Source organism: Pseudomonas sp. A125 (assembly GCF_055409485.1).
Map to the genome: position 1 here is coordinate 57,672 of NZ_JBUZVP010000024.1, position 54,693 is coordinate 112,364.

Annotated in this window: 59 protein-coding genes and 2 pseudogenes (2 of these 61 running past the window's edge); 13 read left to right on the plus strand and 48 right to left on the minus strand. The window is 61.4% G+C overall.

Going from position 1 to position 54,693, the window contains the following annotated elements:
* The 4 genes from pyk to ACZRN6_RS26685 form a co-directional block, all read left to right on the plus strand.
* Positions 1–681, plus strand: the 3' end of a protein-coding gene (gene pyk / locus ACZRN6_RS26670) for a pyruvate kinase (RefSeq protein WP_464009232.1). Its footprint begins 735 nt before the window's first position; 681 of the gene's 1,416 nt are visible here — the last part of the coding sequence; the start codon falls outside the window, past its left edge; its stop codon occupies positions 679–681.
* Between the two features lie 122 nt (positions 682–803).
* Positions 804–1,679 carry an urea transporter gene (locus ACZRN6_RS26675; protein ID WP_464009233.1) on the plus strand — a complete coding sequence of 292 codons (876 nt, stop codon included), beginning with the start codon at positions 804–806 and terminating at the stop codon, positions 1,677–1,679.
* A 31-nt stretch (positions 1,680–1,710) separates the two neighbouring features.
* Positions 1,711–2,535, plus strand: coding sequence for an ion transporter (locus ACZRN6_RS26680; RefSeq protein ID WP_322146548.1), 825 nt, complete (start codon positions 1,711–1,713; stop codon positions 2,533–2,535).
* Positions 2,536–2,640: 105 nt separating this feature from the next.
* Positions 2,641–3,645, plus strand: coding sequence for a sulfate ABC transporter substrate-binding protein (locus ACZRN6_RS26685; RefSeq protein ID WP_322146550.1), 1,005 nt, complete (start codon positions 2,641–2,643; stop codon positions 3,643–3,645).
* A 113-nt stretch (positions 3,646–3,758) separates the two neighbouring features.
* Here ACZRN6_RS26685 and ACZRN6_RS26690 read toward each other — a convergent pair whose 3' ends face one another.
* On the minus strand, positions 3,759–4,373 hold the full coding sequence (locus ACZRN6_RS26690; RefSeq protein WP_464009234.1) for a DUF5666 domain-containing protein: 615 nt from the start codon (positions 4,371–4,373) through the stop codon (positions 3,759–3,761).
* 176 nt (positions 4,374–4,549) lie between these two features.
* Between ACZRN6_RS26690 and ACZRN6_RS26695 the strand changes: the two genes are divergently transcribed.
* A complete protein-coding gene (locus ACZRN6_RS26695) occupies positions 4,550–5,746 on the plus strand; it encodes an MFS transporter (RefSeq protein WP_322146554.1) in 1,197 nt (398 codons plus the stop codon).
* Between the two features lie 6 nt (positions 5,747–5,752).
* Here ACZRN6_RS26695 and ACZRN6_RS26700 read toward each other — a convergent pair.
* Together ACZRN6_RS26700 and ACZRN6_RS26705 are read right to left on the minus strand one after the other, a co-directional pair.
* Positions 5,753–6,037, minus strand: a pseudogene (locus tag ACZRN6_RS26700) (type II toxin-antitoxin system HicB family antitoxin); the annotation flags it as partial.
* 91 nt (positions 6,038–6,128) lie between these two features.
* Positions 6,129–7,232: a cytochrome P450 gene (locus tag ACZRN6_RS26705; RefSeq protein WP_464009235.1), complete on the minus strand. Its 1,104-nt coding sequence runs from the start codon at positions 7,230–7,232 to the stop codon at positions 6,129–6,131.
* A gap of 73 nt (positions 7,233–7,305) precedes the next feature.
* Between ACZRN6_RS26705 and ACZRN6_RS26710 the strand changes: the two genes are divergently transcribed.
* Positions 7,306–7,998: an ArsR/SmtB family transcription factor gene (locus ACZRN6_RS26710; protein ID WP_464009236.1), complete on the plus strand. Its 693-nt coding sequence runs from the start codon at positions 7,306–7,308 to the stop codon at positions 7,996–7,998.
* A gap of 28 nt (positions 7,999–8,026) precedes the next feature.
* On the opposite strand, the gene ACZRN6_RS26715 is transcribed toward ACZRN6_RS26710, so the two are convergent.
* The 14 genes from ACZRN6_RS26715 to phnC form a co-directional block, all read right to left on the minus strand.
* Complete coding sequence (locus ACZRN6_RS26715) at positions 8,027–10,006, minus strand: M10 family metallopeptidase C-terminal domain-containing protein (RefSeq protein ID WP_464009237.1); 1,980 nt, start codon at positions 10,004–10,006, stop codon at positions 8,027–8,029.
* Positions 10,007–10,217: 211 nt separating this feature from the next.
* On the minus strand, positions 10,218–10,967 hold the full coding sequence (phnP, locus tag ACZRN6_RS26720) for a phosphonate metabolism protein PhnP (protein WP_322146562.1): 750 nt from the start codon (positions 10,965–10,967) through the stop codon (positions 10,218–10,220).
* Positions 10,958–11,521 carry a phosphonate metabolism protein/1,5-bisphosphokinase (PRPP-forming) PhnN gene (gene phnN, locus ACZRN6_RS26725; RefSeq protein ID WP_464009238.1) on the minus strand — a complete coding sequence of 188 codons (564 nt, stop codon included), beginning with the start codon at positions 11,519–11,521 and terminating at the stop codon, positions 10,958–10,960. The genes phnP and phnN overlap by 10 nt, the downstream gene beginning before the upstream one ends.
* Complete coding sequence (locus ACZRN6_RS26730) at positions 11,521–12,666, minus strand: alpha-D-ribose 1-methylphosphonate 5-triphosphate diphosphatase (RefSeq protein ID WP_464009239.1); 1,146 nt, start codon at positions 12,664–12,666, stop codon at positions 11,521–11,523. The genes phnN and ACZRN6_RS26730 overlap by 1 nt, the downstream gene beginning before the upstream one ends.
* Positions 12,656–13,375 carry a phosphonate C-P lyase system protein PhnL gene (gene phnL / locus ACZRN6_RS26735; protein WP_464009256.1) on the minus strand — a complete coding sequence of 240 codons (720 nt, stop codon included), beginning with the start codon at positions 13,373–13,375 and terminating at the stop codon, positions 12,656–12,658. The genes ACZRN6_RS26730 and phnL overlap by 11 nt, the downstream gene beginning before the upstream one ends.
* Positions 13,375–14,184, minus strand: a complete 810-nt coding sequence (phnK, locus tag ACZRN6_RS26740; RefSeq protein ID WP_416152136.1) for a phosphonate C-P lyase system protein PhnK — start codon at positions 14,182–14,184, stop codon at positions 13,375–13,377. Before phnK ends, phnL begins: the two co-directional genes overlap by 1 nt.
* Entirely contained in the window at positions 14,145–15,011 is an 867-nt protein-coding gene (locus ACZRN6_RS26745) for an alpha-D-ribose 1-methylphosphonate 5-phosphate C-P-lyase PhnJ (RefSeq protein WP_322146569.1), read from the minus strand. The genes phnK and ACZRN6_RS26745 overlap by 40 nt, the downstream gene beginning before the upstream one ends.
* Positions 15,004–16,080: a carbon-phosphorus lyase complex subunit gene (locus ACZRN6_RS26750; RefSeq protein WP_322146571.1), complete on the minus strand. Its 1,077-nt coding sequence runs from the start codon at positions 16,078–16,080 to the stop codon at positions 15,004–15,006. Before ACZRN6_RS26750 ends, ACZRN6_RS26745 begins: the two co-directional genes overlap by 8 nt.
* Positions 16,080–16,670 carry a phosphonate C-P lyase system protein PhnH gene (phnH, locus tag ACZRN6_RS26755; protein WP_464009240.1) on the minus strand — a complete coding sequence of 197 codons (591 nt, stop codon included), beginning with the start codon at positions 16,668–16,670 and terminating at the stop codon, positions 16,080–16,082. Before phnH ends, ACZRN6_RS26750 begins: the two co-directional genes overlap by 1 nt.
* Entirely contained in the window at positions 16,670–17,107 is a 438-nt protein-coding gene (gene phnG, locus ACZRN6_RS26760) for a phosphonate C-P lyase system protein PhnG (protein WP_464009241.1), read from the minus strand. The genes phnH and phnG overlap by 1 nt, the downstream gene beginning before the upstream one ends.
* Before the next feature lie 11 nt (positions 17,108–17,118).
* Positions 17,119–17,823 (minus strand): phosphonate metabolism transcriptional regulator PhnF, encoded by a 705-nt coding sequence (gene phnF / locus ACZRN6_RS26765; protein WP_464009242.1) that lies wholly within the window; start codon positions 17,821–17,823, stop codon positions 17,119–17,121.
* Positions 17,824–17,859: 36 nt separating this feature from the next.
* On the minus strand, positions 17,860–18,642 hold the full coding sequence (phnE, locus tag ACZRN6_RS26770) for a phosphonate ABC transporter, permease protein PhnE (RefSeq protein WP_464009243.1): 783 nt from the start codon (positions 18,640–18,642) through the stop codon (positions 17,860–17,862).
* Between the two features lie 144 nt (positions 18,643–18,786).
* On the minus strand, positions 18,787–19,788 hold the full coding sequence (gene phnD / locus ACZRN6_RS26775; protein WP_322146581.1) for a phosphonate ABC transporter substrate-binding protein: 1,002 nt from the start codon (positions 19,786–19,788) through the stop codon (positions 18,787–18,789).
* A 32-nt stretch (positions 19,789–19,820) separates the two neighbouring features.
* Positions 19,821–20,654, minus strand: coding sequence for a phosphonate ABC transporter ATP-binding protein (phnC, locus tag ACZRN6_RS26780; protein WP_322146583.1), 834 nt, complete (start codon positions 20,652–20,654; stop codon positions 19,821–19,823).
* A 368-nt stretch (positions 20,655–21,022) separates the two neighbouring features.
* On the opposite strand from phnC, the gene ACZRN6_RS26785 reads away from it, so the two are divergent.
* The gene (locus ACZRN6_RS26785; RefSeq protein WP_464009244.1) at positions 21,023–21,433 is read left to right on the plus strand and encodes an NUDIX hydrolase; all 411 of its coding nucleotides are present in this window, start codon (positions 21,023–21,025) and stop codon (positions 21,431–21,433) included.
* 174 nt (positions 21,434–21,607) lie between these two features.
* Here the strand turns inward: ACZRN6_RS26785 and ACZRN6_RS26790 are convergent, their stop codons facing one another.
* Positions 21,608–22,504, minus strand: coding sequence for a LysR family transcriptional regulator (locus ACZRN6_RS26790; RefSeq protein ID WP_464009245.1), 897 nt, complete (start codon positions 22,502–22,504; stop codon positions 21,608–21,610).
* Between the two features lie 135 nt (positions 22,505–22,639).
* On the opposite strand from ACZRN6_RS26790, the gene ACZRN6_RS26795 reads away from it, so the two are divergent.
* Positions 22,640–23,839 carry an MFS transporter gene (locus ACZRN6_RS26795; RefSeq protein WP_464009257.1) on the plus strand — a complete coding sequence of 400 codons (1,200 nt, stop codon included), beginning with the start codon at positions 22,640–22,642 and terminating at the stop codon, positions 23,837–23,839.
* Between the two features lie 9 nt (positions 23,840–23,848).
* Positions 23,849–23,905 (plus strand): annotated as a pseudogene (locus ACZRN6_RS26800) (bacteriocin immunity protein); the annotation flags it as partial.
* 388 nt (positions 23,906–24,293) lie between these two features.
* Here the strand turns inward: ACZRN6_RS26800 and ACZRN6_RS26805 are convergent.
* From ACZRN6_RS26805 to ccmA, 10 genes are all read right to left on the minus strand, one after another.
* Positions 24,294–24,686, minus strand: coding sequence for a hypothetical protein (locus ACZRN6_RS26805; RefSeq protein WP_322146589.1), 393 nt, complete (start codon positions 24,684–24,686; stop codon positions 24,294–24,296).
* Positions 24,687–24,701: 15 nt separating this feature from the next.
* Complete coding sequence (gene ccmI, locus ACZRN6_RS26810; RefSeq protein ID WP_322146591.1) at positions 24,702–25,895, minus strand: c-type cytochrome biogenesis protein CcmI; 1,194 nt, start codon at positions 25,893–25,895, stop codon at positions 24,702–24,704.
* Entirely contained in the window at positions 25,888–26,361 is a 474-nt protein-coding gene (locus ACZRN6_RS26815; RefSeq protein ID WP_010166149.1) for a cytochrome c-type biogenesis protein, read from the minus strand. Before ACZRN6_RS26815 ends, ccmI begins: the two co-directional genes overlap by 8 nt.
* A complete protein-coding gene (locus tag ACZRN6_RS26820; protein WP_177087617.1) occupies positions 26,358–26,894 on the minus strand; it encodes a DsbE family thiol:disulfide interchange protein in 537 nt (178 codons plus the stop codon). Before ACZRN6_RS26820 ends, ACZRN6_RS26815 begins: the two co-directional genes overlap by 4 nt.
* Positions 26,891–28,879: a heme lyase CcmF/NrfE family subunit gene (locus tag ACZRN6_RS26825; protein ID WP_322146594.1), complete on the minus strand. Its 1,989-nt coding sequence runs from the start codon at positions 28,877–28,879 to the stop codon at positions 26,891–26,893. Before ACZRN6_RS26825 ends, ACZRN6_RS26820 begins: the two co-directional genes overlap by 4 nt.
* A 3-nt stretch (positions 28,880–28,882) precedes the next feature.
* Positions 28,883–29,338, minus strand: a complete 456-nt coding sequence (ccmE, locus tag ACZRN6_RS26830) for a cytochrome c maturation protein CcmE (protein WP_008434786.1) — start codon at positions 29,336–29,338, stop codon at positions 28,883–28,885.
* Complete coding sequence (ccmD, locus tag ACZRN6_RS26835; RefSeq protein WP_322146597.1) at positions 29,335–29,511, minus strand: heme exporter protein CcmD; 177 nt, start codon at positions 29,509–29,511, stop codon at positions 29,335–29,337. The genes ccmE and ccmD overlap by 4 nt, the downstream gene beginning before the upstream one ends.
* The gene (locus ACZRN6_RS26840; RefSeq protein ID WP_322146599.1) at positions 29,508–30,263 is read right to left on the minus strand and encodes a heme ABC transporter permease; all 756 of its coding nucleotides are present in this window, start codon (positions 30,261–30,263) and stop codon (positions 29,508–29,510) included. The genes ccmD and ACZRN6_RS26840 overlap by 4 nt, the downstream gene beginning before the upstream one ends.
* A gap of 85 nt (positions 30,264–30,348) precedes the next feature.
* Positions 30,349–31,017, minus strand: a complete 669-nt coding sequence (gene ccmB / locus ACZRN6_RS26845; RefSeq protein WP_003210635.1) for a heme exporter protein CcmB — start codon at positions 31,015–31,017, stop codon at positions 30,349–30,351.
* The gene (gene ccmA / locus ACZRN6_RS26850; RefSeq protein ID WP_464009246.1) at positions 31,014–31,595 is read right to left on the minus strand and encodes a cytochrome c biogenesis heme-transporting ATPase CcmA; all 582 of its coding nucleotides are present in this window, start codon (positions 31,593–31,595) and stop codon (positions 31,014–31,016) included. Before ccmA ends, ccmB begins: the two co-directional genes overlap by 4 nt.
* Positions 31,596–31,847: 252 nt before the next feature.
* Here ccmA and fliK point away from each other — a divergent pair, with 252 nt between their 5' ends.
* The 3 genes from fliK to ACZRN6_RS26865 all read left to right on the plus strand — a co-directional run bounded on the left by fliK (position 31,848) and on the right by ACZRN6_RS26865 (position 35,035).
* Positions 31,848–33,431 (plus strand): flagellar hook-length control protein FliK, encoded by a 1,584-nt coding sequence (gene fliK, locus ACZRN6_RS26855; protein ID WP_464009247.1) that lies wholly within the window; start codon positions 31,848–31,850, stop codon positions 33,429–33,431.
* Positions 33,428–33,757: an EscU/YscU/HrcU family type III secretion system export apparatus switch protein gene (locus tag ACZRN6_RS26860; RefSeq protein ID WP_003210638.1), complete on the plus strand. Its 330-nt coding sequence runs from the start codon at positions 33,428–33,430 to the stop codon at positions 33,755–33,757. Before fliK ends, ACZRN6_RS26860 begins: the two co-directional genes overlap by 4 nt.
* Before the next feature lie 114 nt (positions 33,758–33,871).
* Positions 33,872–35,035, plus strand: coding sequence for an ATP-binding protein (locus ACZRN6_RS26865; protein WP_464009248.1), 1,164 nt, complete (start codon positions 33,872–33,874; stop codon positions 35,033–35,035).
* Between the two features lie 33 nt (positions 35,036–35,068).
* On the opposite strand, the gene ACZRN6_RS26870 is transcribed toward ACZRN6_RS26865, so the two are convergent.
* From ACZRN6_RS26870 to ACZRN6_RS26950, 17 genes are all read right to left on the minus strand, one after another.
* A complete protein-coding gene (locus tag ACZRN6_RS26870; RefSeq protein ID WP_464009249.1) occupies positions 35,069–35,464 on the minus strand; it encodes a DUF2802 domain-containing protein in 396 nt (131 codons plus the stop codon).
* A complete protein-coding gene (locus ACZRN6_RS26875; protein WP_003210641.1) occupies positions 35,465–35,950 on the minus strand; it encodes a chemotaxis protein CheW in 486 nt (161 codons plus the stop codon).
* Positions 35,951–36,022: 72 nt separating this feature from the next.
* A complete protein-coding gene (locus ACZRN6_RS26880; RefSeq protein WP_464009250.1) occupies positions 36,023–36,829 on the minus strand; it encodes a CheW domain-containing protein in 807 nt (268 codons plus the stop codon).
* Between the two features lie 142 nt (positions 36,830–36,971).
* Positions 36,972–37,760, minus strand: coding sequence for a ParA family protein (locus ACZRN6_RS26885; protein ID WP_076015165.1), 789 nt, complete (start codon positions 37,758–37,760; stop codon positions 36,972–36,974).
* Positions 37,761–37,811: 51 nt separating this feature from the next.
* Complete coding sequence (gene motD, locus ACZRN6_RS26890; RefSeq protein WP_177087643.1) at positions 37,812–38,699, minus strand: flagellar motor protein MotD; 888 nt, start codon at positions 38,697–38,699, stop codon at positions 37,812–37,814.
* A gap of 142 nt (positions 38,700–38,841) precedes the next feature.
* Complete coding sequence (locus ACZRN6_RS26895; RefSeq protein ID WP_010166125.1) at positions 38,842–39,582, minus strand: flagellar motor protein; 741 nt, start codon at positions 39,580–39,582, stop codon at positions 38,842–38,844.
* Positions 39,582–40,703 carry a protein-glutamate methylesterase/protein-glutamine glutaminase gene (locus ACZRN6_RS26900; protein WP_464009251.1) on the minus strand — a complete coding sequence of 374 codons (1,122 nt, stop codon included), beginning with the start codon at positions 40,701–40,703 and terminating at the stop codon, positions 39,582–39,584. The genes ACZRN6_RS26895 and ACZRN6_RS26900 overlap by 1 nt, the downstream gene beginning before the upstream one ends.
* 49 nt (positions 40,704–40,752) lie before the next feature.
* On the minus strand, positions 40,753–42,966 hold the full coding sequence (locus tag ACZRN6_RS26905) for a chemotaxis protein CheA (protein WP_464009252.1): 2,214 nt from the start codon (positions 42,964–42,966) through the stop codon (positions 40,753–40,755).
* Positions 42,967–42,977: 11 nt separating this feature from the next.
* Positions 42,978–43,766: a protein phosphatase CheZ gene (locus ACZRN6_RS26910; RefSeq protein ID WP_322146617.1), complete on the minus strand. Its 789-nt coding sequence runs from the start codon at positions 43,764–43,766 to the stop codon at positions 42,978–42,980.
* A gap of 18 nt (positions 43,767–43,784) precedes the next feature.
* On the minus strand, positions 43,785–44,159 hold the full coding sequence (locus ACZRN6_RS26915) for a chemotaxis response regulator CheY (protein WP_005790040.1): 375 nt from the start codon (positions 44,157–44,159) through the stop codon (positions 43,785–43,787).
* A gap of 170 nt (positions 44,160–44,329) precedes the next feature.
* A complete protein-coding gene (gene fliA / locus ACZRN6_RS26920) occupies positions 44,330–45,070 on the minus strand; it encodes an RNA polymerase sigma factor FliA (RefSeq protein WP_008434817.1) in 741 nt (246 codons plus the stop codon).
* Entirely contained in the window at positions 45,067–45,900 is an 834-nt protein-coding gene (gene fleN, locus ACZRN6_RS26925; RefSeq protein WP_003192912.1) for a flagellar synthesis regulator FleN, read from the minus strand. The genes fliA and fleN overlap by 4 nt, the downstream gene beginning before the upstream one ends.
* Before the next feature lie 106 nt (positions 45,901–46,006).
* Positions 46,007–47,323: a flagellar biosynthesis protein FlhF gene (gene flhF / locus ACZRN6_RS26930; protein WP_322146626.1), complete on the minus strand. Its 1,317-nt coding sequence runs from the start codon at positions 47,321–47,323 to the stop codon at positions 46,007–46,009.
* Between the two features lie 11 nt (positions 47,324–47,334).
* On the minus strand, positions 47,335–49,449 hold the full coding sequence (gene flhA, locus ACZRN6_RS26935; protein ID WP_464009258.1) for a flagellar biosynthesis protein FlhA: 2,115 nt from the start codon (positions 49,447–49,449) through the stop codon (positions 47,335–47,337).
* A 196-nt stretch (positions 49,450–49,645) separates the two neighbouring features.
* The gene (locus ACZRN6_RS26940; RefSeq protein ID WP_322146630.1) at positions 49,646–50,125 is read right to left on the minus strand and encodes a DUF6392 family protein; all 480 of its coding nucleotides are present in this window, start codon (positions 50,123–50,125) and stop codon (positions 49,646–49,648) included.
* The gene (locus ACZRN6_RS26945) at positions 50,125–51,597 is read right to left on the minus strand and encodes an S-type pyocin domain-containing protein (RefSeq protein ID WP_464009253.1); all 1,473 of its coding nucleotides are present in this window, start codon (positions 51,595–51,597) and stop codon (positions 50,125–50,127) included. The genes ACZRN6_RS26940 and ACZRN6_RS26945 overlap by 1 nt, the downstream gene beginning before the upstream one ends.
* A complete protein-coding gene (locus ACZRN6_RS26950; RefSeq protein WP_322146634.1) occupies positions 51,594–51,821 on the minus strand; it encodes a hypothetical protein in 228 nt (75 codons plus the stop codon). The genes ACZRN6_RS26945 and ACZRN6_RS26950 overlap by 4 nt, the downstream gene beginning before the upstream one ends.
* Positions 51,822–52,271: 450 nt before the next feature.
* On the opposite strand from ACZRN6_RS26950, the gene ACZRN6_RS26955 reads away from it, so the two are divergent.
* Positions 52,272–52,553 carry a DUF6124 family protein gene (locus ACZRN6_RS26955; protein ID WP_322146636.1) on the plus strand — a complete coding sequence of 94 codons (282 nt, stop codon included), beginning with the start codon at positions 52,272–52,274 and terminating at the stop codon, positions 52,551–52,553.
* A 197-nt stretch (positions 52,554–52,750) separates the two neighbouring features.
* Here the strand turns inward: ACZRN6_RS26955 and flhB are convergent, their stop codons facing one another.
* The 3 genes in view from flhB to fliQ are tightly spaced (at most 13 nt apart) and all read right to left on the minus strand, a layout consistent with a single transcriptional unit that may run on beyond the window.
* Positions 52,751–53,887, minus strand: a complete 1,137-nt coding sequence (gene flhB / locus ACZRN6_RS26960; RefSeq protein WP_177043040.1) for a flagellar biosynthesis protein FlhB — start codon at positions 53,885–53,887, stop codon at positions 52,751–52,753.
* Positions 53,888–53,890: 3 nt separating this feature from the next.
* On the minus strand, positions 53,891–54,667 hold the full coding sequence (gene fliR / locus ACZRN6_RS26965; RefSeq protein WP_003214551.1) for a flagellar biosynthetic protein FliR: 777 nt from the start codon (positions 54,665–54,667) through the stop codon (positions 53,891–53,893).
* Between the two features lie 13 nt (positions 54,668–54,680).
* Positions 54,681–54,693: the 3' portion of a flagellar biosynthesis protein FliQ gene (fliQ, locus tag ACZRN6_RS26970; RefSeq protein ID WP_003214552.1), read on the minus strand. Its footprint extends 257 nt past the window's final position; 13 of the gene's 270 nt are visible here — the last part of the coding sequence; its start codon lies off the right edge, out of view; it ends in the stop codon at positions 54,681–54,683.

Genomic DNA, 54,693 nt, shown 5'->3' on the forward strand with positions numbered 1-54,693 from the left:
GTGGAAGTGCCGGCGGAAAGCGTGCCGCAAATCCAGAAGGACATCATTGGGATCTGCCGCCAATTGGGCAAACCGGTGGTGGTGGCCACGCAGATGCTCGAATCCATGCGCTTCTCCCCGGCGCCGACCCGTGCCGAAGTCACCGACGTGGCCAATGCGGTGGCTGAAGGTGCGGACGCGGTGATGCTCTCGGCGGAAACTGCTTCCGGTGAATACCCGCTGGAAGCTGTGCTGATGATGAGCAAGATCATTCGCCAGGTGGAAAACGGCCCGGACTATCAAACCCAGCTGGACGTCAGCCGGCCCAAGGCGGATGCCACGGTGTCAGACGCCATCAGCTGCGCGATTCGCCGTATCAGCAGCATCCTGCCGGTGGCGGTGCTGGTGAACTACAGCGAATCCGGCACCTCCAGCCTGCGGGCCGCACGGGAACGGCCGGCAGTGCCGATCCTGAACCTGACGCCGAACCTGTCCACGGCGCGGCGCCTGAGCCTGGCGTGGGGCGTGCACTCGGTGGTGAATGACCGGCTGCGGCAGGTGGATGAGGTGTGCTCCACGGCGCTGGAGATTGCCCAGGCCCAAGGCATGGCGCAGCGTGGGGATACGCTGGTGATTACCGCTGGCGTGCCGTTCGGGCAGCCGGGGTCGACCAATTCGCTGCGTATCGAGACGTTGATCTAGCGCCTGTAAGGGCCTCATCGCGGGCAAGCCCGGCTCCCACAATTTGATTTGTGAACCCCTTCAAATGTGGGAGCTGGCTTGCCTGCGATTGGGGGCAACTCGGTCCCTCAGACTCACCTACCATGCCCAACCAACCCTGCCCCGACTGGGCCGAAGCCCTGCTCAACGGCTTCAGCCAAATATTCCTGCAGCGCCACCCGCTGTGTGGCCTGCTCTGCCTGCTGGCGATCCTGATCGGCGCCCCGGCCCTGCTCGGCGGCGCACTGCTGGGCGGCGTCGCCGGCTTGCTGACCGCCCAACGCCGCGGCTATCCCAAGGCCGAGCGCCAGGCCGGCTTATATAGCTACAACGGCATACTGCTCGGTTTGTTGATCAGCCAGCACTTCACTTGGTCGGCACTCTTGCCACCGTTGATCCTCGCGTGCGGCGGTCTCAGTGCAATCCTCACCCGCCAGTGGCTCAAACGCGCCGCCAAACCTGATGACCTGCCTGCCTACACTGCGCCCTTTGTGGTACTCGGCTGGCTGCTGCTCGGCACATCCACACCCGCCGCCTTTGCCGCCAGCGAACCCGATACCTGGGCGCTGCTCTGCGCGCCCTTCACAGGCCTTGCCCAAGTCATCCTGCTGAACCAACCCCTGGCCGGCCTGTTGATCGCCCTCGGCTTGCTGCTCGCCAGCCGCCGCGCCGCAGGGTGGGCGCTGACCGGCGCCAGCCTGGGTGTGCTGGTCGCCCTGCTGATGGACGAACCCGCCAGCGCCCTCCTCGGCCTGCACAGCTATAACCCGGCGCTGGCAGCCCTGGCCCTCAGCCAGCATCGCCGCCAACCCTGGCTGCCGCTGACAGGTATTCTGCTGGCGATCATCCTCACCCCGGGCTTCACCGGCCTGAACCTGCCCGCCTTGACCGCTCCGTTTATTCTCGCCACCTGGCTGGTGCGCGCCGGCCATCGGGTGATGCACAAAGCCCGCATGGACAGCCCGTTCGAATCCCCCTAGGCTTCGCTGATCTTCGATTCAGGCGACTTCCATGGACAGCAACAAGCACTGGCGTGAACGTCTCTACGTCATGGTTTTCCAAAGCGACACCCCGGCCGGTCGACGCTTCGACAGCACCTTGCTGCTGATCATCCTCGCCAGCCTGGTGATTGTGATCCTCGACAGCATCCAGGCGGTCCACGACAACTACGCGAATGTGCTGGCCTATATCGAGTGGGGCTTTACCATCATCTTCGCCATCGAGTACGGGCTGCGGCTGTATTGCTCGCCCAAGCCGTTGCGCTACGCCTTCAGCTTTTATGGGCTGGTGGATTTACTGGCGATCGTGCCCGGGATTTTGGCGCTGTATTACAGCGACGCGCAGTACCTGCTGATTATCCGGATCATCCGGATGCTGCGGATCTTTCGCGTACTCAAGTTGAGCCCCTATTTGAAACAGGCTAATTACCTGATGTCGGCGCTGCGGGGCAGCAAGCAGAAGATCGTGGTGTTCTTGCTCAGCGTCTGCACCCTGGTCACGGTGTTCGGCACCTTGATGTACGTCATCGAGGGCCCGGAACATGGCTTTACCAGCATTCCCAAGGGCATCTACTGGGCGATCGTCACCCTGACCACCGTGGGGTTTGGCGATATCGTGCCGAAGACCCCGCTGGGCCAGGTGATTTCGTCGCTGGTGATGATCACCGGTTACTCGATCATCGCCGTGCCCACCGGGATCTTTACGGCCGAGCTGGCCAACGCCATGCGTGGCGAGCAACTGCAAACGGATTGCCCCGTGTGCAAGAAAGACAGCCATGAGCCCAATGCTGCGTTCTGCTCGCGTTGTGGCAATGGGCTTTTCAAGAAAGTGGAATAAGCAAAGTTCTTTTTAATCTTTAAGCGACTATGCACCCCCGGCTATAGTCGCTGGCATATTGCCCCTACATCGTCGACAACCTTCTCGAACAACAAGGAATGAGCAGTGAAAAAACTCGTTAGCGCCTCTCTCCTGGCCGCCGGCCTCGCACTGGCGGGCGCGGTCCAGGCCGCCCCGGTTACCCTGCTCAACGTCTCCTACGACGTGATGCGCGACTTCTACAAAGACTACAACGCCGCCTTCCAGAAGCACTGGGCGGCCGAGCACCCGGACGACAAGCTGACCCTGCAGATGTCGTTCGGTGGTTCGAGCAAACAGGCGCGCTCGGTGATCGACGGCCTGCCGGCTGACGTGATCACCATGAACATGGCCACCGACATCAACGCCCTGGCAGACAACGGCAAACTGGTGCCGGACAACTGGGTCACCCGCCTGCCGAACAACAGCGCGCCGTTCACCTCGGCCACGGTGTTTATCGTGCGCAAAGGCAACCCGAAAGCCCTGAAAGACTGGCCGGACCTGCTCAAGGATGGCGTGCAGGTCATCGTGCCCAACCCGAAAACCTCCGGTAACGGCCGCTACACCTACCTGTCGGCCTGGGGTTATGTGCTGAAAAATGGCGGTGACGAGGAGAAAGCCAAGAAATTCGTCGGCGACCTGTTCAAACACGCGCCCGTGCTGGACACCGGTGGCCGTGCCGCCACCACCACGTTCATGACCAACCAGATCGGCGACGTGCTGGTAACGTTTGAGAACGAAGCGGAAATGATCGCCCGTGAATTCGGCCGTGATCAGTTCGAAGTGATCTACCCAAGCGTCTCCGCTGAAGCCGAGCCGCCGGTGTCTGTGGTCGACAAGGTTGTCGAGAAGAAAGGCACCCGCGTGGCTGCCGAGGAATACCTGAAGTACCTGTGGTCGCCGGAAGGCCAGGAAATTGCCGCCAACAACTACCTGCGTCCACGTGACCCGAAAGTGCTGGCCAAATACACCGACCGTTTCCCGAAAGTCGACTTCCTGTCGGTCGAGAAGACCTTTGGTGACTGGCGCACCGTGCAGAAGACCCACTTCAATGATGGCGGGGTTTTTGACCAGATCTATTCCGGTCAATAAACCGCTCTAAGTGTAGGAACTGGCTTGCCGGCGATAGCATCACCTCTGTGTAACTGATACACCGAGGTGCCCGCATCGCCGGCAAGCCAGCTCCTACATTTGTTTGAGTGCCGTTACATCGGCGGTGTCACGCCATCCTTACCCGCAGAAATTGCCTGGGCCGTCACGCTTCCGTCCGCGTCCTTCGCCGCAAACATCACCACCTTCACCCCCGGCTTGAGCAAGCTGCGATCACCCGGTTCCAGGTTGACGATCGGCACATCTTCCGGCACCACGATCTTCTGCTCGCCGCCCTTGTACTTCACGGTCAACGTGCGGCCATTGCTCACCACCAGGTCACCCACGGTGCCGTTGGTCATGCTGCTGCCTTCCTTCAGGTCGAACGCCCGGTGCCCGTCGCCGGTACCGGCCATGGCCGGTGGAAACACGTGCACTTCCAGCGCCGTCAGGGTGCCATCGGCATTGGGCATGGCCGCCGAACCGATATAACTGCCAGGCTTGATGTCTTCAATCCTGGCCAGGGTAACGGCGCGCACCAGGGTGTCCTTGGTCAGGTGCACGGTGACGTCTTCACCGCTCTTTACCTTGACGTGCATCGCATCGCCGTCCATCGCGGTGATTGCGCCCCGCACGCCCACGCGTGGAGCATCCTGGGCCTGGGCAACGCCCACGGTCATCAGTGCGGCCAGGCTTGAGGCCAGGAACATTTTGTTGAATGTTGTCTTCATGGCAGTCGATTTCCTGTTTTTGCAGTTGTGACTGAATGTATCATCGACCATCAGCCCGAACGTTAACGTTTCAGTCATTAATTCCCGGCATGAGTGTTATCACGGTAAACGGCCTACTCCCCTCCTGGCCCAATCATTATTCTCGCTCGCCTTTCCTTCGCTTTTATGAGAACGCCATGAACGCCACGCCCCACGCTACAAACACCATGACCCGAGGCATGGTGATGCTGTTTGCGTTCTGTTGCGGCGCCATCGTCGCCAACATCTACTACGCGCAACCGATCATCGAGCTGATCGCCCCGGACATCGGCCTCACACCGGCCATGGCCAGCCTGATCGTGTCCCTGACCCAGATCGGCTATGCACTGGGCCTGTTCTTCCTGGTGCCATTGGGCGACCTGCTGGAAAACCGCCGGCTGATGATCATCACCACCGTGGTGGCCATCGCCAGCCTGCTGGGTGCGGCGTTCACCGAACAGCCGAACCTGTTCCTGCTGGTGTCGCTGCTGATCGGCTTCAGTTCAGTGTCGGTACAAATCCTGATTCCGCTGGCAGCGCACCTGGCGCCGGCTGAATCCCGTGGCCGGGTGGTCGGCAGCATCATGGGCGGTTTGCTGCTGGGTATCCTGCTGGCGCGGCCCGTGTCCAGCGTGGTGGCAGACCACTTTGGCTGGCGCGCTATGTTCATGGCGGCCGCCGCACTGATGGCGTTCATCAGCGTGGTGTTGATGCTGACTATCCCCAAGCGCCAACCGGATCACTCCGCCAGTTACCGCCAGTTGCTGGGCTCGCTGGGCACCTTGCTGCGTCGCCAACCCGTACTGCGCCAGCGGGCGTTTTACCAGGGCTGCATGTTCGCCACCTTCAGCCTGTTCTGGACCGCAGCCCCGCTGGAGTTGTCCCGCAACCATGGCCTGAGCCAAAGCCAGATCGCCCTGTTTGCCCTGGTGGGTGCCCTGGGCGCCATCGCCGCGCCCATTGCCGGGCGCCTGGCGGATGCCGGTCACACCCATCGCGCTTCATTGCTGGCGATGTTGTTTGCCGCACTGAGCTTCCTGCCGGCCTTCGTGCACCCGCTGTACAGCGTGATCGGCCTGGCGGTGACCGGCGTGGTCCTGGACTTCTGCGTGCAGATGAACATGGTCCTTGGCCAGCGCGCCATCTACGCCCTCGACGCCAACAGCCGCAGCCGGCTGAACGCGCTCTACATGACCAGCATCTTCATCGGCGGCGCCTTCGGCTCGGCGATTGCCAGCAGCGTGTATGAACATGGCGGCTGGCTGGGCGTTATGCTGGTGGGCAGCGCATTCCCGCTGGTGGCGTTATTGCGCTTCCTGAGTGCATCGCGGCAAGTGGCAGTTGCAACCGCCTGATCAAGCTTACAACCGCACCAGTTTCTCCAAAGCCGCATCCGCCAGAAATGACGAGCGGCTTTTCACTTTATGCTCGCGCACGTAACGATCGATACGCTGGATCACATAGCCGGGCAAGGTCACATTGACCTTCTCGGTCTTGCCCAGATACGGCGAGATATCGAGTTCCAACATGCCCCAGCCCATGCCCGCGTATTCCTCATGATCGTGGTGCGCGGCCACCGACGTTGGCATCGGAATCACCCGGCCTTCTGCCGCGATCTCCTGCAACAGGATGTGCGCCACTTCAACCTTGCTCCGGCCTGAATAAAAGTAACTCTAGAGTTATCTTTACTCAGGCACAGAATTCGCGGGTCTGACTGACGGCCGGTTTACTGGATGTTTAAAAGCAAGGGATGCGGCCGTTAAGCGACGGCCGATAGCTGAATGCAAGAGAACCCGCGAGCGTCGCTGGCTGAAGACTCAGCAGCGCTCGAATAGCATGCGCGGCGATGTTCAAGGCAAGGTGCTGCCCTGGGCACTGATGGTGCCCGGCACCAAAACTGAAGAGTCGCCGCTGGGTTCGCTCAAGCAAAAAACTATCAGGAGCCGGGTTCGCCGCCGGGTCCCGGTTGGCCGAAGCCAGCAGCACCAGCACGGTATCTCCAGCCTCCAGAATCCTGTCACCGATTGTGCAGCGCCTGGCCACAAATCGCCGGGTGTTTTGCACTGGCGAATCGTAGCGGGCTACCTCCTCTACCAACGCACCGGCGAGGGTGGGCGTGCGCTGAATTTCTTCAAGCAGCCCAGGCCGTCGATGCAGTGCAACCAGCGTATTGCCGATCAACCCCGCGCTGGCTTCGCAGGTCTGTGAGAGCAGCCCGATCAGGTTCGCGATCAGTGCCTCAGGGTCTTGCCACTCGCTGGCTTCGTAGCGGCGGCGGATGTGGGCCCGCAACGTTGTGTCCTCCAACACTGCGCTGAAAACTTCCCGCAGCCGGCTCGCACCGGCATTGGCATCACGCAGCCGGGCGTCACTGCTGAGGGGCGAAAGGCAGGCAACAAAGTCCCGCGTCAGCCCAGCGACTTCTTGCAGATGTTCGCGAGGAACGCCCAACAGCGACGCGATCACCGACACGGGAAACGTAAACATGAACAGGTTCAGGTTATCGACGGGCCCGATGGCCTGCGCCACAACATCCGCAATGTTCACCGTGGCCAGCGCCGGCTCGATTATCGCCCTGGGGCACCGATGACCTGCGCCATCATTCATACGCATCAACGCTGCAAAAACCCGTCCCGCTGCGCTGCCTGCAATAGACGAAGGCACTGGTTCATGCAACGGACGCACACGACAGTCAGGATGCGCCAGAACGGCCTCGACCCTTCTGGCAGTGCTGGCTATCCATAAGCCGAGACCTTCATCGAACAGCAGTTCGTCGTGGCGCCTCAGGCGTGCGTAATAATCATAGGGGTCTTGATGGGTAGCGGCTTCCAGCGGTGTCATTTCATACGTCCTGTGCAATAGAAGCGCTACTATCGGCCACCGCCCATGGCAACGATTCGTTCAGGAACGAAGTATGAATGCTCACAACGATGACTCTGCCATTTCCAAGGTAGCCGGTGCGATTGCTGAACCGGCGAGGACCAAAATGCTCTGCGCGCTGATGGACGGCCATGCGCGCACGAGCACTGAGATGGCGGTGATTGCCCAAGTCAGTGCTTCCACCGCCAGCGCCCACCTGTCCAGGCTCAAGAAAGACGGGCTGGTCAAACTGCACACCCAAGGCCGGCATCGCTACTACAGCCTGGCGGGCCCGCATATCGCGCTGGTGATTGAGGCGTTGATGGTGATCAGCCAAAACGCCTCAAGCACGTTTGTTGCAACCACGCCCAGCCGATTGCAGTTCGCCCGGACCTGCTACGACCACATGGCCGGGACGTTGGCAGTACGGCTGCATGACCATTTCATCGAGTCTGGCTGGCTGATCGGCGACGGAACCTACCAACTCACAGCCGACGGCGAAAAAGCGATGTCTGAATTGGGTATTGATGTGGACGTGCTTCGCGCCCAGCGGCGTCGTTTTGCGTGTTCGTGCCTGGACTGGAGCATGCGCCGCCCGCACCTGGCCGGCGCGTTGGGAGCGGCTTTGCTGCAAAGCATCATCAACCGCAAATGGGTCACCCAGGACCTGGATAGCCGAGCCCTTGGGCTAACCCCCAAGGGACGCAAGGAACTGGCTTGCCGATTCGGGATTGAAGCGAGCACGTAGAGCGCACGCCAGGCCTGGCGCCGCCTTGTTATTTAACCGACAAACCGACCACATCTGAGGGTTTTACCAGGCGGGTGCTTTTAACAAGGAAGTCCGTGCGGCGGTTTCCGGTGAGGTCCACGCCCACGAAGAATCGATCACTCTGCTGATTGTATTTCACCACCGTATCGCCAATACGGCCGGTATAGGTATCTACCAGTCGCAAAGATACGTTGGCCTCGGCCTTCAAGGCGCGTAGGTCTATCCGGTCTCTGCCACTCACAAAGTCCATGATCATGTCCGGGTTGTCATAGTGTGAGTCACTGGCGGCCGTATAGATGAACGTGTTCGCACCACCCACCCCCCAAAGCGTGTCGCCGCCTGCGCCGCCGATGATGTCGTTGTTGACACTGTTGCCAATCATCAGGTCGTTACCGGAGCCGCCGATGCCGCTCTCTACGGTGGTGTTTCTGTCGATCACAACATTGTCTAGCTGGCCCCCCACGCTGGAGGCGGCCCCAGCACGCAGGTCGACTCTCTGGGCTTGTTTAAACCCGGAAAAGTCCAACGTGTCGTAACCGTGGGAGTCTTTTACGGTAAACCTTGGGGCACCGCTCCCGGGTACCAGACTCATGGCCGGATTGCAGGTGTTGGAGTTGAAGCCGTAGACAGTGTCGAAGTTGAATTCGTCGGGTTCTGGCGTTACCTCTGCCTCGGGTCCCGGCTCCGGTGTTAGTTCTGGATTCGTCACTGCCGGATTGGAGGGCCCACCGGTTAAAACGTCGCCCCGCCGAACAGCCCCGTGGCTTTTGATGAATACGTCGGCGATGCCGTTACCCATCACGTCAAGGCTAAGGCTGCCCTGGCCGGTTGAAGGGTTGTGACTGAGGATTATCTCACCCGGCCGACCGGTAAAACGCTCCACGACATCCAGACTATTAAGGTTGGCCTTTTTAAGCACGCCCGAGAGGTCAATCTTGTCCGTGCCACTGGTGAAATCAAGAATTTCGTCCGGCCACTTGAGGGTGGATTCATCGACCTCGTCGTAGACAAAAACGTCTTCGCCGCCGCCGCCCGTTAATTTATCTGCGCCGCCACCGCCCTTGATCCTGTTGCCCATTTGATTGCCAATCACCACATCGTTACCGGCCCCACCGATGCCGTTTTCCACGGCAACCCCCTTGGCGATGGCGACATTCCCTCGCAGCCCTCCCACATCGGAGAACGCTTCAGCGTTGAGGTTGATCAACTGGTGCTGGTGAAAGCCCGAAAAGTCCAACGTATCATTGCCGCCTCCATCCCAGACGGTAAATACCGGCTCATCCCTTGGCGAGTTGAGACTCAAGTGCTTACGATCAGTATTGGAGTTGAAGCCATAAGTAGTATCCGTGTTGCGCGTCTGCAGATTGGAACCGTAGAGTTTCTGAATAGCCGCAATATCATCCTTCATAGGCACTGACGGTTGGTTCCATTTAAAATCATGAGCAGCTTGTTTGGTTTCAGACCAGTAGCTCATGACACTATTAGCCTTAGTGTCCTGTACATAGGCTGAACGTTCATAGGTAGTCGCACTTTCGTAATCTGCCGGATGGTCAAGGCCCAGCGCGTGCCCCAACTCATGAATGACCACCCTTGAAAAGTTATCTCCCTGGCGTGGATTAGAGGCATTTCTGGTTCCGATTGTTGCTGTAACATCGCCGTAATATTCATTAGGAAGTCCCGCCAACCCATCGTTAGTGTTGGGGTCTGCAATGATATTTAATGAACCGTCCACACCGGTGGCGTTCTCTTTAAACTTGATATTGGTCACGTCCGACCAGGCTTGCAAGGCCATGCGAATGGACACTTTCTGTTGCGTAGAAAAGCGTTCATCCATTGTAAAGGACAAATCAATTTTCTCATCGCCGTTACGGTCGTGATGGCGAAAGCCTCCGCGTAAAAGTTGCGTGGCCGCTTGATCCGTTGTGAAAGAAGGTTTTACGTCAGAATGTCGGGTGTGAGAATCAGCAAAGAAAGCAGCAACTTTCATACAACAATATCCTTTCGAAATATAATATATCAGCCTATGGGAAGACTTATCGACACGGCCAATTCCTATTCCGCCGCCGAACTAAAATCCCACATGAAAAAACATCACACAAGACCCTATATTATTTCCGATTAAATATTGAAACTTCAGAATTCCAACACTTATAAAGCACATATAAAGTTGCTAAAAATTCATGGACCTGGACGTTTGGCTACAGCACCCGGCCGTCCCAGGCAACCGTCACATGCCGCGGCAACTCCCGCCGATGCTGCAACAACCACGCATCCAGCGTGTGCCCCACATGGGTCAGCACCCCCAATTGCGCGCCCACCTCCTCAATGCACTGCAAGGCCAGCGTCAGGTCATTGTGATTGCGCGGTGCCTGCGGTTGCGGCGGCATCGAGCAATCAAGCACCAGCACATCCAGCGGCTCGCGTTGCAGCCAGTCGCGGGTGGCGGGCGGCAGGCCGACGGTGTCGGTGAGGTAGGCGATACGCCGCCCCTCGCCCTCCAGCAAATAACCCAGCGTAGGCTTGGAATGCAGCAGCGGTAATGCCGTGACGTTCAGCTCACCAAACCGGCGGGTTTCAAACTCGCCGAACGGCTGGCTGAAATCCAGGATGCCGGGGTGCTTGTACAGGTCCGACAAACCTTCGGGATCCACCGGCCCATGCACCGGGATCACCAGCCCTTGCCCCCAGCGCAAATGCAGCAAACCTTGCGCATGGTCGGCGTGGTAGTGAGTCTGAAGAATCCCGGTGAAACTGCGCGGCGGGAAACGTTCGGTGAGGTCGGGCAAGCCGCTGTCGATCAACCAGCGCTGGTCGCCGCACTCAATCAACGCGCTGCACGGGCGGCGGCGCAGGCTCTGGTCACTGCGCGCCAGGCCACAGGCGGCGCACTCACAGCCATACACCGGGACTTGCCGTGCATCGCCGGTGCCCAGCAGCGTCAGGCGCATGCCGGTTGCCCATCGAGGCAGCCCAGCAGGCGCTCGACCGTGTGTTCCAGTTGGCCGGAGTTGTCGAGCAGCAAGACATCTGGCGCAGTGCTCAAGCCTTCAGCGAACCGCGCATTGCGCGCCAGCCGCAGATCAATATCAACCAGGGATTCACGGCCGCGCGCCAGCAAACGCTGGCGCAAAACACCTTGGTCCACGGTCAGCAACACCACCAGCAGGTTGGGGTAACGCAGCCGGGTTTGCTCCAGATGGCCGCGAGAGCCGTTGACCAGCACGTCGTGCCCCGCCGCCAGCCACTCGTCGACTTCCCGGGGGATGCCATAGGACAACCCGTTGGCGTGCCAGCTGAGGGTAAACGCGCCCTCGGCCTCCATCGCGGCAAACTGCGCCGGGCTCACGCCCTGCGCGGCTTCCCCTACCGCTTCCGCCGAACGGGTGATGACCCGCCGCACAATGCGGCAGCCACGCTCGGCCAAACGTGGGCGTGCGGCATCCAGCAGGCTGTCCTTGCCCGAACCCGATGGCCCGATGAGATAGATCAACCTGCCCGCCATCAAAACACCCTCTTCGCTTGTCGCCAGACTTGTTGGACCACTGGCAGTCCGTCGCGGCTCTTGGCTTGCACCAGGTCGGCCCGCAGGCCCATGGCGATTTCACCGCGATCGCTCAGGCCCGCGGCTTGTGCGGGCGCCAGGCTGATCATCTTGACCGCCCGCGAAAGGTCGCCGCCGTCTTGTTGATCGGCCAGCACGAACGCCGCCTGCAACAGGCTGGCCGGGTAGTAGTCACTGGAAAGTATATCCAGCAATCCCTCGGCAGCCAGGCCGGCGGCGGCCACATTACCCGAGTGGGACCCGCCACGCACCACGTTCGGCGCGCCCATCAGAACTTTCATGTTCAGTGCCTGGCAGCCGCGCGCCGCTTCCAGGGTGGTCGGGAATTCGGCGATGGTCATGCCGTAGCGCGCCGACTCCTCGACGTGCGCCAACGTTGCATCGTCATGGCTGGCCACCGACAGGCCGCGTTCCAGGCAATGCTCGACGATCGCGGCGCGGTAGCGGTCGCTGTACTCCTTCGAGTTGGCCATTTGCAGCACGATGAACGCGTCCATGGTCTCGTCGTTCAGGTGGTACTTGCCCATGTAGTACTCACGGTACTTGGATTCGAGCACGAACTGGCGCTGGCCCGGCGAATGGTCCATCACCGACACCAGGCGCACCAGCGGGTTTTCCACCAGGTCGCGGAACACGCTCAATGTGTCCGGGTGGCACAGCTCGCACCGCAGGTGCAGGTGGTGCTCGGCACGGGTCAGCCCAGCGGCTTCGGCCGAGGCAATGGCGTCGAGCATTGCCGGCAGTTTTTTCATGCGGTTGCCCTTGGGATTCACATCGCCGATGGACACCGCGTCGAACACCGTGGTGATGCCCGCCGCGATGATCTGCGCGTCATGGCTGAGTACCGCCGAGGTCGACGGCCAGTCTACGCCTGGGCGCGGGGTCATGTGTTTTTCCAGGTTGTCGGTGTGCAGTTCCACCAGGCCGGGCAGCAGGAAATCACCGCCCAGGTCCTGCGCCTGAGGCAACTGGCTGCGGCCTTCGGCGATGTCGACGATCAGCCCGTCGCGCAGCACCACGCTGCCAAGGAACATCCGGTCAGCCGTCACAAGTTGAGCATTACTGAGGATCTGTTCAGCGGGCATGGGCGTATTCCTCTTGGGCAACAGGCGCGGGGGTCATGTCGAAATGGCGGTCGGCGACCGCTTCACGGGCGGCGCGGTCGTGGAAGATGCCAATCAGCGCCGCACCGGCGGCCTTGGCTTCGTTCATCAGTTCCAGCACCACCTGGCGGTTGCTGTCGTCGAGGGACGCGGTAGGTTCGTCCAGCAGCATCACCGGCCAGGCCACCATAAAGCCGCGGGCGATGTTGACCCGCTGCTGCTCGCCGCCGGAGAACGTACCGGGCGCCAACTGCCACAGGCGTTGAGGGATGTTCAGGCGGGTCAGCAGATGTTCGGCGCGTGACTGTGCATTGGCCTTCGACCAGCCACGGGCCAGGGCGGGCTCCATCACCACATCCAGGCAAGCCACACGCGGGATCACCCGCAGAAACTGGCTGACGTAACCCAAGGTCTGCTGGCGCACCTGCAGAATGTCGCGCGGCTGGGCGCCGACCAGCTCCAGCCACTCACCGGCATGCTGCACACGGATGCTGCCGCCCGCCGGTAGGTAGTTACCGTACAGGGTGCGCAGCAGCGTGCTTTTACCCGCGCCGGACTGGCCGTGCAGCACCAGGCATTCGCCGCCCTTCACGCTGAATTCCACCCCGCGCAGCACGTTCAGCACCACGCCGTTCTGCTGGTGCAAGGTGAAGGTTTTCGAGAGGTCACGGACCTCGATCAAGGCATTCATCATGGCTGCAATACCGAAGACACCAGCAGTTGAGAGTAAGGGTGCTGTGGATCGTCGAGGATCTGGTCCGTCAGCCCGGTTTCCACCACCCGCGACCGGCGCATCACCATCAGGCGGTCAGCCAGCAAGCGCGCCACAGCGAGGTCGTGGGTCACAATCACGACTGCCAAATCCAGCTCGCGCACCAGGCCGCGCAGCAGGTCGAGCAAGCGCGCCTGCACCGACACGTCCAGGCCGCCGGTGGGTTCGTCCATAAACACAAGGCGCGGGCTGGAGACCAGGTTGCGGGCGATTTGCAGGCGCTGTTGCATGCCGCCGGAGAAGGTCCGGGGCAAGTCGTCGATACGCTGCGGGTCGATTTCCACCTGGCCCAGCCAGTCGATCCCGGCGCCGCGCAGTTGCTCATAATTGCGTACGCCCTGGGCCATCAGGCGCTCGCCGATGTTGGCGCCGGCAGAGACGCCCATGCGCAAACCGTCCCGTGGGTTTTGCTCGACAAAGCCCCATTCGGTGCGCAGCAGAGTTCGGCGTTCGGCTTCGCTGGCGCTGTACAGGTCCAGCCACTCGCCGTCCTTGCCGCGATAGCCGATGTGCCCGGCCTGCGGCGGCAAGCGCCCACTGAGCAACGAGAGCAAGGTGGACTTGCCCGAGCCGGACTCGCCGACAATCCCCAGCACTTCGCCGGGGTACAAATCGAAGCTGACGCCTTGGCAGCCCTTCTCTTCGCCGTATAACAACGACAGGTCACGCACGTGCAAAAGAGGCTGGCTCACTGGTTGTTCTCCTTCACCCGTTGGGCGCAGTACCAGGTGTCGGAACACACAAAACTCTGGGTACCGGCATCGTCCAGAATCAGCTCATCGAGGAACGATTCATGGCTGCCGCAGATCGCGCAGTTGTGTTCCCACTTCTGCACTTCGAACGGGTGGTCTTCAAAGTCCAGGCTGGTGACCTGGGTGTACGGCGGCACCGCGTATAAGCGCTTTTCGCGGCCGGCACCGAACAGCATCAACGCCGGGCTCATGTCGAGTTTGGGGTTGTCGAATTTCGGGATGGGCGATGGGTCCATCACGTAGCGTTCATCCACCATCACCGGGTAGGCGTAGCTGGTGGCGATATGGCCAAAGGTCGCGATGTCTTCGTAAAGCTTTACATGCATCACGCCGTAGTCATTGAGGGCATGCATGGTGCGGGTCTCGGTTTCCGACGGCTCGATAAAGCGCAGCGGCTCCGGGATCGGTACCTGGTAGACCATGATCTGGTTGGCCTGCAACGGGGTCTCCGGGATGCGGTGGCGGGTCTGGATCACCGTGGCGTCCGGGGTGCTTTCAGTGGTGGCGACGCCCGCGGTACGCGCGAAAAAGCGGCGGATCGACACGGCGTTGGTGGTGTCGTCGGCGCCCTGGTCAATGACCTTGAGCACGTCATCAGCCCCCAGAATCGCGGCGGTCAGTTGCATGCCGCCGGTGCCCCAACCGTAAGGCAGCGGCATCTCGCGGCCACCGAACGGCACCTGGTAACCGGGGATCGCCACGGCCTTGAGCAAGGCGCGGCGGATCATGCGTTTGGTCTGCTCATCCAGGTAGGCGAAGTTGTACGCCGGGTCGCGCGCGGGTGCTTGAGTCAGGTCATTCATGGCGGGTGCCCTCGGCCGGTTGGCGCAGTTTGCGGATCAGTTCCAGCTCGGACTGGAAGTCCACGTAGTGAGGCAATTTGAGGTGGGAAACAAAGCCCGCCGCCTCGACGTTGTCGCAGTGCGACAGCACGAATTCTTCTTGCTGGGCCGGCGAGACGATCTCTTCGTTGAACTCGTTGGCGCGTAGCGAGCGGTCCACCAGCGCCATGCCCATGGCCTTGCGCTCGGCATGCCCGAAGGCCAGGCCGTAGCCGCGCGTGAACTGCGCCAGCTCGGTGGCCGAACCGACGAACTGGTTGACCATCTCGCACTCGGTGACTTCGATGCTGCCCAGGCAAACCGGGAAACCCAGTTCTTCAGGGTCGATCCACACCTCCACATCGCCGATGCGAATCTCGCCGGCGAACGGGTGGTTGCGGCCGTAACCGCGTTGGGTCGAGTAACCCAGCGCCAGCAGGAAACCTTCATCACCACGGGCCAGGGCTTGCAGGCGCTGGGCGCGGTTGGCCGGGTATTCCAGCGGGTCGCGGGTGATGTCGGCGACGCTGGCGGTGTCGTCGGATTCGTTCTTGATCAGGCCTTCCTTGGCCAACAAGCCGAGCACCCGAGGGCACGGTTCAAGGGTGGCATCCGGCGTGGTTTGCGGGCCTGGGTATTCACCGTCGGCCAGCAGCGCGAAGTCCAGCAGGCGATGGGTGTAGTCGAAGGTCGGGCCCAGCAATTGCCCGCCCGGTACATCCTTGAAGGTGGCCGACAAACGCCGACTGAGCACCATCTGCGCCGTATCGATCGGCAGGCTCGGGCTGAAGCGCGGCAACGTGGTGCGGTAGGCCCGCAGCAGAAAGATCGCTTCCACCAGGTCCCCCGCCGCCTGCTTGATCGCCAGTGCGGCCAACTCGGTGTCGTACAGCGAGCCTTCGCTCATCACCCGGGCGACCGCCAGCGGCAGTTGCTCGCGGATCTGCTCCACGCCAAGTTCTGGAATGGAAGTATCGCCCCGGCGTTTTTTTGCCAGCAGGCGGTGGGCATTGTCGATGGCCTGTTCGCCACCCTTGACGGCTACGTACATCAGGCACGCTCCTGTGCAATTCGGGTACTGCGTGGCAGGCCGATCAGGTGATGGCCGGCGGCGAACAACACGTCCAGGCCACGGGGGAAGGTTTCGCGACGTTCACGTTCCAGCCAGAACGCCTGGGGCACCGGCACGTTGACCTGGCGATGGGTCTTGATCCCCGGGCCGCGCCAGTTCAAGCCGCGACCGGCCTCCAGGTCGGTCAACTGGACCAGCAAAGTGCAGGACTGATCCGGGTAGCGGTCGTTGCCGTGGCCGAATCCGCTGAGGTCGAGCAGGTCCTGCTCTGCGAGCAAGGCAAACGTGGCTTCTTCCCGGTTGGCGGTCAGCGGGCAACCGCAGTGAAAGGCCAAATTGGCGCGAATCAGCGGCGTGTCGAACCCCGGCGCGAGCCACAGCGGTGTGTCCACGTCCAGCAGCGCCAGGCACAGCGCGTAGGTGGCCGGAGCCAGGCCTTCAAGGCTCGGGGCGGCGGGCAAGGACTGGATCAAACCAGGCTCGGCGAGGGCCTTGAGCGCCCCACGAAAACCGCGTTGGGCGTCCAGCACCGGGTCCACAAACGCCGGTTGCAACAGTTGGGCATTCATCAGTTTTCTCCTCGAACCAGGGTGAAGAACTCGACCTTGGTGGCGGCGGTGTCGGCCTCTTTTTGCGCCCGGCGTTCGGCCTGGGCGTTGGCCAGTGCGCCGATCAAATCGCTGACCCAGATACTCGGGTGTGCGCCCTGCAAATGGGCGTCGGCCAGCGCGGCCAATTCGGCGTGGACCTTGTCGCGCCCGGCCAGGTAGCTGTAGCCGGTACGGCCGTCAGCCAGGCGCACCACGCAGCGGGTCACGCTCATTTCGCCGACGTTGAACGGCGCACCATTGCCGCCCATGCGGCCGCGTACCAGGGTCATACCGATTTCCGGGGCGCGGATCAGTTGGTAATCCACATCGCGCAGGGCGTCTTCATGGGGCAGCAATTCACTGCGAAAGGCGCGGGCGAGCACGCCGATCCAGTGTTGACGCGGGGACAGGTTCATCGGGGTCTCCATCAGGTCACCACTTGGTACTGGAAGCGATCCGAACGGCTGGTGGACTGCGCCAGCTCCACCGGGCGGCCGTCGCGATCGCGGGAAAGGGTGAATACGGTGAGCGCCGGCAAGTGCCGGGGCATCATCAGCAGCGCGGCTTCGTCGCGGTTGGGCAAGCGCGCGCCGATCAGGCTTTGGGTGCGGGTCAACGGCAGGTCGCGCTCACGCAGGTACTGGCGCAGAGAGCCACCGTTGTAGTCCGCCAGCAGCGGCGCATGGCTGGCGCAGTAGCGATGGCGAATCAGGCTGACGGGCTGGTGGTCGAGCTTGCGCAGGGTTTGCAGCTCGATCATTGGCGCCATCTCGGCGATGCCCAATTGCTGCGCTTCATCGCGGCTGGCGAAGCAGTAGCGGCGCTTGAGCAGAATCGCTTCCACGCCCACGCCTTGGGCCGACAACGACTGGCTGTAGGAGGTCTCGGGGCCCATCGGGTATATCAACGGGCGGTCCAATACCTGGGTGCCTTTGCCCTGGCGGCGCAACAGGCTGCCTTCGAACACCAGCTCATCGATGGCGCGGCGCAAAGTGTGGCGGTTGACGCCAAACCGTTCGGCCAACTGCACCTCGCCCGGCAGGAAGTCGCCGGCCTGGTAGCTGCTGAGTTCGCGGCGCAGGATGTCGGCGAGTTCGCGGTACACCGGCTCATCTTGTCTAGACAACTGCATGCTTAAAAAAAAGCGCCCAGGGGCACCCCTCCGTCGTCAGATGAACTGCTTGCGCAGGCGTTGGGACAGCACGTCGATACAGCTCACCACCACGATGATCACCAGCAGCACCGCGCAGGTCTGCACGAACTGGAAGGCGCGGATGTTTTCCCACAGGATCACGCCGATCCCGCCGGCACCGACCATCCCCACCACCGTGGCGGAGCGCACGTTGGCTTCGAAGCGGTAGAGCGCATACGAGACCCACAGCGGCATCACTTGCGGGATCACGCCGTAGATCACCTCTTGCAAGGCACTGGCGCCGGTGGCTCTTACGCCTTCAACCGGGCCGGGGTCGATGGCTTCGACGGCTTCGGCGAACAGCTTGGCGAGGACGCCGGTGGTGCTGATCCACAAGGCCAGGACACCGGCAAAGGGACCGAGGCCGACGGCGACCACGAACAACATGGCGAAGACCATTTCGTTGATCGAACGGAACGCATCCATCACCCGGCGCAGCGGCTGGTGAATCCACCAAGGGGTGATGTTGTCGGCGCACAGAATGCCCAGCGGCACCGAGCAGACAATCGCCAGCACCGTGCCCCAGAGGGCGATTTGCACGGTGACGATCATCTCCTTGAGGTAGGAGCGCCATTCGTGGAAGTCCGGCGGAAAGAAGTCGGCGGCGAAGGTCGCCATGTTTCCGGAGTCGCGGTACAGCGCCAGCGGGTTCATCTCGGCGCCGTGCCAGGCCCAGGCCAGCACGATCAGGAACAGGCCCCAGCCCAGATATCGCGGCCAAGTCCTTTTACCCACTGCTTCAGCATGCAAGGTAGTCATGGGTCACTCTCAATAAGTGTGTGGGCAAGGCTTATGTGGGAGCCGGGCTTGCCCGCGATAGGATCGACTCGGTTTTACTGTCAGACCGAGTTGCCTGCATCGCGGGCAAGCCCGGCTCCCACACAAGCCCGCGCCTACAGGGGGTTAGCCGTTGGCAGCGGTTTTTTTGTCCAGTTCGGTGATGCGCTGTTGCAGCTTCGCGAGGTCGGCGTCGATGTCGGCGAGCTTCTTGGTCTTGTCGGCCGCTTCCAGGTGGTCGTCGGCGCTGATGGTGGTGCGCTGCTTGAACAGCTCCAGTTGGCGGATCGGCAACAGCTGGTCGTCACTGGACTTGAGGAACTTGCCCAGTTGCATGTTCTTGAGCACGGCCTTCTCTTCGTCGGTGTCACCGTAGTGGGCGAAGAAATCGCGGATCTTGGCCTTCTCGCTGTCGCTCAGGGCCTTGCTCCACACCATCGGGTCGGCGGGGATCAGCGGCGACTTCCAGATCACCTTGAGCATTGCCGCTTTGTCCGGCTGAGTGACAGCCAGGCGATCCCAGCTTTCGGTGTTGAACGTGGCGACGTCCAACTGCCCCTTGGCCACGCTCAGTGCGTTGACTTCATGGCTGGAGTTGAGGGTGCGTTTGAAGGCGGTGGCGGCGTCGACATGGTTCTTGGCGAACACGTAGTAACCGGGTACCAGGTAGCCCGAGGTGGAGTTCGGGTCGCCGTTGCCGAAGGTCAGGTTCTTGGCATTCTTGAGCATGTCTTCAACGTTGTTGATCGGGCTGTCCTTGCGCACGATCAGCACGCTCCAGTAACCGGCGGCACCGTTGGCGGCGGCGGTCTGGGCGAAGATTTCGCCGTTGGAACGGTCCACCGCTTCCATCGCGGCCTTGTTGCCCAGCCAGGCCACGTCGACCTTGTTGAAGCGCATACCCTGGATCAGGCCGGCATAGTCGGAGGCGAAGGTGGCGTTGATGGTGAGGCCGGTCTTGGTGTGCATGTCATCCAGAAATGGCTGCCAGATGCTCTTGAGGTTCTGCGAGGACTCGGTGGACATGATGCCGAAATTGATCGCCTTGTCGGCGGCCTGGGCATTGCCCATGGCCACGCTGGCGAGCAAGACGGCGGACAGAAACACATGACCGATACGGTTCAACATGGAGAGGATTCCTGTGGGTCGTTAATAGGGTTTCAAGCGCGAGCCAGGGCCAGCCGTGCGGGGACGACGGTGGTGCGGGTCTGGTCGGAAAACATCAGGCTGGTGTCGACATCGGCACCGTACAAATCATTGAGGAACTGGCTGTTCAGCTCGCTTGCCTGCCCATCGAAATGAATCCGCCCGCCCTTGAGCGCCACGGCTCGCGGGCAATAACGCATGGCGTAATCGACTTGGTGCAGGGTGACCACCACGGTCTTGCCGTCGCGGCCGTTGATGTCGGCGAGGATCTCCATGACCTTGCGCGCCGATTCCGGGTCGAGCGAGGCAATGGGTTCATCGGCCAGGATCACTTCGGCGCGCTGGGTCAGGGCCCGGGCGATCGCCACGCGTTGCTGCTGGCCGCCGGACAAAGTAGAGGCGCGTTGTGCGGCCAGGTCCGCCAGGCCGACACGGGCCAGGGACTCCATGGCGAAGTGTTTTTCCTCGGCATTGAACAACCCGAGGTTGCCGCGCCAGCGCGGCATGCGGCCCAGGCAACCGAGCAGCACGTTGTCGAGCACGCTCAGGCGGTTGACCAGGTTGAACTGCTGGAAGATATAGCCGATGTCGGCGCGCAAGCGTCGCACCTTGCCATTCAACCGCCCGCTGGCCTGCACTTCCCGGCCCAGCACCTTGACGCTGCCGCCGTTGCTCTTGTCGCAACAGGCCAGGCCCGCGAGGTGGCGCAGCAAGGTCGACTTGCCGGAGCCGGAAGCGCCAATCAGCGCGACCATCTCACCGGTGCCAACGGTGAGTTCGAGGTCGACCAGTGCGGATTTTTTCGCAAAGGTCTTGTTCAGATGATCGACATGGATAGCTGGAGTCATGGGCTTCTCTGTCTGGTTGAACAGCCGTCCGTGGCTGCGTTTGAGTTCAAACGACAGTAGGCGCGGGAGGTGTCAGACCTATGACTTGCACATGACGGGAGTAAAACTGTTTGATGAAGGTTTGATGAAAGGTTGGAGCTGACGCTGAATACCTGACCTGTGGCGAGGGAGCTTGCTCCCGCTGGGCTGCGCAGCGGCCCCAAACCCGGGTGACACGGTCTGTCGGATGTGCTGAGGTGGCTGACTTGGGCCTGCTGCGCAGTCCAGCGGGAGCAAGCTCCCTCGCCACAAGGTCTTCACCCTGCATTGGAAATGTGCCGGACTGTGGTGCAATAGCTGGCTTCGAATAGGTGCAAGAGGGCAGTGTGATGGGAAAAGACAAGGCATGTCCGGTCGTTCTGCGAACCCGCCAATCCCTGGAAATCCTCGCCTTCAAACACCCATTGGCCGGTCTTCAACTGGTCAAGGGCAGCGTGGAGCCTGGCGAAAGCACCGACGCAGCTGCGATTCGGGAATTACAAGAAGAAGCCGGGATAACCGGCAAAGTGATACGTGACCTGGGCACTTGGCACTCAGCGTCCACGGGGCATACATGGGCCTTTCACCAATGCCAGGTCGCGGAAGAGCTGCCAGATACCTGGACGCATTTTGCAGAGGATGATGGCGGCCACGAGTTCCAGTTCTTCTGGCACTCACTGGCGGGCGAACCGTCAGAAGAGTGGCATCAGGTGTTTAAAGATGCCTTGAGTTTTCTAAAACCGCGCCTTGCCGAGATCTAACTACCAACATACATCCAATGTGGGCGCTGGCTTGCTGTGGTGAGGGGGCTTGTCCCCCGTCGGGTTCACTACAGATTGATGGGGCTGCTTCGCAGCCGAGCGCGGGGCAAGCCCGCTCACCACAGCAAGCCAGCTCCCACATTTTGATCTTCATCAGGTCCAAATTCGTCGGTGTTATTCGGCGGTGCGTGCCCGCAATCGCGGCATCACAAAATCCAGAAACGCCCGCAGCTTCAGCGGCAATGGCGACTGCCCTTTGTGCACCAGGCTAATGGGCAGCGGCGCCGACTCATACGCCTCAAGCACCACCGCCAGTGCCTCTTCCCGCACCGCATTCGCCACCTGATACGACAGCACCCGAATCACCCCAACCCCCAATGTCGCCGCCGCAATCGCCGCTTCCGCGGTGTTGACCGACAACCGCGAGTGCACCGGCACCGAGACCCCGGTTTTACCTGCGCCAAATCCCCAAGCCCCTTGCGACGCCAGCACTTCAAAGGTGATGCAGTCATGCCCTGCCAAGTCCTGAGGTTCAGCCGGTACACCGCGAGCGGCCAGGTACGCCGGGCTGGCACACACCACGCGCCGCACCGCGCCAACTTGCATGGCCTTGAGCGAGCTGTCGGGCAGCTCGCCAATCCGCACGGCCACATCGCAATGCTCTTCCATCAGGTGCACGACGCGGTCGGTGAGGATCAGGTTGATGTCGATCTGCGGGTACTGCGCGAGGAATTCCGCCACCAACGGCACGATGTGCAGCCGCCCGAAGACCACGGGCGCGGTGACCACCAACTCGCCCCGGGGCTCGGAATATTCGCCAGTGGCCGCGCGCTCGGCCTCGCTGATGTCTTCAAGGATGCGCCGGCAAGCCGCCAGGTAGGAGCCACCCGCATCGGTCAACGACAATTGGCGCGTGGTCCGGTGCAAAAGGCGGGTTTTCAAGTGCGTCTCAAGCTCGGCCATCTTGCGGCTGACACTGGCCAGCGGCATGTCGAGGCGCCGCGCTGCGGCCGTCAGGCTGCCCGCATCAACCACGGCAACGAAGATGGACATGGATTCAAGGCGGTTCATGGAAACCTATCAAATTCTGGAAGGATGATTCCAAATCCTAGGGGATTATCCTGCCAAGCGCGAGTGCGTAACGTTGGCCACTCATCTCCTTCCCGGAGATCTGCATTGAAGGAGAGCGCCGTGAGTGGCCTGCCGATGACATCCCAACCTTCCACAGCACCTGCGGTTGCGCCGCGCGGCAAGATCATCATGATGGCGGTGATCGCCGGCGCGGTGATTACCAATATTTACTGCACCCAGCCGATCCTGCCGCTGATCGCTTCGGACATGGGCGTGGACGTGACCACCGTCGACCTGGTGGCCGGTTCCGCCCTGCTGGGGTTTGCCACCGGTCTCGCGTTGCTGTTGCCGATGGGCGACCGCTTTGACCGGCGCAAGCTGGTGCTGGGGCAGATCGCGCTGGCGTTCTGTTTCGCCCTCGCGGCCGCGTTTTCACCAAGTATCTTGGCGTTGATCGGGGCGTCATTCGGCTTGGGGATTGTGAGCTGTGTACCGCAGCAACTGGTGCCGTTTGCGGCGGTGATGTCGCAGCCCCATGAGCGAGGGCGCAATGTGGGGACAGTGGTCAGCGGGATCATGGTGGGGATTCTGCTCGGGCGCACTATCGCCGGTGTAGTCGGTGAGGCTTATGGCTGGCGGGCGGTGTACGCGATGGAAGCGGCCTTCATGATTCCGGTGTGGATCGCTGCGGCCAAGCTGCTGCCACGGGGCGTGCCTAGCACCAATCTGTCTTACCCTCGCCTGCTGGCCTCGCTGTGGCCGCTGATGCGCGATAACAGCCCGATTCGCCAATCGATGATGGTGCAGGCGTTGTTGTGGGCTTGCTTCAATGCGTTTTGGGTGAATCTGGCGGCACTGTTGGCTCATGGGCCATGGCAATTGGGCAGCGCCTGGGCCGGTGGTTTCGGGATTATTGGTGCAGCTGGTGCGCTGGCCGCGTCCCTGGGTGGCCGGGCGGCGGACCGCATGGGTTCACGCACAGTGATTGGCGCCAGTATCGGCACCGTGACCGTGGCCTATCTGATGCTGGCGGGTGCCGAGACATCGCTTGTCTTGCTGGTGCTGGGGGTGATTGTGCTGGATATCGGCGTGCAGGCGGGGCTGGTATCTAACCAGACGCGAGCGTTTGCGGTGGACCCGAAAGCCCAGGGGCGCATCAACAGCCTGTACATGACCGCAACGTTTTTTGGCGGCGCGGTGGGTGCCACGGTCAGTGGCTGGTTGATGACGCGGCTGGGCTGGTCGGGGATTGTCGAGTTTGGTGTGGCGCTGGGGGTGATTGCTGGCGTGATCCATTGGCTGAGTGCGCCGCATCGGGCGCAAGCACGAGCGTAAGGCTGAACCAACACAGTAAAAGAATGGCGCGCAGCCAATGGCCTTCCGGGTTTCAAGGACAACTGATGTCCTACCTGCGGGAGCCTGGCTTGCCCGCGATGGCGGTGTGTCAGGGGGGATGCGCGACTGACACATCGCCATCGCAGCATAGGTGCTACACAAATCTTGCAAGCAGACCAAAGTCCTTTGTGGTGAGCGGGCTTGCCCCGCGTTGGGCTGCGAAGCAGCCCTAAAACCAGGCGCCGCACTTCGCCTGATACTCTGCGGCGCCTTATTGGGGCTGCTTCGCAGCCCAACGCGGGGCAAGCCCGCTCACCACAGGGGTACTGGGCAATCCTGGGAAAATGTGTGGGTACACACCGCTATCACAGGCAAGCCCACTGTTGAGCCTTGTTGTGGGGTAGGCCGTATTCCACATCAGCCATGAAAAAGGCGACCCGAAGGTCGCCTTTTTTTATTGCGCGTACTGCTTGCTCAACCCCGGCGGTACGCCATGGATATCGGTCTCTTCCCACGGCCCGTTGGGGCTGATGGAGCGGCTCCAGCCGTTGCTCCAGCGGTAGTAGGTGCGCTGGCGGTAAAACGTATCGTCCTGCTCGTCCAGCACGTACACCTGCATCTTGCCGTCCCAATGGCTCGCCGCACCTGGCGGCGGTGCGAAGGTCGGTGAAGAGCTAGGCACCGGTTTCGACGGCTTGATCACTGGCCCGGAAGGCTGGGTGCTCGGCTGGGTCGACGGCCCGGTGGGCGGGATGGTCGGCCCGGTAGGCGACGCAGGCCGCTGGACCGCACAAGCACTCAACCCCAGTACCAGGCAGAGCAGGGTGATACGCGCGATGGCGGTCATGGGCATTTCCTCGAATTAGTGGTCCGGACTGTCAATGGTCAGTTGCTGCAGCGCAGTAGTGCTGCTGGCCAGCGGTTGGCTGCGGCCGATCCACTCGCCAGCTGTCGGAACACCTGCCCGGGATATGCGCGCAACCAGTTGGACTTCGGGAAAGTTGGACAGTTTCAACTGCGGCATCATCGCATCAGAATCACCCAGTTCGACGGTGATCGGCAGGTCGGCCACGGTCACGCGCTTGGCGGCAAGGGGCGCCGGCGGGCCTTTGACGGCACGGGCGAAGATGAACACGCTGTCGGTCGGCAAGGCCTTGGCCTTCACATCGGCAGCAAGGTCGACGCGAACTTGCATCTGTTTTTGTGCCTTCACGGGCGCCACGCTACCGCCGCTCTCTTTGAGCTTCTCGGCGGCGCGGTCGATCCCGCCTTGCAGCGCGGCACGGGAGTTGTCTTCCGGCGGCAGTTGCGCCAGCAGGCGGTTCCAGTAGTCGATTGCTTCCTGGTAACGCTGGCCTTCAAAGGCTGCGATGCCCAGCAGGCCGAGGCTGGTGACTTCTTTCGGGTCGAGCTTCAGCGCTTCGTCGGTCAAGGCCTGGACCTTGGGCGACCACTGTTTGTTGTCGGCAAAGTACTGCGCCTGGGCCCACTGGCCGAGCAACTCAGGCTGGCGACCGGCCAAGGCCACGGTGCGCTCGAAGACTTTGGCCGCATCGGCCGAACGGTCCTGGGCCATGTAGGCGCGACCGAGGAAGTACAAGCCTTCCGGCGAATCCGGTTGGGCCGCTGCTGCACGCTCCAAGCGGCGGGTCATGTCTTCCATGGACACCGGCGGCTGGGAGAATTCGCGAGTCAGTTCGACCTTGTCGCTGGCCCCGTAATGCAGGTACAGCACCACGCCCAGCACTGGCACCAGAAAGGCTGCGAGCAAGGGCAACGGTTTGCCGAGGCGCGACTCACGAGGTTTTTCCACCCCTTCGGTGTCCGCCAGCAACTCACGCGCCGCTTCAGCGCGACCGCTGTCCAGTTGGGCCGCATCCAGCACGCCTTCGGACTGCTGGGTTTGCAGTTCTGCCACGCGTTCTTGATACAGCGCCACGTTCAGCGCGGTGCGATCCTCTTCACGCTGGGCGCGGCGGCCGCGTAATACCGGGATCAGCAGGAAACTCAAGGCAATCAGAAGCAGCAGACCGGCTGCGAGCCAGAAATCAATCATCAGTTTTTTTGTCCAGCAGTTGGTCGAGGCGTTGACGCTCATCGACGGAAAGCGAATCCGAGCCATCGGCCGGGGCGACACGCCGGCGGCGCACAATCACCGCCATCACCACCACTCCCGCGAGCAACAGCCCGGCGGGGCCGAACCACAGCAGCGCGGTCTTGCCGGTAAGCGCCGGTTTGTAGCGCACAAAATCACCGTAGCGATCGACCATGAAGTCGATGATCTGCTGATTGTCCTTGCCCTCGCCGAGCATGCGGAAGATCTCTTTGCGCAGGTCGGCGGCGATCGGCGCGTTGGAGTCGGCGATGTCCTGGTTCTGGCATTTGGGGCAGCGCAGTTCCTTGGTCAGCTCGCGAAAACGCTCGCGGTCACCGTCCTTGGCAAATTCGTAGGTGTCGATGGCCGCGTGAGCCACACCGACCATGCTCAAGCCCAATACAGCGGCGGCTAACCAACGCTTCATGGCTTGGCCTCATCCACCAGCGCCTGGTACTTGGCGGCCAGTTGCTCGCGCCACACCACTTCGTCGATCACACCCACGTACTTGTCGCGGATCACGCCCTTGGCGTCGATAAAGAAGGTTTCCGGGGCGCCGTATACGCCAAGGTTCAACCCGAGGTTGCCGTCTTCGTCGCGGATATCCAGCTGGTAGGGGTTGTGGAACTCGGCCAGCCACTTCAAGGCGGCAGCATTGTCGTCCTTGTAGTTGATGCCGTAGATCACCACGCCGTTTTCGGCCAGCTTGTTCAGCACGGGGTGCTCGACGCGGCACGAAATACACCAGGTGCCCCACACATTGACCAGTGCCGGTTTGCCCAGCAGATCAGCCTGGGTCAGGGTCTTGTCGCCCTGCACGGTCGGCAGGGAGAACGCCGGGAATGGCTTGCCGATCATGGCCGACGGCAGCTCGGCAGGGTCCAGGTACAGGCCGCGATACAGGAACACCGCCACCACCAGAAACGCCGCCAGCGGTAACACCATCAACCAACGCTTCATACTGGCGCTCCTTGCAGGCCGAGGGCTTCACGCACCCGGCTCTTGACCTTGACCCGGTAACGCCGGTCTGTCGCTGCCAGCAAACCACCGAAACCGGTGAGCAAGCCGCCGAACCAGATCCAGCGCACAAACGGTTTGACGTGCACCCGCACGGCCCAGGCGCCATCGCCCAGCGGTTCACCCAGGGCAACGTAGAGGTCGCGGGTGAAACCGGCGTCGATCCCGGCTTCGGTCATCATCGAGCTTTGCACGGTGTACAGGCGTTTTTCCGGGTGCAGCAGGGCCACTTCCTTGCCGTTGCGCACCACGCGTACGGTGCCTTTGTCGGAGGTGAAGTTGGGGCCTTCGAAGTGCTTGGCGCCTTCGAAAATGAAGTGGTAACCGGCCAGGTCCATGGACTCGCCCGGGGCCAAACGCAGGTCGCGCTCGGCGCTGTTCTGGCTGGACAACACCACGCCCAGGGCGCACACGGCGATGCCGATATGCGCGACCTGCATGCCCCAGTAGCTGCGGGTCATGCTCGGCAGGCCCTTGATCAGGCCTTTGTGGCGGGTCTTGTCGATCAGGTCGCGCACGCCGGCCAGCAATACCCAGGCCGCGAGCATGAAGGTGGCAAGCACGGCCCAGTTGAAGTCGCCGTAGGCAATACCGGCGATCACCGCCAATGCGGCGCTGCCGAGCAGTACCGGCGCGAGCATGCCCACCAGCCATTTCACCGGGGTGTCTTTCCAGCGCACCAATACGCCGACCGCCATCACCACCATCAGCAGCGCCATCAACGGAATGAACAGTGCGTTGAAGTACGGCGGCCCGACGGACAGTTTGGCGCCGCTCAGGGCATCCAGCGCCAGCGGGTACAGGGTGCCGAGCAGGATCATCGAAGCCGCCACCACCAGCACCAGGTTATTACCCAGCAACAGGGTTTCCCGCGACCAGAGGTTGAAGCCGACGTGGCTCTTGACCACAGGCGCGCGCAAGGCAAACAACGTCAGCGAGCCGCCGACCACGAACAGCAGGAAGATCAGGATGAACACGCCACGCTCCGGGTCGGAGGCAAACGCGTGAACCGACGTGAGTACGCCGGAACGCACCAGGAAGGTACCCAGCAGGCTCAGGGAAAACGCGGCGATGGCCAGCAATACGGTCCAGCTCTTGAACACGCCACGTTTTTCAGTGACCGCCAGCGAGTGAATCAGCGCCGTGCCCACCAGCCAGGGCATGAAGGAGGCGTTTTCCACCGGGTCCCAGAACCACCAGCCGCCCCAGCCAAGTTCGTAGTAGGCCCACCACGAGCCCAGGGTGATGCCGATGCCGAGGAACGCCCAGGCGACGATGGTCCAGGGCCGCGACCAGCGCGCCCAGGCCGCATCTAGGCGCCCGCCGAGCAAGGCGGCGATGGCGAAGGCGAAGGCCACCGAAAAACCGACATAGCCCATGTAGAGCATCGGCGGGTGCACGATCAGGCCAATGTCTTGCAGCAGCGGGTTGAGGTCGTGCCCGTCTACCGGGATCTGCGGCAGGATGCGGGTGAACGGGTTGGAGGTCATGATCAAAAACAGCAGGAAGCCGATGCTGATCATGCCCATCACCGCCAGCACCCGGGCCAGCATCACTTGCGGCAACTGGCGGGAGAAGATCGAGACGGCAAAGGTCCAGCCGCCGAGGATCAACGCCCACAGCAGCAACGAGCCTTCGTGAGCGCCCCACACGGCGCTGAATTTGTAGTACCAGGGCAAGGCGCTGTTGGAGTTGTTGGCCACATAGGCGACGGAAAAGTCGTCGGTCATAAAGGCGTAGGTCAGGCAGCCGAAGGCGAACACCAAAAACGCGAACTGGCCCCAGGCGGCCGGCTGGGCCAGGCTCATCCACAGGCGGTCACCGCGCCAGGCGCCCAGCAACGGGACCACGGCCTGGACGATGGCAAAGCACAGGGCGAGGATCATCGCCAACTGGCCAAGCTCCGGAATAAACAGTGCGGACGTCATGACTTAGCCCTCCTTGGCGGGGGTCGGGGCGGATTGGCCGCTGTCTTTGAGGGCCTTGGTGACTTCCGGCGGCATGTATTTTTCATCGTGCTTGGCCAGCACTTCATCGGCCACCACCACGCCGTCGGCGTTGAGCTTGCCGAGGGCGACGATGCCCTGCCCTTCGCGGAACAGGTCCGGGAGGATGCCGCGGTAGGTGATGGTCACGGACTTGTTGAAGTCGGTGACGATGAATTTGACGTCCAGCGAATCGCCGGAACGTTGCAGCGAGCCTTTCTCGACCATGCCACCGGCACGAATTCGCGTGTCCAGCGGCGCTTCGCCGTTGGCGATTTGGGTCGGGGTGTAGAACAGGTTGATGTTCTCCCGCAGGGCGCTCAAGGCCAGGGTCACGGCAATGCCGACACCGGCCATGATGGCCAGGATGATCAACAGACGCTTTCTACGCAGCGGATTCACTTTTCGGTCTCCCGGCGCAAACGACGCGCCTCTTGTTGCAGGTAACGCTTGCGGGCCAGGATCGGCGCGACGACGTTGAGGGCCAGCACCGCCAGGCAGATGCCATAGGCCGTCCAGACGTACAGGGCATGATGGCCCATGGCGAGAAAATCACTGAAAGAGTTGAAGCTCATCCACGGGCTCCCAGGCTGTTTTGCACTTCGGCCTTGACCCAACTGGTGCGGGCTTCACGCTTGAGCACTTCGAGGCGCATGCGCAGCAGCAGCACGGCACCGAAGAAACAGTAGAACCCCAGCACCATCAGCAGCAGCGGCGCCCACATTTCCACGGGCATCGCCGGCTTTTCGGTAAGGGTAAAGGTGGCGCCCTGGTGCAGGGTGCTCCACCACTCCACCGAGTATTTGATGATCGGGATGTTGATCACGCCGACAATCGCCAGCACCGCGCAGGCCTTGGCGGCGCTGTCACGATTACTGATGGCGTTGCCCAGCGCAATAAGACCGAAGTACAGGAACAGCAGGATCAGCATCGACGTTAGTCGCGCGTCCCACACCCACCACGAACCCCAGGTCGGCTTGCCCCAGATCGCGCCGGTGACCAGCGCCACGGCGGTCATCCAGGCGCCGATGGGCGCGGCACATTGCAGGGCAACGTCCGCCAGCTTCATCTTCCACACCAGGCCGACAATGCCGCACACCGCCAGCATCACGTAGCAGGACTGGGCCAGCATCGCAGCGGGAACGTGGATGTAGATGATGCGAAAGCTGTTGCCTTGCTGGTAGTCCGGCGGCGCGAAGGCCAGGCCCCAGACCAGGCCGATGCCGATCAGCAATACAGCGGCGATGCTCAACCACGGCAGCAGTTTGCCACTGATGCCGTAAAACCATTTGGGCGAGCCGAGCTTGTGAAACCAGGTCCAGTTCATGCTGTTTCCATCACGGTTGCTGCTCGTCGTTGCGAGCAGCCTAGGGTCTTTACTGATTAAGGTTATAACGCTTAACCAGACCTCATTATTCGCCGACGCTGATCTTCAGGCCAGCCGCTATAGCAAAGGGTGTCAGGGTTACTGCCAGGGCGGCCAGGCTGCCAAGCCACAACAGGTAACCGGTCGCCGGCATGCCCTGGAGCGCGGCTTGCAGAGCGCCGCTGCCCAGGATCAACACCGGGATATACAAAGGTAAAATCAGCAGGGCCAACAACAGGCCACCGCGTTTCAAACCGACGGTCAGGGCCGCACCCACAGCGCCCAGTAAACTGAGAACCGGCGTGCCAAGCAACAGGGAAAGCAGCAACACCGGCAGGCACTCGGTGGGCAATCCCAGCATCATCGCCAACAGCGGCGCGAGCAATACCAGCGCCAGGCCGGAAAACGCCCAGTGTGCCAGTACCTTGGCCAGAACCAGAAGAGGCAGGGGGTGCGACGAAAGGACCCACTGTTCAAGGGAACCGTCTTCAAAATCACTGCGAAACAGCCCGTCCAGCGAGAGCAGGACCGACAAAAGCGCCGCGACCCAGACCAGCCCCGGAGACAAGGTTTGCAACAGTTTAGTCTCGGGGCCGACCGCCAACGGGAACAGCGCGATCACGATCGCGAAGAACACCAGCGGGTTGGCCAGTTCGGCCGGGCGGCGACAGAGTAACCGTGCTTCGCGGGCGACCAACAGGGCAAATACACTCATACCGACCACCGGCCCAGGTCGAGGTCGCGGTAACCGGCGGGCATGCGCGTCAACGTATGGTGAGTGGTAAGCAAGACCGTGCCGCCCTGTTCGCAATGGGCCGCCAGGTGTTCTTCAAGTTGGGCCACGCCTTGTTTGTCGAGGGCGGTGAAGGGTTCGTCGAGGATCCACAACGGCGGGCCGTCCAGGTACAGCCGGGCCAGGGCCACGCGGCGCTGCTGGCCGGCGGACAGGGTGTGGCAAGGGACGTCTTCGAAACCCTTCAGCCCGACGGCGGCCAAAGCCTGCCAGATCGCCTCGCGGCTTGCCGGGTGATGCAGGGCGCTGAGCCAGCTGAGGTTCTCCTCGGCGGTCAGCACATCCTTGATCCCGGCGGCGTGGCCGATCCAGATCAGGTTGCGCGCCAGCTCCGTGCGCTGCTCGCTCAACGGCTTGCCATTGAGCCTAACTTCGCCCGCCGTCGGCTGCATCAGGCCGGCCAGCAGGCGCAACAGGCTGGTCTTGCCGCTGCCGTTGGGGCCGCTGACCTGCACCATGTCGCCGCCCGCCAGACGCAGTTCGAGGTGTTCGAACAGCATCCGCAGGTCACGTTCACAAGCGAGCGCTACGGCTTCTAGAAGAGGGCTGGTCAAGAGATCGCGGGCCTTTACGGTTCAAGTCGGCGGTGGAACGGCCGTTAAAGAGGTGCACATTAACTGCTTTGGCGACCGGTTTTAGAGAGCTGGATCAAATAGTTGTGATGTTTATACCGCTCTCTTTGAAGACGGGCGGCATTATACATGTGATGCCCTACTCTAAAGAGGGCAATTTCCCTTGAGACGGCGCGCACGATGACCGGTGAGATCACTCTTCCCACACTTCCCCCGACGCTGCCGGCCGGGCCCACGCCTGCGCCCGCGACGGGAGAACTGCTGAAACTGCTGGAGCCGCAGGTCGGCCTGATTGACCCCGGGAAAACCGTAAACGCCGAGGTGCTGGCGCTTAAACAAGGCGGCGATGCGTTTCAGTTGCTGCTCAAGCTGACCCTGGAAGGCGGCCGGCAAACCCTGGTGCAGGCCAGCAGCAGCCAGCCGCTGCCGCTGGGCACCCAGGTGGAAGTCAGCCAGACGCCGTCGGGCAATTTGTCGATCAGCCTGCAGCAGGCGCTGAGTTCCAGCGTCGCCGCACTGACGCGTATCGACACCAACCAACTGCCGGTGGGCACCCTGCTGCAAGGCAAGGTGCTGACCACCCAGGCGCTGCCACAGGGCGCCAACCAGCCGGTGGTGTATCGCTCGCTGGTGTCGGTGCTCAATAACGTCCTCGCTGGCGCGACCCTGACCGTCGAAAGCCCGCAACCGTTGCGCATCGCCAGCCTGCTCAGCGCCGTGGTGCAAAGTGCCCAGACCCTGAGCTTTGTGCCTCTGAGCGGGCGCCAGGACCAACTGGCCGTGGCCCAGCAACTTTCCACCCAGCAAAGCCGCCAGGGCTCGCTGGACGTGGTGTTTACCGCCCTGCAAAGCCTGCCGGCGACCAGCAGCGACGGCACCTCGGTCGACCTGCGTGCCGCCGCTGCGCGGTTACTCGCGGCACTGCCCGACCTGGCCCAGGCCAGCAATCCCAAGGTACTGGCGCAACTGGTCCAGAACAGCGGGACGTTCCTGGAAGCCAAGCTGCTGGCCGGGCAAAACCCGCAGATCCCGCCACTGGACATGAAAGGCGCCCTGCTGCGCCTCGTCGCCGACCTGATGCCGGCCTTGCCCGCCAGCACCAACCTGAATGCGATCCTGGCGGCCAACACCCTGGCGCAGCTGCTGCCCAGCTTCGTGCGCAGCCCGTTGGGCACCCTCGGCCAGGTCGGCGCCCGACAAGCCCCCGCAGGTTTTCCGCTGCCGGATCGGCTGATGCAACGCCTGGAAGGTGAAAGCGACCTGGAAAACCTGCTGCGCCTGGCGGCCGGCGCGATTTCCCGCCTGCAAAGCCATCAGCTGTCGAGCCTGGAACAAACCGGCACCACGGCTGACGGCAAGCTCTTGACTACATGGCAGCTGGAAATCCCGATGCGCACCCTGCAGGACATCGTGCCGTTGCAGGTCAAGTTCCAGCGGGAAGAACCGGCCCCCGACAAGGAACAGCCGGAACGCAAGGACACCAAGGACCCCAAGCAAATGCTCTGGCGCGTGGAAATGGCCCTGGACATGGAGCCGCTGGGCCCGTTGCAGGTCCAGGCCCAACTGAGCCAGGGCAAACTGTCGACTCAGCTGTGGGCCACCCGCCCGTTCACCGCCAGCCTGATCGAAAGCCACCTGGGCAGCCTGCGCGAGCGCCTGGTGTCGTCGGGGCTCAACGTCGGCGATCTGGACTGCCACCTCGGCACCCCGCCACGGGGCCAGAAAACCGGACTGGAACAACGCTGGGTGGATGAAACCGCATGAAAAACCCCAACCCGCCGCGCCAGGCCATTGCCCTCAAATACGACGGGCAACAGGCGCCGACCCTCACCGCCAAGGGCGACGACGCCCTGGCCGAAGCCATCCTCAAGCTGGCCCGGGAGAACGAAGTCCCGATCTACGAAAATGCCGAGCTGGTCAAATTACTGGCGCGCATGGAATTGGGCGACAGCATCCCGGAAGAGTTGTATCGCACCGTCGCAGAGATCATCGCGTTCGCGTGGACGTTGAAGGGCAAGTTCCCGGTGGGGTATGACCCGGATGCAGGGCCGGTGGAGCGGGATGTGACAGAAAGAGGCGACGATTATTGATGTGGGAGCGATCGTTCCCACGCGTGGGAACGATCAGCCCGTAGGCGCGGGTGTATAGCAATTATATCTTTCAAGGTATAGATTATCTCGAACCCGATAGTTCAGGATAAACCCATGAGCCCTACTCGCCCGATTCTCCGTCGAAAGCTACTCGCCGAAGCCCTCGCCCGCGATTTGGCAGGCGAGTCATTTGCCGACTACAGCTCCGGCATGTTCCTCGCAGCCCCTCGGCGTACGGGCAAGAGTACGTTCCTGCGCAACGACCTCATCCCCGAGTGCAAGACGCGAGGCTGGCTGCCGGTTTACGTGGACCTGTGGACGAACCGCGAAATCGACCCCGCCGAGTTGATCTCCGGCGCCATCGGCAAAGCCCTGGGCGAGTTCGAAAGCGCAGTGAGCAAGGCGGCCAAGAAGGCCGGTATCGAGAAGATCAGCTTGCTGCGCACCTTGAGTTGGGATTTCACCAAACCTCAATTGCCCGCCGGCACCACGCTCACCCATGCGCTGGACGTGCTGCACCAGGTCTCGGGGCAACTGATCGTGCTGATCGTGGACGAAGCCCAGCACGCCCTCAACAGCGAAGGCGGCGTGAACGCCATGTTCGCCCTCAAGGCGGCACGCGATCATCTCAACGGCAGCAGCACGGCAGATGGCCTGCGCCTGGTGTTCACCGGGTCCAGCCGGGACAAACTGGCCAACCTGGTACTCAAGAGCAAACAACCGTTCTTTGGCGCCCACATCACGCCGTTCCCGCTGTTGAGCCGGGATTTTGTCGAGTTCGTGACGGACCTCTGGAACCAGCGCCTGGCTGCGACCAACCAGTTCAACCTGGAGGACATGGACTATGCGTTCCAGCTCGTGGGCCGGCGCCCGGAAATGCTCAACAAACTATTGACCGAAGTGAGCGTGGGTCTTGGCGAGGCGAGCAACCTTGGCGAGTTGCTGAGGACCGGGGCACTCAATCACCAGGCCGGAATATGGAGCGACTACGAGAGCGCCTACAACGACCTCTCGCCCCTGCAACAGGCGGTACTTGAAGTGATGGGCGAACGAACCCTGGGCAAGCAAGCGTTTTCGCCTTTTGCGGAAAAAACCTTCCAGGATGTGAACCGCAAGCTGGAGCAGGCCCAGGTCGAGCCGAACGCCAGTACGCCGAACGTGCAGAAAGCACTGGAAGTGCTGCGGGAGAAAGAGTTGGTCTGGAAAGCCAACCGTGGCGAATATGCCCTGGAGGACTCGACCATGGCCGAATGGCTGGCCAACCGGCATCAGCCGTAAGCTGCAAGCGAACCCGCTTGCAGCTCGCAACCTTCAGCCGTCTTTGTGCAACCGGCTCATCAACTGCGCCTCAGCCTGGGTCAACCCGCAGGACTGTGTCAGCTCATCCACCGTGGCGCCCATGCCCACCAGTTTCGCCGCCTGGGCGAACGACAGGCTCGACGGGTCGCGCTGCTCCAGCGCAGACAACTTGTCTGGCAACGGCGCCAGCACCGAACGCAGTTCGTGCACTTCATCGCCCACACGCACAGCGCTCTGCTGGAAGTGGTCGACCCGCTTGACCAGTTCCAGCAGGCGCCGGTCGCGCACGGCGTCGCGCTCGGCCTGTTGAGTGGCCCATTCCCGTTGCAGGCGCACATAGCGCAGCAGAAAGCCCAGGGTCCCGGCCCATAGGATGGCCAGGACGATCACCGCTACCTCAAGGAACAATCAGATATTCTCCAGGTCCTGCCATTCTTCTTCGCTCATCATCTTGTCCAGCTCAACCAGAATCAGCAGTTCGCCGTTCTTGTTGCAGACACCCTGGATGAACTTGGCCGACTCTTCGTTGCCGACGTTCGGCGCGGTCTCGACTTCAGATTGGCGCAGGTAAACCACTTCCGCCACGCTGTCGACCATGATCCCGACCACTTGCTTGTCGGCTTCGATGATCACGATGCGGGTGTTGTCGTTGACTTCGGTCGGCACCAGGCCAAAACGCTGGCGAGTGTCGATCACCGTCACCACGTTACCGCGCAGGTTGATGATGCCCAGCACGTAGCTTGGGGCACCCGGCACCGGAGCGATTTCGGTGTAGCGCAGCACTTCCTGCACACGCATCACGTTGATGCCGTAGGACTCGTTGTCCAGCTTGAAGGTGACCCATTGCAGGATTGGATCATCCACCAGACCTTGTGCGGACACTGACTTGTTCATACTCCAGACCCCTTCAAATACCGTTGGTTACGGTGTGTGTTCTTGGGCAGCGCCAGAGCGCTGCGCTCATTATCAAGTGCGTTTGTTGAGCGGCATCGCTTTTACCGCGCCGCTGGCAATCAGCTCCGCCAGTTCGGCGACATCCAGCAACGCGCACATGTGTTCGATCACGGTGCCCGCCAGCCATGGCCGCTGGCCCCGGTGGCTGCGCCATTTGATTTCGTTAGGGTCCAGGCGCAACGAGCGGCTGACCTGATGCACCGCCAGCCCCCACTCGTAGCCCTGCACCGAAATGACGTAGTGCAGGCCCTGGCGGAAATCATCACGGTAGCGGTCGGGCATCACCCAGCGCGCAGTGTCCAAAACCTTCAAGTTGCCCTGCTGGCTCGGCAAAATCCCGAGGAACCATTCCGGCTGGCCGAACAGCGGCGTCAACTCCTGGCCTTCCAGGGAGTAGATCGAGCCCAGGCACACCAGCGGCACGGCCAGGGTCAGCCCGGCAACATCGAACAGCAAGCATTCGAACGGCTCGGCGGCCCACGCCGGGCGACCATCGCCCTGCACGGGCGGCGGGGTGATGCTCGGCGGGAGGTGAACCTCAACCACCGGCTCGACCACTACCGGCGCGATCACCACAGGTGCAACAACCGGCACCGGCACGGCAACCGGAACCGCTACGGGAACCACCAATGCATCACGGGCCTGCTCTTCCAGGACCGCTAATTGAAACTCGTCCAGGGCTGCCGGCTCTGGCTCGATGACTTCATCGAGGATCAGAATCGGTTCTGGCATTTCTTCGGTCGCGTCCTGCAGCAAGGCGTCCAGGTAGGACTCCAGCGCCAGTTGCGGCCGGGTTTTGAAGTCAACGGGACGGTTCATCTGTATGCCCACGCGCAAGCCCCATCCACCCTGTATTCAGTGGTTATCGGCCTGTGAGTGTCCGGACTTGAATCGAGAGCCGGTTTTGTCGCGAAAACTGCGGCGTCTGCATCGCTGGCAAGCCAGGCTCCTACAATGATCATCACGCCACCTGCGCCACAAGCTGCTGGGACAACAGGTGCTTGAGCAACGCCCGGTACGCCAGCACGCCACGGCTCTTGCCGTCGAATTGCGACGGCGTCAGCCCGGCGCGGCTCGCATCTCGCAAGCGCGTGTCCACCGGGATGTAGCCTTGCCAGATGGTGTCCGGATAGGCATCGCGCAGCACACGCAAGGTGCCAAGGGACGCCTGGGTACGCCGGTCAAACAGGGTCGGGACGATGCTGAACGGCAGCGCCTGTTTGCGCGAGCGGTTGATCATTGCCAGGGTGCTGACCATACGCTCCAGGCCTTTGACGGCCAGGTGCTCGGTCTGCACCGGGATCACCAGCTGTTGGCTGGCGGCCAGGGCGTTGACCATCAGCACACCGAGCAACGGCGGGCTGTCGATGATGGCGTAGTCGAAGTCCTGCCACAGCTGCGCCAGGGTCTTGGCGATGACCAGGCCCAGGCCACTCTGCCCCGGCGACTGGCGCTCAAGGGTGGCCAGGGCGGTGCTGGACGGCAACAGCGAGATTTTTTCATTGCTGGTGGGCAGCATCAGTTGGCCCGGCAAATCGGCCGGCACGCTGCCCTTGTGCAGGAACAGGTCGTAGCAACTGTGCTCCAGGGCATCCGGGTCGTAGCCAAAATAGCTGGTCATGGAGCCGTGGGGGTCCAGGTCGACCACGACCACGCGCTTGCCGGCCTCGGCCAGCAGGCCGGCCAAGGCGATGGAGGTGGTGGTTTTACCGACACCACCCTTTTGATTGGCAACTGCCCAGACTCTCATTCGAATTGTTCCTCCCGGCAGGCACAGGCTCGACCGAGAAATTGCATGGGGTTATAGAGCCGGTGACGGAGAATTGACGGCACTCCCGCGAACCGGCGCCTTTACGGGCGCTGGTGCAGTTTGTGTGCCAGCCCGCTTCAAGGCGGCATCCGGTGTTGCATTGGCAGTGCCGGTACCGGTCAGGCTGCGGCGCACATCCAGGTTGCGCGACACCACCAGCACCACCCGGCGGTTGCGCGCGCGGCCTTCTGCCGTGGCGTTATTGGCCACCGGCTGGAACTCGCCATACCCTACCGACGCCAGGCGCCCGGGGTTCACGCCCTGCATTGCGAGCATCCGCACAATGCTCGCAGCGCGGGCCGAAGACAGCTCCCAGTTGGTCGGATACTGCGCCGTGCTGATCGGCAAGTTGTCGGTAAAGCCTTCGACGTGGACCGGGTTTTCAAACGGCTTGAGGATCGCCGCTACCTTGTCGATGATGGTAAACGCCTGGTCGCTGGGCATCGCATCGGCGCTGGCGAACAACAGGCTGGAATTAAGCTCGATCTCGACCCACAACTCATTGCCGCGCACCGTCATCTGGTTGGAGCTGATCAAGTCACCAAAGGCGGCGCTGATGTCATCGGCGATGCTTTTCAGCGGGTCGCTGGTGCCACCGATGCCAGCAGCGGTTTCATCGCTGTCATTGACCAGCGGCTTGGCCGGGGTCACGGTCTTGGGACGCTCTTCACCAATCGGAATCGGCTTGAGGGAGCGGTCCGCGTCGCTGAACACGCCGATCAGCGCCTGGGAAATGACTTTGTACTTGCCTTCGTTGATCGAGGAAATGGAGTACATCACCACAAAAAACGCGAACAGCAGCGTAATGAAGTCGGCGTAGGACACCAGCCAGCGTTCATGGTTGACGTGCTCTTCAGGCTCGCGGCGGCGACGGCTCACAAACGACTACCTCCCCACAACGAATCAACTGTAGGAGCAAGCTTGCTCGCGAAAAAACCGAGAGCAACGCGTTTATCCAGGATGCCCGCGTTATCGTTGACGATTTTCGCGAGCAAGCTCGCTCCTACAATGTTCATGCCCATCAGTCCATGAAGCCCTGGAGCTTCAGTTCGATGGAGCGCGGGTTTTCACCCTCGGCAATCGAGAGGATGCCTTCGAGCAACATCTCGCGATAACGCGACTGGCGCATGGCAATCGACTTGAGCTTGCTGGCCACCGGCAACAACACCAGGTTGGCACTGGCCACGCCGTAGATGGTGGCAACAAACGCCACGGCAATCCCGCTGCCCAGTTGCGACGGATCGGCCAGGTTGCCCATCACGTGGATCAGGCCCATTACGGCACCGATGATGCCGATGGTCGGCGCGTAGCCGCCCATGCTTTCAAAGACTTTGGCGGCGTTGATGTCACGGCTTTCCTGGGTGTAGAAATCCACTTCCAGGATGCTGCGAATCGCTTCCGGCTCGGCGCCGTCCACCAGCAATTGCAGGCCTTTGCGTGCGTAGCTGTCAGGCTCGGCATCAGCCACGCCTTCCAGGCCCAACAAGCCTTCCTTGCGCGCTGTGAGGCTCCAGTTGACCACGCGGTCGATGCCGCCTGGCAAGTCGACACGTGGCGGGAAAATAATCCAGATGAGGATCTGCATCGCGCGCTTGAACGAGCTCATGGGCGACTGCAGCAAGGCTGCGCCCACGGTGCCGCCGATCACAATCAACGCCGCCGGGCCGTTGGCCAGGGCACCCAGGTGGCCGCCTTCGAGGTAGTTGCCGCCGATAATCGCGACAAACGCCATGATGATGCCAATCAGGCTCAATACATCCATTAGAGACAGGCCTCCACCAGGTGCTTGCCGATGTCGTCCAGGCTGTAGACGGCGTCGGCCAGGTCGGCCTTGACGATGGCCATGGGCATGCCATAGATCACGCAGCTGGCTTCATCCTGAGCCCAGATAGCGCTGCCGCCCTGCTTGAGCAGGCGCGCGCCTTCACGGCCGTCGGCGCCCATGCCGGTCAACACCACCGCCAGAACTTTGTCGCCGTAGGACTTGGCCGCAGAACCGAAGGTGATGTCCACACACGGCTTGTAGTTCAGGCGTTCATCGCCCGGCAGGATTTTGATCGCACCACGGCCATCGACCATCATCTGCTTGCCGCCAGGGGCCAGCAGCGCGAGGCCTGGGCGCAGGATATCGCCATCCTCGGCTTCCTTGACGCTGATGCGGCACAGCTTGTCCAGGCGCTCGGCGAAGGCCTTGGTGAACGCGGCCGGCATATGCTGGATCAACACGATCGGGGCCGGGAAGTTGGCCGGCAGCTGGGTCAACACCCGCTGCAAGGCGACCGGACCGCCCGTGGACGTACCGATGGCCACCAGCTTGTAGGCTTTGCGCTTGGGTGCCGGTGAATGCGCGGTGGGCGCAGCCGCACGCACCGGAGCCACGGCCGGGCGCGCAACCGGCGCAGCCGCCGGGCGACCAAAGGTGCTGGGGGCTGCCGGTGGCGGCGCAACCGGTGCCGGCGCCGGCGCACTGAACAAGCTGCGACGGTTACTGCGGGAGATGCTGTGCACCTTCTCGCAGAGCATCTGCTTGACCTTCTCGGGGTTACGCGAGATGTCTTCGAAATTCTTCGGCAGGAAGTCCACCGCGCCGGCGTCCAGCGCATCCAGGGTGACCCGGGCGCCTTCGTGGGTCAGCGAAGAGAACATCAACACCGGGGTCGGGCAGCGCTGCATGATGTGCCGCACCGCCGTGATGCCGTCCATCATCGGCATCTCGTAGTCCATGGTGATCACGTCTGGCTTGAGGGCCATGGCCTGATCGATCGCCTCTTTGCCGTTGGTGGCCGTGCCGACCACCTGGATATTGGAATCCGATGAAAGAATTTCCGAGACGCGGCGGCGGAAGAAACCCGAATCGTCCACCACCAGGACCTTGACTACCATAAACACTCCGTTAGGCCGGGCGAGGGACAACCGCCCTGCCCGGGCCGAATCAAATACGCCGTGCGGCGTAACGCTTGAGCATGCTCGGAACGTCGAGAATCAGCGCGATCCGACCGTCACCGGTGATGGTCGCACCCGACATACCCGGGGTTCCCTGCAGCATTTTGCCCAAAGGCTTGATGACCACTTCTTCCTGGCCCACCAGTTGATCGACCACAAAGCCGATACGCTGGGTGCCCACGGAGAGAATCACCACATGGCCTTCGCGCTGCTCTTCGTGCTTGGCCGAGGCCACCAGCCAACGCTTGAGGTAGAACAGCGGCAACGCCTTGTCGCGCACGATCACCACTTCCTGGCCGTCCACCACGTTGGTGCGCGACAGGTCGAGGTGGAAGATTTCGTTGACGTTGACCAACGGGAAGGCGAACGCCTGGTTGCCCAGCATCACCATCAGGGTCGGCATGATCGCCAGGGTCAACGGCACCTTGATGACGATCTTCGAGCCCTGGCCCTTGGTCGAGTAGATGTTGATCGAGCCGTTGAGCTGGCTGATCTTGGTCTTCACCACGTCCATGCCCACGCCACGGCCCGACACGTCGGAAATCTCGGTCTTGGTCGAGAAGCCCGGCGCAAAAATCAGGTTGTAGCACTCGGTGTCGGTCAGGCGGTCGGCGGCGTCCTTGTCCATCACGCCACGCTTGACCGCAATGTTGCGCAGTACGGTGGGGTCCATGCCTTTGCCGTCATCGGTGATCGACAGCAGGATGTGGTCGCCTTCCTGTTCGGCCGCCAGAATCACTTTGCCCAGGCGGTTCTTGCCCGAGGCTTCACGTTCTTCCGGGGACTCGATGCCGTGGTCGACGGCGTTGCGCACCAAGTGGACCAGCGGGTCGGCCAGGGCCTCGACAAGGTTTTTGTCGAGGTCGGTTTCTTCACCCACCAGTTCCAGGTTGATCTCTTTCTTGAGCTGGCGTGCCAGGTCGCGAACCAGGCGCGGGAAGCGGCCGAAGACTTTCTTGATCGGCTGCATCCGGGTCTTCATGACGGCGGTTTGCAGGTCTGCGGTGACCACGTCGAGGTTCGACACGGCCTTTTGCATGGCCTCATCGCCGCTGTTGAGGCCCAGGCGCACCAGGCGGTTACGCACCAGCACCAGTTCGCCGACCATGTTCATGATGTCGTCCAGGCGCGCGGTATCAACGCGCACGGTGGTTTCGGCTTCACTGGCCGGTTGCTTGTCTGCAGCCGGGGCCGCAGCGGCACGCGCCGGTGCAGGCGCCGGCTTGGCAGCCACTGGCGCGGCGGCCCTGGCGGCTACCGGAGGCGGTGTTGCGACAGCGGCGGCAGTAGCCGCCGGTGCAGCAGCGCCAGCCACTTCAGTAAACTTGCCCTTGCCGTGCAGTTCATCCAGCAAGGCTTCGAATTCGTGATCAGAGATCAGCCCATCGGCAGCCGGAGCGGCAGCAGCGGGCGCTGCAGGTGCAGCGGCTGTTGCGGTTGTTGCGGCGACTTCCGGCAGCGCGTCGGCGGCAAACGAGCCTTTGCCGTGCAACTGGTCCAGCAGCGCTTCGAACTCGTCGTCGGTGATTTCATTGCTGGCAGGCGCCGCTGCTTGCGTAGGCGCTGGCGCTGCGGCCACCGCATCCGGGGCAAACTGGCCCTTGCCATGCAACTGGTCTAGTAACGACTCGAATTCGGCGTCGGTAATGTCTTCAGAGGTCGGCACTGAGGCCTGCGCACTGGCAACGGGGACTTCGGCTTGGGCCTTGATGGCGTTCAGCGAGTCCAGCAGTTGTTCAAATTCGCTGTCGGTCACATCGCCCGCAGGCTCGGCGACAGGTTCGGCCACCGCTACAACCACCGGCGCGTTGGCCGCAGGTTCTGCCAGGCGCGCCAGGGCGGCCAGCAGTTCCGGGGTGGCGGCAGTGATCGGTGCACGTTCGCGCACTTCACTGAACATGCCGTTGACTGCGTCCAGTGCTTCCAGGATCACGTCCATCAGTTCCGAGTCGACGTGCCGCTCACCCTTGCGCAGGATGTCGAACACGTTCTCGGCGATGTGACAGCACTCCACCAGCTCATGGAGCTGGAGGAAGCCGGCGCCCCCTTTTACAGTGTGAAAACCGCGAAAAATTGCATTGAGCAGGTTCGCATCATCCGGTCGGCTTTCCAGCTCGACCAGTTGTTCGGACAGTTGCTCTAAAATTTCGCCGGCCTCTACAAGGAAATCCTGAAGGATTTCTTCATCGGCGCCGAAGCTCATGGGTGTGCTCCTTAGAAGCCTAAACTGGACAGCAAATCGTCTACGTCGTCTTGCCCGGATACAACGTCTTCACGTTTATCGGCATGAATCTGCGGACCTTCACCCTTGGCGAGGTGTTTTTGTGGATCTTTTTCAGAAAGGATCGCTTCGCGGTCATGTTCGATGCCGGCAAACCGGTCGACCTGGCCCGCCATCAACACCAGTTTGAGCAGGTTGCTTTCCACTTCGGTGACCAGTTGGGTGACGCGCTTGATCACCTGGCCGGTGAGGTCCTGGTAGTCCTGGGCCAGCAGGATGTCGTTGAGGTTGCTGGAAACCGTGCGGTTGTCCTGCTCGCTGCGCGACAAAAAGCCTTCGACCCGGCGCGCCAGTTCACGAAACTCTTCAGCGCCCACTTCCCGACGCATGAACCGGCCCCAATCGTTGCTCAGGGCCTTGGCTTCACTGGCCATACCGTTGACCAGAGGCGTGGCGTTTTCCACCAGGTCCATGGTGCGGTTGGCCGCCGCCTCAGTCAGCCGGACCACATAGGACAGGCGTTCGGTGGCATCCGTGATCTGCGAGATTTCTTCGGCCTGGGGCATGTGCGGGTCAATCTGGAAATTGACAATCGCACTGTGCAACTCACGCGTAAGTTTGCCCACTTCCTGGTACAGGCCGCGGTCACGGGTCTGGTTGAGCTCATGGATTAACTGCACCGCGTCACCGAACTGGCCTTTTTCAAGGCTTTCGACGAGTTGGTGAGCATGTTTTTTCAGGGTCGACTCAAAATCGCCCTGTGACGTTTCTTTATGCTCCATAGCTCCCCCGTGGCAGCATCAATGACCGATGCGTTCGAAGATTTTTTCGATCTTCTCTTTCAACGCCAATGCAGTGAATGGCTTGACCACGTAGCCGTTGACCCCAGCCTGGGCGGCTTCGATGATCTGTTCACGCTTGGCTTCAGCGGTCACCATCAGCACAGGCAGGCTGCGCAGTTTTTCATCCGCGCGCACGTGGCGCAGCAGGTCGATACCGGTCATGCCCGGCATGTTCCAGTCCGTTACCAGAAAGTCGATGCTCCCGCTGTTGAGGATCGGAATCGCTGTAATGCCATCATCCGCCTCGACCGTGTTAGTGAACCCAAGGTCACGCAACAGGTTTTTTATGATCCGCCGCATCGTTGAGAAGTCATCAACGATGAGGATTTTCATGTTCTTGTCCAATTCGACCTCCAAGCAGTCTTAAACGCGCCCAGCACCTGGGCGCGCCATATCAATCAACAGGCGTTACACAAAAAGGACTACCGGGGGCGCACCACGGGCCAAGCCCGTCCGGGCGCAAGGCCTGGACGGTATCGTTCGCAGTGTCCCCACACTGCCTGTCAGCGCGCTCGCCACTCTCCCAAACGCCCCCGCAAGCGGGCTGCGCACTGGCTGTGTAACTGGCTGACCCGCGATTCGCTGACCCCCAGGACCTCACCGATTTCCTTGAGGTTCAGCTCTTCGTCGTAGTACAGCGCCAACACCAGTCGCTCACGCTCCGGCAAATTGGCAATCGCGTCCGCCAGCGCACTTTGGAAGCGTTCATCTTCCAGGTCGCGTGACGGTTCGAGATGAGCACTCGCGCCGTCCTCGTGCAGCCCTTCATGCTCGCCGTCCTGTAACAGGTCGTCGAAACTGAACAGGCGGCTGCCCAAGGTATCGTTCAAAATCCCGTAGTAATCGTCGAGACTCAATTGGAGTTCGGCCGCAACTTCGTGATCTTTAGCGTCGCGACCGGTTTTTGCTTCAATTGAGCGAATTGCGTCACTTACCATCCGCGTATTGCGGTGTACCGAACGCGGCGCCCAATCACCTTTACGCACTTCATCGAGCATGGCCCCACGGATACGAATACCCGCGTAGGTCTCGAAACTCGCGCCCTTGCTCGCGTCGTACTTGGTCGACACTTCGAGCAAGCCGATCATCCCGGCCTGGATCAAGTCTTCGACCTGCACGCTGGCGGGCAGGCGCGCCAGCAAGTGATAGGCAATGCGCTTGACCAGGGGCGCATAGCGCTCGATCAATTCGACCTGACTGTCACGTGCCGACTTCTTGTAAAGGTTGTAGCCGCTGGCTGTCATAGCACCGGTCCTGCGCTCGTCTGATGCACCAATCGCTCGACGAAAAACTCCAGATGCCCGCGCGGGTTGGCGGGCAACGGCCAGGTATCGACCTTCTGGGCAATAGCCTTGAACGCCAATGCGCACTTCGAACGAGGGAACGCTTCATAGACCGCACGCTGCTTTTGCACGGCCTTGCGTACGCACTCGTCGTAAGGAACTGCGCCAACGTATTGTAAGGCGACATCGAGGAAGCGATCCGTGACCTTGGTCAACTTGGCGAACAGATTTCGCCCTTCCTGCGGGCTTTGGGCCATGTTGGCCAGCACGCGGAAGCGGTTCATGCCGTAGTCACGGTTAAGCAGTTTGATCAGGGCGTAGGCGTCGGTGATCGAGGTGGGTTCGTCGCACACCACCAGCAACACTTCTTGCGCAGCGCGCACGAAGCTGACCACGGACTCACCGATCCCGGCGGCGGTGTCGATCACCAGTACGTCGAGGTTGTCGCCGATGTCACTGAACGCTTGAATCAGGCCGGCATGTTGCGCCGGGCTCAGGTGCACCATGCTCTGGGTGCCGGAAGCGGCCGGCACGATGCGAATCCCGCCGGGGCCCTGCAACAGCACGTCGCGCAGCTCACAGCGGCCTTCAATGACGTCGGCCAGGGTGTGTTTAGGCGTCAGTCCCAGCAGAACGTCGACGTTCGCCAGACCCAGGTCAGCATCCAGCAGCATGACGCGACGGCCAAGCTCTGCCAGGGCCAGGGACAAATTCACTGACACGTTAGTTTTCCCGACGCCACCTTTGCCGCCGGTCACCGCGATCACCTGTACGGGATGCATGCTGCCCATTTTATTTCTTTACCTTGTCTTGCTTAGACGCAGGCTACATATGTTGGCCGCGCGAACTGCTGGCAGACCATCGATGTAGATACTTTGCACTGTGTTCATGTTGTCCTCAGCCGACTCGTTTGTTCGGGCTGTGGTAGAGGTCAGCGAACATGTCGGCCATCGCTTCCTCACTCGGTTCTTCCTGCATTTGCACACTGACAGCCCGGCTGACCAACTGATGACGGCGCGGCAGATGCAAATCATCCGGGATCCGCGGCCCGTCGGTCAGGTAGGCGACCGGTAATTCATGGCTGATGGCCAGGCTCAATACTTCGCCCAGGCTCGCCGTTTCATCCAGTTTAGTCAGGATGCAGCCCGCCAGCCCGCAGCGCTTGTAGCTGTGGTAGGCGGCGGTCAATACCTGTTTCTGGCTGGTGGTAGCAAGTACCAAATAGTTTCTGGATTTGATCCCGCGCCCGGCCAGGCTTTCCAGTTGCATGCGCAGTGCCGGGTCGCTGGCTTGCAGGCCGGCGGTGTCGATCAACACCACGCGCTTGCGCAGCAGCGGGTCGAGGGCGTTGGCCAGGGACTGGCCCGGGTCGACATGGGTCACCGGCACATTGAGGATGCGGCCCAGGGTCTTGAGTTGCTCCTGGGCGCCGATGCGGTAGCTGTCCATGCTCACCAGGGCAATATTCGAAGCGCCGTACTTAAGCACGTAACGCGCGGCCAGCTTGGCCAGGGTGGTGGTCTTGCCCATGCCGGCAGGGCCGACCATGGCAATCACGCCGCCTTCTTCCAGGGGTTCGATTTCCGGGGTGACAATCATCCGCGCCAGGTGGGCCAGGAGCATGCGCCAGGCCTGACGAGGTTCTTCAATCTGGGTGGTCAGCTGCAGCAGGTCGCGGGACAACGGGCCGGACAGGCCGATGCGTTGCAGGCGGCGCCACAGGTTGGCCTGCTGCGGCTGGCTGCCCTGCAACTGGTTCCAGGCCAGCGAGCCCAACTGCACTTCCAGCAGTTCACGCAGGCCATTGAGTTCAAAACGCATCGAGTCGAACACGCGCTGATCTACTGCTGGCGCCGGAGCGGGCGCAGCAGGACGTGGCGGTTCAACAAACGTCGGTTCTACCAGAGGTTCGGACGCCGTCAGCGGCAGGCCGGCAAACAGCTGGCGATTGGTGGTGGCGTCGCTGTCGCCACGCATGCTCAGTTCAGCCTGGGCCGAGACAATGCGCGAAGCGGTCTTGCGCAGCTCGTCTTCCAGTTCCATGTTTGGCACACGCGGCGCCAGGGCCGAGGGCTTGTAATCGAGGGCAGCCGTCAGCTCGACACCGCCGGCAATACGACGGTTACCGATAATCGCAGCGTCGGCGCCCAACTCATCACGTACCAGTTTCATGGCCTGACGCATATCGGCGGCGAAAAAACGCTTCACTTGCATATCCCACTACCTCAGCCGTTGGGCCCTACAGTCGCGACGATAGTCACTTGCTTGTTGTCAGGAATTTCCTGATAAGCCAAAACGTGCAAATTCGGAATAGCCAGGCGTCCAAACCGCGACAACATCGCCCGCACGGGCCCTGCTACCAGCAGGATCACCGGATGGCCTTCCATCTCCTGGCGCTGCGCGGCCTCAATCAACGAACGCTGCAGCTTCTCAGCCATGCTTGGCTCCAGCAACACGCCTTCATCGGCGCCCTGCCCTGCCTTCTGAATACTATTGAGCAATATTTGTTCCAACCTTGGCTCCAGGGTGATAACAGGCAGCTCGGAGTCAAGCCCTACAATGCTTTGGACGATTGCACGCGACAATCCGACGCGCACGGCGGCCACCAGGGCGGCAGTATCTTGACTCTTGGCGGCATTGTTGGCGATGGCTTCGGCAATGCTGCGAATGTCCCGCACCGGCACCTGTTCGGCCAACAGCGCTTGCAACACCTTGAGCAGTTGTGAGGTGGACAGCACGCCCGGCACCAGCTCTTCGGCGAGCTTGGGCGAGGCCTTGGCCAGCAATTGCAAGAGTTGCTGGACTTCTTCGTGCCCCAGCAGCTCGTGGGAGTGCTTGTACAGAATTTGGTTGAGGTGCGTTGCGACCACCGTACTGGCGTCGACCACGGTGTAGCCCAGCGACTGCGCCTGGCTGCGCTGGCTGATTTCGATCCATACCGCTTCCAGGCCAAAAGCCGGATCTTTGGCGGTAATGCCATTGAGGCTGCCGAATACCTGGCCCGGGTTGATCGCCAGTTCGCGGTCCGGGTAGATCTCGGCTTCGGCCAGGATCACGCCCATCAGGGTCAGGCGGTAAGCACTCGGGGCCAGGTCGAGGTTGTCGCGGATGTGCACGGTGGGCATCAAAAAGCCCAGGTCCTGGGACAGCTTCTTGCGCACGCCCTTGATCCGCGCCAGCAATTGCCCGCCCTGGTTGCGGTCTACCAGCGGAATCAGGCGGTAGCCGACTTCCAGGCCAATCATGTCGATCGGGGTCACGTCGTCCCAGCCCAACTCCTTGGTTTCCTGGGCGCGGGCCGGTGACGGCAGCAGTTCCTGCTGGCGCGCGACCTCCTGCTGGGCGATCACCTTGATGTTGTTTTGCTTTTTCCAGAACAGATAGGCACCGCCTGCCGCCAAGGCCGCCATGCTCAAGAACGAGAAATGCGGCATACCCGGCACGATGCCCATGATCGCCATGATGCCCGCCGCCACAGCCAGCGCCTTGGGCGAGGCAAACATCTGCCGACTGATCTGCTTACCCATGTCTTCGGAGCCCGAAGCACGGGTGACCATGATCGCCGCAGCTGTAGATAACAACAGTGATGGCAATTGCGCCACTAAACCGTCACCGATGGTCAGCAAGGCGTAAACCTTGCCGGCGTCGCCGAAGCTCATGCCGTGCTGGAAGATACCGACCGCCATGCCGCCGATCAGGTTGATAAACAGAATCAGCAGGCCGGCGATGGCGTCGCCGCGCACGAATTTGCTGGCACCGTCCATGGAACCGTAGAACTCGGCTTCCTGTGCGACTTCAAGGCGACGGGTCTTGGCCTGGTTCTGATCGATCAGGCCGGCGTTGAGGTCGGCGTCGATGGCCATCTGTTTGCCGGGCATCGCGTCGAGGGTGAAACGTGCGCTCACCTCGGAAATCCGCCCGGCGCCCTTGGTCACCACCACAAAGTTGATGATCATCAGGATCGCGAACACCACGATACCGACCACATAGTTACCGCCAATCACCACTTCGCCGAAGGCCTGGATCACCTTGCCTGCGGCGGCGTGGCCGTCCTGGCCGTGGAGCATCACCACGCGGGTGGAGGCCACGTTAAGCGCCAGGCGCAGCAGCGTGGCGATCAGCAGGATGGTCGGGAACACCGCGAAATCCAGTGGCCGCAGGGCGTATACGCACACCAGCAGCACCACCACGGACAGCGCGATGTTGAAGGTAAAGAACACATCCAGCAGGAACGGCGGCATCGGCAACATCATCATTGCCAGCATCACCAGCAACAACAACGGCACACCCAGATTGCCCCGCGAGAGGTCAGTCAGGGTGCCACGGGCCGTGTTGAGCATTTGAGAACGATCCACCGGTATTCCTCGTTTCCTTGAAGCAAACTTTTGACGCCGGGAGGCGTCCTGGAGGCGGTATTGCAAGAAGCCTTCCAACTTTTGCTTGAGGGGGACGGGAGGAGGATTTTTGTTGGGTAGGCGCATTTATCTTCGACGAAATAAATGCGCCCCCTTTTTTGCTTTGGGCGTACGAAAACGATCAGTCTTGGTCGACCTTGATCAGGGAGAAGCTAATGTTGTTCACGGACAGGTTTTCGAGGTAGCTGAACGTCACCTTAACGTTAGGATAAGCCGCTTGAGTCAGATAATAAGTATCTGAGCCACTTCGCATCCCAAGACCACCGGGAAGCTTGACAGGGAGTTTCGACTCATTCGGTTCCCCGAGAACGTTACGCACTGAACCCCGGTTCATATGCAGCCCGAACGGTTCAGGCAATTGACCTGTATAGACCGGCTGGCCAACTGTCTGGATCAAAGTGATCATTACTTTTTTCAAGCGCTTGGAATCAGCCCAAAACCATAGCTTCACGCCAGCTGCAGGATTCTGAAGTAAATCCTCATTGTCAGGCGTGTCAAACATTGGCTTCAACGGAAGGTTAAGAATTGCACCTTCGCTGACAAGCTCACCATAGGTGCGACCAAGCCCCACCAGCCAGCCGTTTATTGTGAAAGAGTCCATCAGTACCACCCCTGATCTTCATTTACTTTGTGCAGTTTGGCACGCGCGCCCTCAAGTTCAGACTCCGAGTACCCCTCCTCTAACAGGTAATGCTTTATTGCATCGAAATTACTCTCAACTGCTTCCCGCAGATCGCCGGCGTCCAAACGTTGCCTAGCCTTAGTATTTCTACCGCCATATGTCTCGCTAAACCTTTGATGAACCCGTGCAGGAATAGCGATGCCGCCAACACTCCTCATTAATGCTCCGATTTCATCATCATCAAGCTCTGCTTTTGCTTCCAAATAACGCTTCAAGGCGGCCTGAGAGGGCATGTGATCCACATGTAAACCGTTTCTTGGTCGTCCACTGAATGCACCGTAAGTATCTACCTCCAACGGCTTTACCGCCGGCTTGGCAAACACCAAATACAACGGCGGCACACCCGAATCAGCAGGAAACGTGATGATCGTATCCTGCCAGGTAACGTCCTCAGCATCCCGTCCCGGATAGTGCGTAATCCCCGTCTCCTGCCCCACCGGAATCGGATGCACCAGCAGGTTATCCAACCTCTCAGGGGTACCGGGATAAGGCGTCGGCGCATTCACCACCGGGCCGTTGTTCGGCGTCCAGATGATGGAAATACCGTCCAATACAGCCACCATCGCGCTCTTGTCGGCGCTCCATCTGGCCTGTGTTACCGGCACACGATCGGCGCCACTGCCCGGCCTTGTATGCAGGCCGTAAACCCGCATGTCTCCAGCCTCATCCAGACGAAACTGGAAGCGCACCCGGGTACTGGCAACTTGCATGCTCGCCAATTGCTCCGGGCTGTACAGCGTTGAATCCCCGATATCCCGTGGCCAAAAAGCCAACATCATGATATTGAACGCAGAGCTGGCTCCGGCAGCAGCTCCGGTAAGTCCACGAACAGCCCAGGCACCAAGATCCGCGCCCAGCGTTCCTGCCACACGCCCGACAGCGCCACCCGTACCTGTCGAGCCCATCAGTGCTACAGCGCCAAAATTGGCTGCACGCTCGGGAGCCTCTCCCGCCGCTGTCGAACCGGCCCGCACGGAAACGCAGGACTTGGCAAATACGCACATACTTGCCGGTCGACTCGTCATAGTCGGTGTGACGAATCGGGAAGGCGCCGAGCTGTCTGCGGGCGGCATGTTTCGTGGAGTAACACCGGGCTGCCGGGCCGGCTCCAGGTTCTGGTACATCAGGCTTTGGTTGGCGATCAACGTGGGCGGGGGGCTGCATTTACATCGGCACAGGTCGCCGTCCAGAGCCGTTTGGCGCCCTTCCCACGTTTGAACCAGACGAGGGCCGATGCATTCGATAACACCCAGGCTTTCGCAGGTTGGGCAGGCAACTCTGTCGCCTTCCCGGGCAATCAGCTTCCCTTCGATTTCTGCACCATCAAGGCCGGCCTTAACCACACCGCGTGCCGTGGTTTTCGCCCCGTCGGTGATGTTGTAGCGCCTCACATCTGGCTCTCTATCAAGTAGCCGGGCTGCAGAAGACCCGGGATACCGTCGCCGTCTGCGTACTCAACAATCAATACACCGGTGCTGGCAGTAACTATCTCGCCGCGCATTCGAGTATTGGAACCCAATGTTGCATAGTCATAAGTCGCTTTAACGGGACGTGCAGCTTGCCTGGCCATGGACTCGTCCACGAGGTGCTGGCCTGCTGTTTTTGCATCTTCCATTGTGCTGTCCTTTTCTGGCGCCCAAGCGGGCTCGAACACCGCGAGGGTGTTGATTCATGAGGCGTGGGATCGCGCCTGAATGACGCGCAGGGGATATTGACGAAGACCCTGAAGCCAAACAACTGACCGTTCAGCTAGGTATTTAAGGGTGCGCGAAACGTCCGACAGGTATTTAGGGTTGCCGGTGGGAAAGTCGATCTCTAGTCTTCGGGCACCGCTGCAAACGCAGCGGGCGGGCGTCGCGGCCCGAGTGAATTCAGGCGCAAAGCGCCATTGTCCGCTTTCAGTTGACGCCTTTTTATCGTCTACTGTGCGGCGCCATGGTGGCTGTGCGCGGGATACCTTCGGGTATGCCGGTTTCCTGATCCCGGTCCGCGAACCTGCGTACAGCTACCACCCCATCGCGTCGCGGCGATAAGTGGCAGCTCCATTTAATTCAGGAGCTTCACAATGATCAAACCCACACCAAACCCTCCACTCGATTCCGAAACCCACAACACCCCCGTCGTGCTGTTCACCGTCATCGACGGCATCAGCACCGAAGACCTGCTGGTCAACCTCACCGAAACACTGGCTTCGGCCCACGCCCTGACCTGCGACTTTGCTTTTGAGCTGGAAGGATCAAAACGGGAAGGCGCGCTGGGGATTGCGCAGCTGATTGAGGTAGCGCGGTTGTTGGCAGATCGGGTGCTGGATGACATTGAGCAGTCAGCGCCAATGAGGTATCGCTAAACACCATGTGGTGAGCGGGCTTGCCCCGCGCTGGGCTGCGAAGCAGACCCGGCAAAAATCACTGCAGCGTGTCAGGCACTATGAGGTTGCCGGTTATGGGGCTGCTGCGCAGCCCAGCGCGGGGCAAGCCCGCTCACCACAGCAAGCCCGCTCACCACAAAAAGCGAAGCGGCTGCCCGCAGGGTTGTTCAGCAACCTCAAGAATCGCGACGCAAATCCGGCGGAATTGGCAGGTCTTTGAGCGGGTCCGGACGCTTGCCCTTGCCCGCGCGGTACTGGCGGATCTGGTACACGTACGCCAGCACCTGCGCCACCGCCAGATACAACCCGGCCGGGATCTCCTGGTCCAGGTCGGTGGAGTAGAAGATCGACCGCGCCAACTCCGGCGATTCCAGCAGCAAAATATCATTGGCCACCGCAATTTCACGGATTTTCAACGCGGTAAAATCACTGCCCTTGGCCAGCAACATCGGCGCCCCGCCCTTCTCCGGGTCGTATTTGAGCGCCACGGCGTAGTGCGTCGGGTTGGTGATGACCACGTCGGCGTCGGGCACCGAGGCCATCATCTTGCGCTGGGACATTTCGCGCTGCAGCTGGCGAATCCGCTGTTTGACCTCGGGGCGGCCTTCCTGGTCCTTGTGCTCGTCGCGCACTTCCTGCTTGGTCATCAGCAGCTTCTTGTGGCTTTCCCACAGCTGGATCGGCGCATCCACCGCGGCAATGATGATCAACCCGCAGGCCATCCACAGCGAACTCCAGCCCACCACTTGCACACTGTGGATGATCGCCAGTTCGATCGGTTCATGGGCAATGCGCAGCAAGTCATCGATGTCGGATGACAATACCGTCAACGCCACGAACAGGATCAGGATGAACTTGGCCAAGGCCTTGAGCAGTTCCACCAGGGCCTTGGTGGAAAACATCCGCTTGAGCCCGGGGCCAGGGTTCATGCGGCTGAATTTGGGCGCCATGCTGCCGGCGGCAAACAGCCAGCCGCCGAGGGAGATCGGCCCGATCAAAGCGGCCAGCAGCAAGGTGATCAAGATTGGCTGCACCGCCAGGATCGCAATCTTGCCGGAGTGCAGCAGGTACAAGCCCATGGCGCCCGGGCTCAACAGCACGTCACGGGGCAGGGAGAAATTCAGGCGCATCAGCTCCATCAGGTCCAGGGCCAAGCCACCGCCGTAGATCAGCAGCCCACCGGAACCGGCGAGCATGATCGCCAGGGTATTGAGCTCTTTGGAGCGGGCAATCTCGCCCTTTTCCCGGGAGTCCTTTTTACGTTTCTCCGTGGGGTCTTCTGTTTTGTCCTGGCCACTCTCGCTCTCGGCCATGGCTTACCGCGCCCGCGCCAAGTCACGTAAGAACTGCAAGGCGTCGGTCGCCAGCGGTTGATACTGATTGAGAATGTCAGCCATGCCGACCCAGAAAATCCCCATGCCCAGCACCAGGGTCAACGGGAAACCGATAGAGAAGATGTTCAACTGCGGCGCCGCGCGGGTCATCACGCCAAAGGCGATATTGACCACCAGCAGCGCGGTGATCGCCGGCAGTACCAGCAGCAACGAAGCACCCAGCACCCAGCTCAAGCGCCCCACCAGCTCCCAGAAATGATTGACCACCAACCCGCTGCCCACCGGCAACGTGGTGAAGCTTTCGGTCATGACCTCGAACACCACCAGGTGGCCGTTCATCGCCAGGAACAGCAAGGTCACCAGCATCGTCAGGAATTGCCCGATCACCGCCACCGACACGCCGTTGGTAGGGTCGACCATGGACGCGAAGCCCATGCCCATCTGGATCGAGATGATTTGCCCGGCGATCACGAAGGCCTGGAAGAACAGCGTCAGCGAGAAGCCCAGCAAGGCGCCGATGATGATTTGCTCGGCGATCAGCATCATCGCGCTGAGGTCCAGCGCATTCACCGGCGGCATCGGCGGCAAGCCCGGCACGATGACCACGGTGATCGCCACCGCGAAATACAGGCGAATGCGCCGCGGTACCAGGGTGGTGCCGAACACCGGCATGGTCATCAACACTGCGGTAACCCGGAACAACGGCAGGATGAACGACGCCACCCAGGTGCTGATCTGGGTGTCGGTCAACGCCAACATCGAATTCACGCGGTCAGCCGATCAAC

Excerpts from the sequence above, each read along its gene's own strand:
- ACZRN6_RS26675 (WP_464009233.1), top strand. The coding sequence starts at position 804 with ATGCCCAACCAACCCTGCCCCGACTGGGCCGAAGCCCTGCTCAACGGC.
- ACZRN6_RS26680 (WP_322146548.1), top strand. The coding sequence starts at position 1,711 with ATGGACAGCAACAAGCACTGGCGTGAACGTCTCTACGTCATGGTTTTC.
- ACZRN6_RS26690 (WP_464009234.1), bottom strand. The coding sequence starts at position 4,373 with ATGAAGACAACATTCAACAAAATGTTCCTGGCCTCAAGCCTGGCCGCA.
- ACZRN6_RS26695 (WP_322146554.1), top strand. The coding sequence starts at position 4,550 with ATGAACGCCACGCCCCACGCTACAAACACCATGACCCGAGGCATGGTG.
- ACZRN6_RS26705 (WP_464009235.1), bottom strand. The coding sequence starts at position 7,232 with ATGACACCGCTGGAAGCCGCTACCCATCAAGACCCCTATGATTATTAC.
- ACZRN6_RS26710 (WP_464009236.1), top strand. The coding sequence starts at position 7,306 with ATGAATGCTCACAACGATGACTCTGCCATTTCCAAGGTAGCCGGTGCG.
- ACZRN6_RS26715 (WP_464009237.1), bottom strand. The coding sequence starts at position 10,006 with ATGAAAGTTGCTGCTTTCTTTGCTGATTCTCACACCCGACATTCTGAC.
- phnP (WP_322146562.1), bottom strand. The coding sequence starts at position 10,967 with ATGCGCCTGACGCTGCTGGGCACCGGCGATGCACGGCAAGTCCCGGTG.
- phnN (WP_464009238.1), bottom strand. The coding sequence starts at position 11,521 with ATGGCGGGCAGGTTGATCTATCTCATCGGGCCATCGGGTTCGGGCAAG.
- ACZRN6_RS26730 (WP_464009239.1), bottom strand. The coding sequence starts at position 12,666 with ATGCCCGCTGAACAGATCCTCAGTAATGCTCAACTTGTGACGGCTGAC.
- phnL (WP_464009256.1), bottom strand. The coding sequence starts at position 13,375 with ATGAATGCCTTGATCGAGGTCCGTGACCTCTCGAAAACCTTCACCTTG.
- ACZRN6_RS26745 (WP_322146569.1), bottom strand. The coding sequence starts at position 15,011 with ATGAATGACCTGACTCAAGCACCCGCGCGCGACCCGGCGTACAACTTC.
- ACZRN6_RS26750 (WP_322146571.1), bottom strand. The coding sequence starts at position 16,080 with ATGTACGTAGCCGTCAAGGGTGGCGAACAGGCCATCGACAATGCCCAC.
- phnH (WP_464009240.1), bottom strand. The coding sequence starts at position 16,670 with ATGAATGCCCAACTGTTGCAACCGGCGTTTGTGGACCCGGTGCTGGAC.
- phnG (WP_464009241.1), bottom strand. The coding sequence starts at position 17,107 with ATGAACCTGTCCCCGCGTCAACACTGGATCGGCGTGCTCGCCCGCGCC.
- phnF (WP_464009242.1), bottom strand. The coding sequence starts at position 17,823 with ATGCAGTTGTCTAGACAAGATGAGCCGGTGTACCGCGAACTCGCCGAC.
- phnE (WP_464009243.1), bottom strand. The coding sequence starts at position 18,642 with ATGACTACCTTGCATGCTGAAGCAGTGGGTAAAAGGACTTGGCCGCGA.
- phnD (WP_322146581.1), bottom strand. The coding sequence starts at position 19,788 with ATGTTGAACCGTATCGGTCATGTGTTTCTGTCCGCCGTCTTGCTCGCC.
- phnC (WP_322146583.1), bottom strand. The coding sequence starts at position 20,654 with ATGACTCCAGCTATCCATGTCGATCATCTGAACAAGACCTTTGCGAAA.
- ACZRN6_RS26785 (WP_464009244.1), top strand. The coding sequence starts at position 21,023 with ATGGGAAAAGACAAGGCATGTCCGGTCGTTCTGCGAACCCGCCAATCC.
- ACZRN6_RS26790 (WP_464009245.1), bottom strand. The coding sequence starts at position 22,504 with ATGAACCGCCTTGAATCCATGTCCATCTTCGTTGCCGTGGTTGATGCG.
- ACZRN6_RS26795 (WP_464009257.1), top strand. The coding sequence starts at position 22,640 with ATGACATCCCAACCTTCCACAGCACCTGCGGTTGCGCCGCGCGGCAAG.
- ACZRN6_RS26805 (WP_322146589.1), bottom strand. The coding sequence starts at position 24,686 with ATGACCGCCATCGCGCGTATCACCCTGCTCTGCCTGGTACTGGGGTTG.
- ccmI (WP_322146591.1), bottom strand. The coding sequence starts at position 25,895 with ATGATTGATTTCTGGCTCGCAGCCGGTCTGCTGCTTCTGATTGCCTTG.
- ACZRN6_RS26815 (WP_010166149.1), bottom strand. The coding sequence starts at position 26,361 with ATGAAGCGTTGGTTAGCCGCCGCTGTATTGGGCTTGAGCATGGTCGGT.
- ACZRN6_RS26820 (WP_177087617.1), bottom strand. The coding sequence starts at position 26,894 with ATGAAGCGTTGGTTGATGGTGTTACCGCTGGCGGCGTTTCTGGTGGTG.
- ACZRN6_RS26825 (WP_322146594.1), bottom strand. The coding sequence starts at position 28,879 with ATGACGTCCGCACTGTTTATTCCGGAGCTTGGCCAGTTGGCGATGATC.
- ccmD (WP_322146597.1), bottom strand. The coding sequence starts at position 29,511 with ATGAGCTTCAACTCTTTCAGTGATTTTCTCGCCATGGGCCATCATGCC.
- ACZRN6_RS26840 (WP_322146599.1), bottom strand. The coding sequence starts at position 30,263 with ATGAACTGGACCTGGTTTCACAAGCTCGGCTCGCCCAAATGGTTTTAC.
- ccmB (WP_003210635.1), bottom strand. The coding sequence starts at position 31,017 with ATGAGTGTATTTGCCCTGTTGGTCGCCCGCGAAGCACGGTTACTCTGT.
- ccmA (WP_464009246.1), bottom strand. The coding sequence starts at position 31,595 with ATGCTGTTCGAACACCTCGAACTGCGTCTGGCGGGCGGCGACATGGTG.
- fliK (WP_464009247.1), top strand. The coding sequence starts at position 31,848 with ATGACCGGTGAGATCACTCTTCCCACACTTCCCCCGACGCTGCCGGCC.
- ACZRN6_RS26860 (WP_003210638.1), top strand. The coding sequence starts at position 33,428 with ATGAAAAACCCCAACCCGCCGCGCCAGGCCATTGCCCTCAAATACGAC.
- ACZRN6_RS26865 (WP_464009248.1), top strand. The coding sequence starts at position 33,872 with ATGAGCCCTACTCGCCCGATTCTCCGTCGAAAGCTACTCGCCGAAGCC.
- ACZRN6_RS26875 (WP_003210641.1), bottom strand. The coding sequence starts at position 35,950 with ATGAACAAGTCAGTGTCCGCACAAGGTCTGGTGGATGATCCAATCCTG.
- ACZRN6_RS26880 (WP_464009250.1), bottom strand. The coding sequence starts at position 36,829 with ATGAACCGTCCCGTTGACTTCAAAACCCGGCCGCAACTGGCGCTGGAG.
- ACZRN6_RS26885 (WP_076015165.1), bottom strand. The coding sequence starts at position 37,760 with ATGAGAGTCTGGGCAGTTGCCAATCAAAAGGGTGGTGTCGGTAAAACC.
- ACZRN6_RS26895 (WP_010166125.1), bottom strand. The coding sequence starts at position 39,582 with ATGGATGTATTGAGCCTGATTGGCATCATCATGGCGTTTGTCGCGATT.
- ACZRN6_RS26900 (WP_464009251.1), bottom strand. The coding sequence starts at position 40,703 with ATGGTAGTCAAGGTCCTGGTGGTGGACGATTCGGGTTTCTTCCGCCGC.
- ACZRN6_RS26905 (WP_464009252.1), bottom strand. The coding sequence starts at position 42,966 with ATGAGCTTCGGCGCCGATGAAGAAATCCTTCAGGATTTCCTTGTAGAG.
- ACZRN6_RS26910 (WP_322146617.1), bottom strand. The coding sequence starts at position 43,766 with ATGGAGCATAAAGAAACGTCACAGGGCGATTTTGAGTCGACCCTGAAA.
- ACZRN6_RS26915 (WP_005790040.1), bottom strand. The coding sequence starts at position 44,159 with ATGAAAATCCTCATCGTTGATGACTTCTCAACGATGCGGCGGATCATA.
- fliA (WP_008434817.1), bottom strand. The coding sequence starts at position 45,070 with ATGACAGCCAGCGGCTACAACCTTTACAAGAAGTCGGCACGTGACAGT.
- fleN (WP_003192912.1), bottom strand. The coding sequence starts at position 45,900 with ATGGGCAGCATGCATCCCGTACAGGTGATCGCGGTGACCGGCGGCAAA.
- flhF (WP_322146626.1), bottom strand. The coding sequence starts at position 47,323 with ATGCAAGTGAAGCGTTTTTTCGCCGCCGATATGCGTCAGGCCATGAAA.
- flhA (WP_464009258.1), bottom strand. The coding sequence starts at position 49,449 with ATGCTCAACACGGCCCGTGGCACCCTGACTGACCTCTCGCGGGGCAAT.
- ACZRN6_RS26940 (WP_322146630.1), bottom strand. The coding sequence starts at position 50,125 with ATGGACTCTTTCACAATAAACGGCTGGCTGGTGGGGCTTGGTCGCACC.
- ACZRN6_RS26950 (WP_322146634.1), bottom strand. The coding sequence starts at position 51,821 with ATGGAAGATGCAAAAACAGCAGGCCAGCACCTCGTGGACGAGTCCATG.
- ACZRN6_RS26955 (WP_322146636.1), top strand. The coding sequence starts at position 52,272 with ATGATCAAACCCACACCAAACCCTCCACTCGATTCCGAAACCCACAAC.
- flhB (WP_177043040.1), bottom strand. The coding sequence starts at position 53,887 with ATGGCCGAGAGCGAGAGTGGCCAGGACAAAACAGAAGACCCCACGGAG.
- fliR (WP_003214551.1), bottom strand. The coding sequence starts at position 54,667 with ATGTTGGCGTTGACCGACACCCAGATCAGCACCTGGGTGGCGTCGTTC.